The 43,992-nt window shown below is 51.9% G+C and carries 34 protein-coding genes; 21 read left to right on the top strand and 13 right to left on the bottom strand.

What is annotated here, in order from left to right; genetic code table 11:
• The 6 genes from Q8W24_RS14640 to Q8W24_RS14615 all read left to right on the top strand — a co-directional run.
• Positions 1–3,824: Hpt domain-containing protein (locus Q8W24_RS14640; protein WP_305475786.1), on the top strand; the 3,824-nt coding region annotated here is incomplete at its 5' end.
• Complete coding sequence (locus Q8W24_RS14635) at positions 3,825–4,883, top strand: chemotaxis protein CheB (RefSeq protein WP_305415562.1); 1,059 nt, start codon at positions 3,825–3,827, stop codon at positions 4,881–4,883.
• Positions 4,858–5,334 carry a chemotaxis protein CheW gene (locus Q8W24_RS14630; protein WP_303434431.1) on the top strand — a complete coding sequence of 159 codons (477 nt, stop codon included), beginning with the start codon at positions 4,858–4,860 and terminating at the stop codon, positions 5,332–5,334. The genes Q8W24_RS14635 and Q8W24_RS14630 overlap by 26 nt, the downstream gene beginning before the upstream one ends.
• A gap of 274 nt (positions 5,335–5,608) precedes the next feature.
• On the top strand, positions 5,609–6,481 hold the full coding sequence (locus tag Q8W24_RS14625; protein ID WP_305475784.1) for a glycosyltransferase family 2 protein: 873 nt from the start codon (positions 5,609–5,611) through the stop codon (positions 6,479–6,481).
• A 69-nt stretch (positions 6,482–6,550) separates the two neighbouring features.
• Positions 6,551–7,273, top strand: a complete 723-nt coding sequence (locus tag Q8W24_RS14620; protein ID WP_305475783.1) for a hypothetical protein — start codon at positions 6,551–6,553, stop codon at positions 7,271–7,273.
• A gap of 172 nt (positions 7,274–7,445) precedes the next feature.
• Positions 7,446–8,384 (top strand): glycosyltransferase family 2 protein, encoded by a 939-nt coding sequence (locus tag Q8W24_RS14615; RefSeq protein WP_305415565.1) that lies wholly within the window; start codon positions 7,446–7,448, stop codon positions 8,382–8,384.
• A gap of 110 nt (positions 8,385–8,494) precedes the next feature.
• Here the strand turns inward: Q8W24_RS14615 and Q8W24_RS14610 are convergent, their stop codons facing one another.
• The 3 genes from Q8W24_RS14610 to Q8W24_RS14600 form a co-directional block, all read right to left on the bottom strand.
• Positions 8,495–9,547: a polysialyltransferase family glycosyltransferase gene (locus Q8W24_RS14610; RefSeq protein WP_305415566.1), complete on the bottom strand. Its 1,053-nt coding sequence runs from the start codon at positions 9,545–9,547 to the stop codon at positions 8,495–8,497.
• A gap of 178 nt (positions 9,548–9,725) precedes the next feature.
• Positions 9,726–10,871, bottom strand: coding sequence for a hypothetical protein (locus Q8W24_RS14605; RefSeq protein WP_305415567.1), 1,146 nt, complete (start codon positions 10,869–10,871; stop codon positions 9,726–9,728).
• A 109-nt stretch (positions 10,872–10,980) separates the two neighbouring features.
• Positions 10,981–11,577, bottom strand: a complete 597-nt coding sequence (locus Q8W24_RS14600; RefSeq protein WP_303434437.1) for a YrbL family protein — start codon at positions 11,575–11,577, stop codon at positions 10,981–10,983.
• A gap of 577 nt (positions 11,578–12,154) precedes the next feature.
• On the opposite strand from Q8W24_RS14600, the gene Q8W24_RS14595 reads away from it, so the two are divergent.
• Positions 12,155–14,215: a sulfatase-like hydrolase/transferase gene (locus Q8W24_RS14595; protein WP_305475782.1), complete on the top strand. Its 2,061-nt coding sequence runs from the start codon at positions 12,155–12,157 to the stop codon at positions 14,213–14,215.
• Positions 14,216–14,284: 69 nt separating this feature from the next.
• Here Q8W24_RS14595 and metF read toward each other — a convergent pair whose 3' ends face one another.
• The 4 genes from metF to Q8W24_RS14575 form a co-directional block, all read right to left on the bottom strand.
• Positions 14,285–15,109 carry a methylenetetrahydrofolate reductase [NAD(P)H] gene (metF, locus tag Q8W24_RS14590; RefSeq protein ID WP_305415569.1) on the bottom strand — a complete coding sequence of 275 codons (825 nt, stop codon included), beginning with the start codon at positions 15,107–15,109 and terminating at the stop codon, positions 14,285–14,287.
• 118 nt (positions 15,110–15,227) lie between these two features.
• On the bottom strand, positions 15,228–16,607 hold the full coding sequence (gene ahcY, locus Q8W24_RS14585; protein ID WP_305415570.1) for an adenosylhomocysteinase: 1,380 nt from the start codon (positions 16,605–16,607) through the stop codon (positions 15,228–15,230).
• Positions 16,608–16,729: 122 nt separating this feature from the next.
• The gene (metK, locus tag Q8W24_RS14580; protein WP_305415571.1) at positions 16,730–17,890 is read right to left on the bottom strand and encodes a methionine adenosyltransferase; all 1,161 of its coding nucleotides are present in this window, start codon (positions 17,888–17,890) and stop codon (positions 16,730–16,732) included.
• Between the two features lie 72 nt (positions 17,891–17,962).
• Positions 17,963–18,976 carry a metalloregulator ArsR/SmtB family transcription factor gene (locus tag Q8W24_RS14575; protein ID WP_305475781.1) on the bottom strand — a complete coding sequence of 338 codons (1,014 nt, stop codon included), beginning with the start codon at positions 18,974–18,976 and terminating at the stop codon, positions 17,963–17,965.
• A 270-nt stretch (positions 18,977–19,246) separates the two neighbouring features.
• Here Q8W24_RS14575 and edd point away from each other — a divergent pair, with 270 nt between their 5' ends.
• The 4 genes from edd (at position 19,247) to Q8W24_RS14555 (ending at position 25,681) form a co-directional block, all read left to right on the top strand.
• Positions 19,247–21,139 carry a phosphogluconate dehydratase gene (gene edd, locus Q8W24_RS14570; RefSeq protein ID WP_305475779.1) on the top strand — a complete coding sequence of 631 codons (1,893 nt, stop codon included), beginning with the start codon at positions 19,247–19,249 and terminating at the stop codon, positions 21,137–21,139.
• Positions 21,136–22,191, top strand: a complete 1,056-nt coding sequence (gene glk / locus Q8W24_RS14565) for a glucokinase (protein ID WP_305452605.1) — start codon at positions 21,136–21,138, stop codon at positions 22,189–22,191. The genes edd and glk overlap by 4 nt, the downstream gene beginning before the upstream one ends.
• Positions 22,192–22,484: 293 nt before the next feature.
• Positions 22,485–24,248: an Ig-like domain-containing protein gene (locus Q8W24_RS14560; protein WP_305475777.1), complete on the top strand. Its 1,764-nt coding sequence runs from the start codon at positions 22,485–22,487 to the stop codon at positions 24,246–24,248.
• Positions 24,245–25,681, top strand: a complete 1,437-nt coding sequence (locus Q8W24_RS14555; RefSeq protein WP_305475776.1) for a di-heme oxidoredictase family protein — start codon at positions 24,245–24,247, stop codon at positions 25,679–25,681. The genes Q8W24_RS14560 and Q8W24_RS14555 overlap by 4 nt, the downstream gene beginning before the upstream one ends.
• 76 nt (positions 25,682–25,757) lie before the next feature.
• On the opposite strand, the gene Q8W24_RS14550 is transcribed toward Q8W24_RS14555, so the two are convergent.
• Positions 25,758–26,309, bottom strand: coding sequence for a flavodoxin (locus Q8W24_RS14550; RefSeq protein ID WP_305475775.1), 552 nt, complete (start codon positions 26,307–26,309; stop codon positions 25,758–25,760).
• Between the two features lie 192 nt (positions 26,310–26,501).
• On the opposite strand from Q8W24_RS14550, the gene Q8W24_RS14545 reads away from it, so the two are divergent.
• From Q8W24_RS14545 to Q8W24_RS14535, 3 genes are read left to right on the top strand one after another with little or no spacing between them, the layout of a single operon-like run.
• A complete protein-coding gene (locus tag Q8W24_RS14545; RefSeq protein WP_303434447.1) occupies positions 26,502–26,873 on the top strand; it encodes a hypothetical protein in 372 nt (123 codons plus the stop codon).
• 34 nt (positions 26,874–26,907) lie between these two features.
• Positions 26,908–28,284 carry a lyase family protein gene (locus tag Q8W24_RS14540; protein ID WP_305475773.1) on the top strand — a complete coding sequence of 459 codons (1,377 nt, stop codon included), beginning with the start codon at positions 26,908–26,910 and terminating at the stop codon, positions 28,282–28,284.
• A 37-nt stretch (positions 28,285–28,321) separates the two neighbouring features.
• Entirely contained in the window at positions 28,322–28,771 is a 450-nt protein-coding gene (locus Q8W24_RS14535) for a hypothetical protein (protein WP_305475771.1), read from the top strand.
• 182 nt (positions 28,772–28,953) lie between these two features.
• Here Q8W24_RS14535 and pobA read toward each other — a convergent pair whose 3' ends face one another.
• Entirely contained in the window at positions 28,954–30,165 is a 1,212-nt protein-coding gene (pobA, locus tag Q8W24_RS14530; protein ID WP_303434470.1) for a 4-hydroxybenzoate 3-monooxygenase, read from the bottom strand.
• Between the two features lie 533 nt (positions 30,166–30,698).
• On the opposite strand from pobA, the gene Q8W24_RS14525 reads away from it, so the two are divergent.
• Entirely contained in the window at positions 30,699–31,781 is a 1,083-nt protein-coding gene (locus Q8W24_RS14525) for a hypothetical protein (RefSeq protein ID WP_305415577.1), read from the top strand.
• Between the two features lie 288 nt (positions 31,782–32,069).
• On the opposite strand, the gene Q8W24_RS14520 is transcribed toward Q8W24_RS14525, so the two are convergent.
• The gene (locus Q8W24_RS14520; RefSeq protein WP_305475770.1) at positions 32,070–33,107 is read right to left on the bottom strand and encodes a helix-turn-helix domain-containing protein; all 1,038 of its coding nucleotides are present in this window, start codon (positions 33,105–33,107) and stop codon (positions 32,070–32,072) included.
• Between the two features lie 730 nt (positions 33,108–33,837).
• Here Q8W24_RS14520 and Q8W24_RS14515 point away from each other — a divergent pair.
• Genes Q8W24_RS14515 through Q8W24_RS14505 form a run of 3 tightly spaced genes read left to right on the top strand, consistent with a single transcriptional unit; the run spans position 33,838 to position 36,721 of the window.
• Positions 33,838–34,890, top strand: a complete 1,053-nt coding sequence (locus Q8W24_RS14515; protein WP_303434452.1) for a TRAP transporter substrate-binding protein — start codon at positions 33,838–33,840, stop codon at positions 34,888–34,890.
• Positions 34,887–35,405 (top strand): TRAP transporter small permease, encoded by a 519-nt coding sequence (locus Q8W24_RS14510; RefSeq protein WP_303434453.1) that lies wholly within the window; start codon positions 34,887–34,889, stop codon positions 35,403–35,405. Before Q8W24_RS14515 ends, Q8W24_RS14510 begins: the two co-directional genes overlap by 4 nt.
• A complete protein-coding gene (locus Q8W24_RS14505; protein ID WP_305415580.1) occupies positions 35,402–36,721 on the top strand; it encodes a TRAP transporter large permease in 1,320 nt (439 codons plus the stop codon). Before Q8W24_RS14510 ends, Q8W24_RS14505 begins: the two co-directional genes overlap by 4 nt.
• A 153-nt stretch (positions 36,722–36,874) precedes the next feature.
• Here the strand turns inward: Q8W24_RS14505 and Q8W24_RS14500 are convergent, their stop codons facing one another.
• Positions 36,875–37,810 carry a DMT family transporter gene (locus tag Q8W24_RS14500; protein WP_305475768.1) on the bottom strand — a complete coding sequence of 312 codons (936 nt, stop codon included), beginning with the start codon at positions 37,808–37,810 and terminating at the stop codon, positions 36,875–36,877.
• A 359-nt stretch (positions 37,811–38,169) separates the two neighbouring features.
• Here Q8W24_RS14500 and Q8W24_RS14495 point away from each other — a divergent pair, with 359 nt between their 5' ends.
• Together Q8W24_RS14495 and Q8W24_RS14490 are read left to right on the top strand one after the other, a co-directional pair.
• Positions 38,170–39,393: a nucleoside recognition domain-containing protein gene (locus tag Q8W24_RS14495; RefSeq protein ID WP_303434456.1), complete on the top strand. Its 1,224-nt coding sequence runs from the start codon at positions 38,170–38,172 to the stop codon at positions 39,391–39,393.
• Positions 39,394–39,469: 76 nt separating this feature from the next.
• Positions 39,470–40,021 carry a DUF2889 domain-containing protein gene (locus tag Q8W24_RS14490; RefSeq protein ID WP_303434457.1) on the top strand — a complete coding sequence of 184 codons (552 nt, stop codon included), beginning with the start codon at positions 39,470–39,472 and terminating at the stop codon, positions 40,019–40,021.
• A gap of 95 nt (positions 40,022–40,116) precedes the next feature.
• Here the strand turns inward: Q8W24_RS14490 and Q8W24_RS14485 are convergent, their stop codons facing one another.
• Positions 40,117–41,112 carry a YafY family protein gene (locus tag Q8W24_RS14485; RefSeq protein WP_303434458.1) on the bottom strand — a complete coding sequence of 332 codons (996 nt, stop codon included), beginning with the start codon at positions 41,110–41,112 and terminating at the stop codon, positions 40,117–40,119.
• Positions 41,113–41,600: 488 nt separating this feature from the next.
• Entirely contained in the window at positions 41,601–42,539 is a 939-nt protein-coding gene (locus Q8W24_RS14480; protein ID WP_303434459.1) for an ABC transporter substrate-binding protein, read from the bottom strand.
• An 876-nt stretch (positions 42,540–43,415) separates the two neighbouring features.
• On the opposite strand from Q8W24_RS14480, the gene tsaA reads away from it, so the two are divergent.
• A complete protein-coding gene (tsaA, locus tag Q8W24_RS14475) occupies positions 43,416–43,898 on the top strand; it encodes a tRNA (N6-threonylcarbamoyladenosine(37)-N6)-methyltransferase TrmO (protein WP_305415585.1) in 483 nt (160 codons plus the stop codon).
• Positions 43,899–43,992: the final 94 nt, after the last annotated feature.

Here is a 43,992-nt window from a genome sequence, read left to right as displayed (position 1 = left end):
TGGAAGTAGAAGAGTCCACTGTCGATTTCCAGGATGCTATCCCGGTTATCGATGACAGCATGGTTGAGCTGTCAGAAGCGCTGGAAGTAGAAGAGTCCACTGTCGATTTCCAGGATGCTATCCCGGTTATCGATGACAGCATGGTTGAGCTGTCAGAAACGCTGGAAGTGGAAGAGTCCACTGTCGATTTCCAGGATGCTATCCCGGTTATCGATGACAGTATGACTGGCTTGCCGGATACGCTGGAAGTAGAAGAATCCACTGTCGATTTCCAGGACGTTATCCCGGTTATCGATGACAGCATGATCGAGTTGTCAGATACGCTGGAAGTCACAGAGTCTGATACAGATTTACAGAACGGTTTGCTGTCGTTGTCCGACACACTTGAGATCGAAGAATCTCAAGACTGGGTTCCTGTCGTTGATGACAGCATGATTGAACTGTTGGATTCCCTCGAAGTGGCGGAAACCGACCCACAGGACGATCTGGTTCCGCTCATCTCTGATGATACCGTCGAACAGATTGATACGCCTGAAGCGACCGATGACCAGGAAACGCTGGCATTGACCGTCGAGGCTATTGAAGTACCCACCATTGCGTCCAGCGAAGCGGTTATCAGTACGCCATCGGCGGAGGCTTTTGCACCACAGACTCCAGATGCTGAAGACTCTCAGGCAACTGATTCACCGCTGACCATTGACGCGGTTGAAAGTCAGCAAACCGTGCAATCGACACCAGAACCGATCGTCGATGAAGCGCCGCCAGTAATGGAGGTGGATGATGGTACGGATGAAATTCTTGAAATCTTCCTCGAAGAAGCAGAAGAAATTATTGAATCTGTCGACCAGATTCTGAGTGAATGGCGGGCCAACCCTGAGAACCTGGTCAATGTTGCTCACTTGCAACGTGATCTGCATACCCTGAAAGGGGGCGCCCGTATGGCCGAACAGGCCGACGTGGCGGCACTGTGTCATGACCTCGAAACTCTGTACGAACGCATCAACAATGGCCGGTTGGGGGTAGAACCCGGACTGTTTACCTTGCTGCAAGCAGCCCATGATGACCTGGGCGGTCAGCTGGACAGCATCCGTTACGGCCAGACTCCCCGCTCGGCAGATAGTATCCTGAGCTCGTTAAAAGCCTATATGCAGGGCGAAGTGGTACAGAACCCGGATGCAGATAGCGCGGATGAGCCTGATATGGCCAGTGATACGAATGTCGCTGCCAAACCGGATCAGAACGTTGAGCATCAGGTAACGCCCGTCGCGGCAGACCAGGTGCTGTCGGAATCACTGGATGAAACCGACCGGGAAATTCTGGAAATCTTTCTGGATGAAGCGGCGGAACTGTACGAGGCACTGGATCAGGCGCTGCAGGAATGGGAAAAAACGCCCACTAATATGGAGCCTGCCAACGAGGCCCAGCGTGTCTTGCATACCTTTAAAGGCGGTGCACGTCTTGCCGGTCTGGTGACTCTGGGCGATCAGGCTCACGCATTTGAAAGTCGTATCTTGCAAGTGCAGCAAGGTTACTTGCAGGCCGACCCTGAATTTTTCAAATCGGCTTATCAGGAACAGGACGCACTGGCTCGTCAGATTGAACAGATCGGTACCATGCTGGCGTCGGGTGAGATGCTCTTGCTCGGTGATGACAGTCTTGAAACTGTGCCGCGAAATACGCCGTCAAATCAGGCGGATTCGACCGACACCGGGCTGGATGAGACAACAGAAGCCGGACAGCCTTCTGACTCTTCTGTTAAGGGGCAGGAAACACCTCCGGCCGCTACCGCTACCGTATCAGAGCCGGCAGTAGTCGCGCCTGTAACACCAGAGGCAGCAACAGAGTCAGCAGCACCGCAGGATACATCGGTAGCCAGTAATGTGGTGCCATTGCGTACGACCCAAGGCACGCCAGTAGCGGCAGCCTCGGTACCAGCCTCCGTCGCGGAAGCTGCCCAACAGGTGGCTGCACGTAAAGCGCCACAAGAGCTGGTCAAGGTATCGGCCGATTTGCTGGATGACCTGGTTAACCTGGCGGGTGAAACCTCGATTGGTCGTGGACGACTGGAACAGCAGGTCACGGATTTCTCCTACACGCTGGAAGAAATGGAAGGCACGCTGGATCGCTTGCGCGACCAGTTACGCCGTCTGGATATCGAGACTGAAGCCCAGGTACTGTTCCGTCAGGAACGCCATGGCCCGGAATATGAAGATTTTGATCCTCTGGAGATGGACCGCTACTCCACCATTCAGCAATTATCCCGTGGTCTGGTTGAATCGGCGTCGGATTTGCTGGATCTCAAGGACACGCTGTCAAACAAAACCCGTGATGCAGAAACCCTGTTGCTGCAACAAAGCCGGGTAAACACCGAATTGCAAGAAGGCTTGATGAAAACGCGGATGGTGCCTTTCCAGCGCCTGGTACCGCGTTTGCGCCGGATTGTGCGGCAGGTCAGTCTGGAGCTCGATAAACAAGTCGAGTTCCAGGTTCTGAACGCTGAAGGTGAGCTTGACCGATCTTTGCTGGAGCGGATGATTTCGCCGTTGGAGCACATGGTACGTAATGCCGTTGACCATGGTATTGAATCCATTGCCGAACGCCGTGCCGCGGGCAAGCCGGATGTTGGTTCGATTGATCTGGAAGTCAGCCGGGAAGGCAGCGACGTTGTTCTGACCTTGCGGGATGACGGTAAAGGTATCAACCGGGATGCGGTGCGTGCCAAGGCCATTGAACGAGGGCTGCTAACAGAAGATGCCCGCATTACTGATCATGACCTGCTGCAATTTATCCTGCAGGCCGGATTCTCCACCGCCGCCAACGTTACCCAGATTTCCGGTCGTGGGGTTGGCCTGGATGTGGTGAGCACCGAAATCAAGCAGATGGGCGGTACGGTTGAAATTCTCTCGGAACAGGGTGCCGGCACTCGTTTTGTGGTGCGCTTGCCATTTACCGTATCGGTTAACCGGGCATTGATGGTGCAGATTGGCGATGATTTGTACGCCATTCCTCTGAATAATATTCAAGGTATTGTCCGGGCCTCCTCGAATGAGCTGCAAGGCTACTATCAGATGCCACCCAGCGAGCGCCAGTATCAGTATTCCGGGCAGGACTATCGCCTGGAGTATCTGGGGGTTATGCTCGAAAATGGCTCTCAGCCCAAAGTAGCGAATCAGACCCTGCCATTGCCGATTCTGCTGATCAAGGGGACAGTACCTTATGCCCTGCAAGTGGATTCACTGCTGGGCAGTCGTGAAATCGTGGTTAAGGCCCTTGGGCCTCAGTTTGCCTCAGTGATGGGTGTCTCTGGGGGTACTATCCTGGGGGATGGTAGCGTGGTGATCATTCTCGATCTGCCTGCCATGATCCGTAGTCAGACCTCTCTGGAATACCAGCAAGCACGATTGCTGGATGCCCAAATGGCTGAACAGCGCCACGAACAGGTGGCCAAAGTGTCTCGGGTTCTGGTGGTGGATGACTCGGTAACTGTACGTAAGGTAACTACTCGCTTGCTGGAACGTCATGGCCTGGAAGTGTATACCGCCAGTGACGGTGTGGACGCCATGGCAACCCTGCAGGATCACAAACCAGACCTGATGCTGCTGGATATCGAAATGCCGCGCATGGATGGTTTTGAGGTTGCTTCGCTGGTACGCCACGATCAACGTCTGAAAGATATTCCTATTGTGATGATTACTTCTCGTACTGGTGACAAGCACCGGGATCGGGCGATGGCCATTGGTGTAAATGAATATCTGGGCAAGCCGTTCCAGGAAGAGTCGCTGATGTCAACCATCAATCGACTGCTGGGGCGTGAGGGTCGCTAGGTGATCTTGCCTCGGGTTGGCATTATTGCTGATGACCGCCTGCAACAACACATGTTGCAGGCTGCCATGGCGCATTTTGGCTTTGAAGTAGTCATCAGTGCCGATCCATCGCGGATGGAATTGATTCAGGGACGAGAGCTGGCGCTGGATGCCTGGCTGGTCGATATCAACCGTGACAACGATGACGAATTGTCCGACTGGCTGGATGAGCTGATGCACGGCCCGGTGCCGGTTCTGGTGGGTATTGAGAAAGCCCCGGCTCGTGGTTGCGACAGCTTGCCACGCTGGCAAAAACGGCTGTATCAAAAACTAAAAGGTATTGTCCCGGTTTCTTGCCAACCACTGGTGGATGAAAGTGTCGCCAGCCTGGAGCGCATCGCGACACCGGTAGAGCGGCAGCCGAGCCGTATCCTGTTGCCAAAAATCTTTAGCACATCGGTATTAACCGGCCAGACTGCCAAGGAAGTATGGGTTTTGGGTGCCTCTCTGGGTGGCCCGGAAGCGGTCAAACAATTTCTTGATGCCTTGCCTGCCGGTCTGCCGGTTGCCTTCGTCTATGCCCAACACATCGACAGTCGTTTTGAAGCAACGCTGACAACCACCATTGGCCGTCATTCAGCCTTGTCATTACGCCTGTTTGGCGATCGGCAACAGCTGAAAAATGGTGATGTCCTGGTCGCTCCTGTTACGGATGAATTTGGTTTTGATGGCCAGGGTCAGTTAGTATCGACCCGGCATGACTGGTCTGGCCCGTACGGCCCATCCATTGATCAAGTGATAGTGAACGTACACCGGTATTTTCAGACCCGAATGGGCGTTATCCTGTTCAGCGGCATGGGCAACGACGGTTCTGAAGCGTTGGTATCCTTACCTGAAAGAGAACTGCCGGTCTGGATACAAACCCCGGCCACCTGTGCCAATGCCTCTATGCCTGAAAGTGCGCTTGGTACCGGCCGGGTTTCATTTCACGGCACCCCGTTCCAGCTGGCTAATCAGCTGGTGAATAGACTCAAGAATCACTGGATGAATACCCATGAGCCAGACACCTGCCAATATTGAACAGCCCGGTCAGGTCGATTGCCTGATGATTCCACTGAACGACCGGCAGCTATTGCTCCCGAACGTTACCGTGGCTGAAATCATTCCTTTCTCTCAACTGATGACAACCAACTCCAGAGTCGACTGGATCATTGGCAGCATTCAGTGGCGAGGTATTGGCATACCGGTGATTTGTTACGAACTGCTTAACGGCACGCCGGCCCCACGGCCAAGTCCGGATGCCCGTTTTGCCATTATTAACGGCGTGGGCCAATATTCCGAAATGCCTTTCTTTGGCATCCTGGTGCAGGGTATTCCCAAACTGACCCGAGTCCTGGAACAGGATATCCAGCAAGTGGATGCTGTGATGGGAATGGGCTCATTGGACCAGATGGCAGTAAGCGTTGAAGGCGAATCTGCATTTATTCCGGATCTTGAACAGATCGAGACGCAGCTTCTGGGCTTGCTGTGATTCTGCTCCGCTGTTTGCCACCACAGACAAGATAACCATGGCTCGAATTCTGGCTGCCAGAATGTCTGCATTCGGGATTTTCCAGTACACCCTTGTGTTATTGGAGAGATCCAGTGTATGGAATCAAACATCGTTGAATCGTTTTTAGAGCTATGATAGATCTGGATTTTCAGGGATTACTGTTTCAGATATAATTGCTATGGAACTTTCTCACTCGAACCATTCTTCTGATCTGAATGTGTTCCCCCCGAAAAGAGCTGGAATACATACAAATATGCTTAAACTTTCCATGAACCTGCTTATCAAAAATGAAGTTGATATTATCGAGGATAATATCAGATTTCATTCAAATCAGGGGGTTGATTGCTTTGTTGTGATGGATAATGGCTCAACGGATGGAACCAGAGAGGTTATTGCCGAATTATCAAAAAAACATGAAATATTGGTGATAGATAGACCAGAACTGGATTATCAGCAGAGTAATTGGAAAACAGAAATGGCCGCAAAATCCCGGCGTATACTGGGTGCAGACTGGAGTATTGCCAATGACGCTGATGAATTTTGGCTGTCTGATAGTGGGGATTTGAAGAGTAATCTGGGTAGATGGGGATCAATTGTAAAGTGTAGTCGATCCAATATGATACCGGACGATACGTTTTTCTCAGGAGATTCTGACTATCTGGACTTTCCATATCGAGTGAAATCACCAATATTAAACAAAGGCCAGGATATTATTAATAATGATAGTTTTTCTGTTTTTATGGGTAATATTAATGGAAAAGTGATGGTTAATAACCATGGGTTGTTAAGGGTTAAGGGTGGAAATCACAGAGCCTGGCACTTATGGGGCTTTATAAATCAGACCATTGATCCATCGATTACCGTCTATCACTATCCTATACGGAACAGGGAGTGCTTTGTTAAAAGTATAGAAAACAGAGCACGTCTGCTCAATAGCGGTGTGACAAAGATGGGGGATCATTATCGTCGCTGGGTCAGGATGCTTGATCATGGTTTGCTTGATGAAGAGCTGGAGCGACTCGCATTAAAAAAAGAAACGGCTACAGTGCTTGAGAACTTTGGAATAATAGAAAAAGAACCAGAAGTTGGAAGGAAAATCCGGGAAGTTATGAACTCCAGAAATTAAAAGTGCTTATAAAAATGAAGATGGGTTTTTATGGCTTGAAAAGTACAAAATAAATTATTTTGGTGGCTGATGAATCAAATTATTTGTGTAAAATGGGGAGATAAATATCCGTCAAGTTATGTTAATCGACTGTATGATATGATCGAAAAAAACATGGTAGCTGATTTTGTATTATATTGCCTTACTGATGATGCGCGGGATATTTACCCAAAGGTCAAACCCTTGCCCTTGGTTAATACGGAAATTTCTGGTTGGTGGCACAAGTTAAGTCTTTTTCAGAAGGATTTTCATCAGCTGGAAGGAGAATTATTATACATGGATTTGGATGTTGTCATCGTTGGTGGTTTGGATGACTTTTTTTCTTATAAACCCGGCAGCTTTTTGATCGCCGAAGACTTGCAAACACGAGGATATAATAGTTCTGTATTTCGTTTTAATATTGGTTCTCAGCCTCAGGTATGGGATGAATTTTTAGAAAACTCAGCCCAGGTAATGAATGATTATTATGGTGATCAAAACTGGATTACCGAAAAAGTAGGTGATGCTGGGTTATGGCCTGAACAGTGGGTGGTTTCATTCAAGAAACAATGCCGGGCACGCATCAAAAACAGCTATGGAATTATCGGTAAGTGGTTAAGGAAAATCGGAGTGATGACAGTAACCGGAGAGGCAATCATACCGGAAGGTGCGAGAGTGATCCAATTTCATGGCAAGCCAGATCCTGACGATGTGATGGATGGACCTTACGATATATACCGTAAGGCACCATGGATAAAAGAATATAGAGGTTAAAAACGTTGGTAGTGACAAAATAATAATAAATTGATTCTGTGCGGAATTTATTTTAATTGAATAGATAAGTCATATATTGGTCTTGATTTTTGAAAGCTAATGAAGAAAACCTGCTTGTGAGATGGCTAGCCTTATATTAATTGGAAGAAATGTCATATCTGGTAAGATTGATATGAAGGTTGTGCCAAACCGTATGGTTTTTTTGATAGACTGCTTCAATATCAATCAATCAATGATGAAAATGACTCAAATTATTGTTGCGGTACCAACCTATAATCGTGCTGAATTATTGAATAGAGTACTGAAATCCGTTACAAATCAATCCTTTCAGGATTGGCAAATTCTGTTCGTTGATGATGCCAGCTCAGATCATACTCCTGCCACCATTGCTGAGTTTCAATCCTGTTACCCAGGTAAGATCCATTATCGATGTATGGAAAAAAACAGTGGTGTTAACGCTGTGCGCAACCGGATAGTGGAAGAAGTCCTGACGATAAATAAAGAGGCCTTCGTTGTCTGGATCGATGATGATGATTATCTTGCCGAAGAATGTCTTGAAAAAATAGCGACCGCAATCAAGAAAAATCCAGGATACAACTGGTATTCATTGGACTGTCAATTTGAGAATGGAAAACCTATTTCGAAAATCAGCCGCTATGGTGAAATGAATTACCTGAATGATTATATGTTCGGGAAACGTATGCGTGGTGATATGACTCATGTTGTCAAAGCTGATGCGATTGGAAATTCCCGCTTTACGACTCAGTTCCGGAATGCTGAAGTATGGTATTTCTGGTGTCAACTGGCTGAAAAAATGCCTCTTTTTGCTGTTAATGAAGTGGGTTCTATTAAGGAGTTTCTACCGGATGGCATTACTCAAAGTGGTTTTAATCGCGATAAGGCAATACAGGTTCTACAGTTAAAAATTGATACGCTGAAAAATATGGTCGATGAGACAAAACTGGTACATCAATATGTCTCACTGGCAAAACTGCTGCTAGCCAAAGGGAAGAAGACACAAGCCAGGAAATATTTGCTGCAGGCCTGGCGATTGAAGCCAGGATACGTCCGGCAGTATCGTTATTGGCTCAAGATCCTGTTTTCATCTTGAGCTTCAGGGGACATCCATTTAATCCTGCACGGCTCTGCGCGAGTGTTGCCGTTGTTCAGTGCAAGGCGACGAATGCAGCGAAATGACGAGTCCTTTTCAAATTTCCCCCTTTAAGCTTGTTTCATTTTAACGTCAATTTTCTTGAATAAATGAACAAGTGCCTGCTGCTGCTGATTATCCTGCTGCAGTGAACAAACGACCAGTTCAGGCCTTAGCCATTTGGCAATCAATAATGTTGATGATACATCTCCCCATATTTCACACTGGTTTGGCAGGTGTGGCAGCATGGCTTCAAAGCTGATTCCGGCCGGAAGCAAGGTAACGCCTTCCGCTTGTAGATGCAGTACATCCGGGCCGCTGTTGCGTGGATGATACTTTGCCGCGACCTGTTTTCCATCCCGTATCATCTGCTGCAGAATTGCCATGATCCGCTGTTTATAGGCGGGGTCTTTTTCAAAGAGCGATTCGTGGGGCAGGGTGAATAAAACATCCAATGGCTGCAGCTGTCGCGGGTCAAATCCATGTTGTTCCATCAATTGAGAAGACAAGGCCAACAGAGGTGGTGCGGTAAAGCCACTGGCGCTTAATTGTACAATGTGTTTGTTTTTCAACAGTGGGTGGATATGTTCTGGAAAGGCGGCATGAACATATTGGATCCAGCCGGAACCGCCCACCGTTGGCGGATTTTTCCACCAGAAGCCATAGCTGAGTTTTTTGGCCAGGTTATCCAGCACTTTGTCACCAAAGCCGGAGGATGCTTTCCTGCCCATGTAGGTGAATGTTCCCTCATCCATATAGTGACCAACCGGTTTGCAGCCAAGGCTATCGGCTATATGCATGCTGTACTGGAATTCGATACGCCGGTCGTTACCAACAAACAGATTGGCTGGTCGTAATCTGTTGATAAGCGCTTCGAGTTTGGTAAACAGCAATTTGCGTTTTTTGAGCTTATTTCCCAGGCCTTTGAAGCGGCCATAAAAGAGCTGGACGCTGGTAAAAGGTGACTGTGGCCAGTCTTGCACCAGTGTATACAAAGGAAATTCCCGCTCTTCTGGTTGATCAATAAAGACGAGATGCGCCTGCTCGTCAGTGCGCTCTGCGGCGATCACTGCCGCAGCGTATAAATGCAAGATTGTAGAAGCAAAATAGACAGTATTAGTCATTGTTCTGAGCCAGCAGGCAAACGTGGGATGGCAGTTTACCTGCTGGTCTGGTTTCTACCAAACCGGGAGTTTGCCTGTTTGTGCTGTTGTTAATCATCTGGTTTCTGAACTCGATGGTATGGGGACGTGAGAGCCAGTTATTGCCGATATCGAATGATGCTACATAAGTAAAAACCACTTATTGAGAAAGTTCGACAATACGTTGATTCATGGCGGCAATATGATCAGGTTCGGCCTGTTTCCAGGAGCCTTTGACCAAATACTCGTTGTAAAGATAGCCCAGGTAGCGCCTACCCTCTGTTGAGGGTTGCCAGAGGTCCGGGTTCGACAGAATATGATTCAGCTCTGCTTGGCTTGTTGCTGACTGGCAAAGTTCAGGTAAGTTGTAGAAAGCCTGACCTGCAACGGCAACCGGTTTCTCAAGCAACATGGCTTCAAGACCAACACTGCTGTTGATCGTGATGACCAGCTCCGCTTGTTCAATCAGCTTCTGGGTGTTGTGACTGTTGGCGAAGTGGATACGTGAATGCCGAGTATGCAAGTCAGCATAATGCTTGGGACAGGAGGGATGTTCCTTGATCACAATCTGAACGTCATCAGGCAAATGCTCAACTCCCAGCTCCAAAGCGCGATAAAAGTCGCGCATATTGGCAAGCCAGGGAGAAAAGCACAAAATTTGCCGGTCGGCATCCACTTGAAAGGGTACAAAAATATAACGTTTGGGCAGAGGAGTATCTGCGCTGGGTGCATCTTGTGATGGCTTATGCCGATTGCTGTGACGAGGCACCAGGCTTGCTGGTAGCGGGCGGTCAGTGCTTGTTACCAAAGGCAGAGCGTCCAGCTGCCGGGGCAAGCTGTTGATAAAGTTGACCCCTTTCGGATCAATGGTGGTGGTTGCGGGCAAGGGACCATTTTCCATGAGCAGGGTTTTTATCCCCTGGGCTCTGGCGGCCAGAATAAATAGCCGTTGGTGCCACATCAGCCCTCCCCAGGTAACCACGACATCCGGTTGCCGCCGCCGCAGTCCATTATAATAGGCCCGGTAAAGAAAACGGCTGAATAGGCCCAGCCATAACTGGTTGATCCACCGGGTATGTGCTGGCAAATGGTAGTCGTTGGTGTCCTGACATTTTTCTTTAAGTTTCAGGAGAACGACGTCATCCAATTCCGAGTGGTTGCGAAATAGCGGCCAAGGATTACGTAACCACCAGTGCCTATGGCGTACAAGAGTCGCCTGATATTGCTGACTCTGGTTTGCCTGCTTACTCAGTTTGCGAAAGTAGTTTTGATGATGATGGCGAACAGAGAAAAAAAGCACATTCATACAGGACTCAAGGCGACTTTGGGCATCTAAACCCAGTGGCGAGCTATGCTACTTGAGGCTTCTGAGGATTGCAATTTGGCGGTTGTTCTAGGTATTTGTAGGATTAAATTCATGTAGCACTAATCAAAGATAATGCATCGGTAAACTGCTGCTTTTCTCTTAGCTGCTCTACCTTCCTTGTCAGACTACGCCAGGATTTATCGACAGCATGGCTGATCAGGCTTGGAATACGTATGGTCAGTGGGTTGTGGTTGGGGCTACTGACGCCATCAATCAGAATAAAGTCAACTTGCTCACCTCGGCGACGGCAAGCAATATTGTTCGGGCTGACATCACGGGTACAGATACCATTGTCTTGGAGGTAATGCCGCAACAGCTCCAGTTTCCGATCGATTTCATCAGGAGTCATAAGATCTTGCTGAATAACCTGGGTCAGCGTCAGGGATACCTGGCCTTGATCGTCATGAATCATGGGAAACAGCGCACCAGTGCCGAGGGACGTTTCGACATCACCCATATAGGTGGCAATGTAGCGCAGATCGGCCCCTTTCTTTAACAAGTACAGAAAGTAGCTTTTTTCTCGGCGGGTCTGCTTTTCGTTATGAAGCGGCAACTTGATGCAAAAGTCCGGATCATACGGGTGGCGATAGCAAATGCGATCGCGACCAACACCAATAATGTACGCAGGAGAGAGCTGTATTTTCATGGTTGCTATAAATTGTCATATTTGTAGGGTATGGACATTATCAACATAGCGAGTGTTGGAAAATCCATTTTGAATGAATAGATTGTTGCTTGAATGGACTTAATTTTCATATTTATTCACTAACAGTCTCAAATTTGATCCTTTCTGTGTCAGGCTTTCACTTCTTGACACATGGCTGTCACTTTCAGTCTCTCCATGGGTAAGCTTCAGAGGGGGGTGAGAGTTATCGTCGTAGATCAAGTAACTTGTTTCCCAAGGGGGTAACACCATACTGAGATTGACATGGCTGCCGACTGAGTTGTCGAAGTATTGCGTGAGATGATCTTCCATTCTTGCTGCCCAACTTTTACCGTCATTTCTCAAGGCTGAGGAGCTTCTACAATGTGTTCTGCTGAAGACTGCCGTGCCGTGCCGTGAATGCAGGGCAGGTAGTAAATATATAAAATCAGTATTTTTTGGTGTTCGTTTTTGGTCTTGATTGCATTTTTTATTATGAATCAGGTATCGTTATAATCAAGCGGGGGCTTTGAATTTGGCTTTCTATACTAAATACCTAAGGAATAGAGAGGATAAATTGTTGTTGGTTAACAGATTGAGAGAAAATTTTGTAGTATATGATGAAATTACCAAGCTTAAAAAGCAGTATGCTTTTTTTATGGCTTTTCTGAATTATATATTTGTTGCCTATATCGGATGGGCGGATGTTTTTTCATTGAATCTCAATGATTATGGACGCATGGGTAATGTCAGTTCTGCTTTATCATCAGGCATTGTTCTTCAAGTGTTGTTGTTTCTTGGAGTGCATTTCTGTATATTTTTCCTGATATATTATCTGATATCTCGAATATCCTGGTCTTTCATGGTTAAAGGTAGAGAATACTGGTTTTTTATAGTGATTCCTGCAATGTTTTGGTTGGTTGATTATTCTATTATAGGATATGCCATTAGAGAATATCCTTTTTTGTCGGTAAGTATGATGTCTGGTGGGATGGAATTAAATGGTTTTTATGAGAAGATATCATTTTACACTTCTTTATTTTTAATGATGATTTTTCTTGTTGGAAGTTTTATTCTTGTTAAAATACATCAAGAATATCGGGTATTTTTTATTGTTTTTTTCGGGTCCTTGTATCTTTCAACACCTTTCTGGAGTAATGAATCGGCAGCTAATAATGCTGATATTTTAAATCCTCCTGAGAAAACCAATGTTATTTTTATTGGTATGGATTCTATATCAAAAAATCAGATTGAACATTATCGTTCAGATATGCCACATGTTTCTGAGTTTCTGGATGATAGTGTTGATTTTACCAGTGCGTATACTCCAATGGGAAGAACTTTTCCAGCGTGGAATGCAATATTGACAGGGAAGTATCCAGCAACGACTGGCATGAGATTTAATCTCGGTATTTTTGGAGATGATAAGTTCAATAAACATGTATATCCAGATTTGTTGTCAGTAATATTGAAAAAAGAAGGATACACTACTGTCTATGCACAGGATGAACGACGGTTTAATAATATTAATGAAGAATATGGTTTCGATAAGGTAGTTGGGCCTCTGGAAGGTGCTGTTGATTTTATCATACCCAGGTTTTCTGATAATCCATTTGCTACTTATTTTATGGACTCGGTGGCAGGTCGATATCTTTTCCCTAATATTTATAATAATCGAGTATCTCCGATAACCTATGTTCCAAAAAAGTTTTCAGAATCCGTTGTCAAAGAAGTCTTTAAGGTAAGATCAGGAAGTGATTCCCCACTGTTTTTGGCTGTTCATTTTTGTTTGGCACATTATCCTTATGCATGGAACAAATTGCCATTTGAGCTTTATGGCAAAGGAGAGGTTGAAATGCATCGCGCGGCTGCATATGAGCTGGACAAGCAATTCGATATCCTTATGTCAGGGTTGAAAAGGGCTGGAGTACTGGAGAATGCTATTGTCGTCTTGCTTTCAGACCATGGAGAGGGTATTGGTAGCCCCCAAACTTATGTCGACGGTGTAGACCCGGATCATCCTTCCCGGAATTTTTCCCGGATTCTTCGAGGCCATGGGAATACACTTTTGGTTGATGATCAAATTCATATCGTATTGAATGCAAAAAAATTCGGAGATGATTTAAGCACTCCAATGACAGTCAATGCTCCAGTATCATTGATTGATTTAAAACCAACTGTATTGGATTTTCTTGATATGTTTGATGCTGAATCATCAGATGGTATTTCTCTGAAAGGGATGATGTACGGAGAAATTAATGATGAGCCACGGATGATTAAAATGGAAACTGGAGTTTCGGTTGTGCCACCAAAACCAGGTGCCAGTGAAGAGGATTTGAAGAGATCTGTCGAGGATAATATTAAATATTATCGTATGGGTGAATCCGGTCGCCTTGAGATGAAAGATGAGTTTGCATATGACCGGGTAGTAATTAAACAATTTGGTGCGATCTCGGAAGAGTTTATGGCTTTGGCCGACTGTTCACTTCCATCTCCTAATGTGATTTATATAGATCGCAGCAACGATCAATATATTTCATCGTCAGATGTTCCCGATGATGTAAGAGTAAATATGATGGTAGAGCTAGAAGATTATATTAATAGACAGGATGACTGCTTGTTGAATGACGGCTCGAAATAGGAACATATTACTACAAAATAAATGCATGGAGAAAAGACAGGCTGTTTATTGAGCCTGTCCTTAAGGTATCTAAGAGAGATTCTCCCACACCTTCAAGCTCGGTTCGGCCTGGTTCAGTGTATAGAAATGCAGGCCGGGTGCACCACCAGCTAACAGGCGTTCGCACATCTGGGTGACGACCTCGGTACCAAATTGCCGAATGCTGTCGCTGTCATCGCCGTAGGCTTCCAGTTGTTTACGGATCCAGCGGGGCAGTTCAGCGCCACAACTGTCGGAAAAACGTGCCAGTTTGGTGTAGTTGGTGATCGGCATAATGCCCGGAATAATTGGAATATCGACACCCATGGCGCGTACCCGGTCAACAAACCAGAAGTAGCTGTCGGCATTGAAGAAGTATTGGGTGATGGCGTTATCGGCTCCAGCCTCGACCTTGCGGACGAAGTTTTTCAGGTCGTCTTCAAATGAGCGGGACTGGGGGTGTTTTTCCGGGTAAGCGGCCACATCCAGAGTGAACCAGTTGCCGGTTTCCTTGCGGATAAATTCGACCAGTTCATTGGCGTAGCGTAATTCGCTGCTGGCCAGTCCGGCACCGGATGGCAGGTCGCCTCGCAGGGTGACGATGCGGCGAATGCCCATATCCTTGTAGATCTGTAACAGGTCGCGGAGTGATGCGACGGAATCCCCAACGCAAGATAAATGCGGAGTGGCGGCGGCGCCGGTTTGCTGGATAGCTTCAACGATTGCCAGGGTGCGGTCACGGGTTGAACCACCGGCACCGTAGGTAACGGAGAAAAATTCCGGGTTGGCCTGGGCCAGTTGTTCTTGAACGGCCAGCAGTTTACGGGTGCCTTCCGCAGTTTTGGTCGGGAAGAATTCGAAACTCAGGGTGGTCATGTTATTCGCCTGACGTCAGACGCTCCATAATGTGAGTGGTTATCTCAGACGGCGGGTTGTGGCAGAGAGCGGGGCCGATCACGATTAGGATCAGGCCTCCGCTGTCCAGCGTCTGGTCTTAGTACTTGTAAGACTCTGGCTTGTAAGGGCCATCGGCTTTGACATTGATATAGGATGCCTGGGTGTCGGTCAGTCGGGTAATCACCCCACCAAAACCTTCAACCATGTCTTTGGCGACTTCTTCGTCGAGTTTTTTCGGCAGCACTTTCACGTAGACGCTTTCGGCTTTTTCAGCTTCCATCAGGTCGGCGAACTTGCGTTCAAACAGATAGATCTGAGCCAGTACCTGGTTGGCGAAGGAGCCATCCATGATGCGGGATGGGTGTCCGGTTGCGTTGCCGAGGTTCACCAGACGGCCTTCTGATAACAGAATCAAGTGGTCATCACTGGCTTTGTCGCGGTAGACCTTGTGTACCTGGGGTTTGATTTCGTCCCATTCCCAGTTGTCGCGCATATAGGCGGTGTCGATCTCGTTGTCGAAGTGACCAATGTTGCAAACGACGGCGCTGCGCTTCAGTTTTTGCAGCATGTTTTTGTCACACACGTTGACGTTACCAGTGGTGGTAACGATCAGGTCGGTTTTGCCCAGCAGGTCGCCGTCAACACAGTCCAGTTCACCGGTGTTGTTGCCGTCAATGTATGGCGAGACGACTTCAAAGCCGTCCATGCAGGCTTGCATGGCACAGATCGGGTCAACTTCAGACACCTTGACGATCATGCCTTCCTGACGCAGGGATGCCGCAGAGCCTTTGCCCACATCGCCGTAACCAATCACCAGCGCTTTTTTGCCGCTGAGCAAGTGGTCGGTGCCGCGTTTGATGGCATCGTTGAGGGAATGACGACAGCCGTATTTGTTATCGTTCTTGGATTTGGTGACCGAATCGTTGACGTTGATGGCCGGGACTTTCAGTTCGCCCTTGTCCAGCATCTCCAGCAAACGGTGAACACCGGTGGTGGTTTCTTCCGAGATGCCATGAATTGCGTCCAGCAGTTGCGGGAAGTCGCTGTGTACCATTGCGGTCAGGTCGCCGCCATCGTCCAGAATCATATTGGCATCCCATGGCTGGCCGCTGTCTTTGCCAGCCAGAATGGTTTGCTTGATGCACCAGAGGAATTCTTCTTCAGTTTCCCCTTTCCAGGCGAATACCGGGATGTCGGCGGCAGCAATAGCGGCAGCGGCGTGATCCTGGGTTGAGAAAATATTGCAGGAAGACCAGCGTACTTCGGCACCCAGATCGATCAGGGTTTCGATCAGCACGGCGGTCTGAATGGTCATGTGAATACAGCCCATGATCTTCGCACCGGCCAATGGCTGGGCTTCTTTGTATTTGCGACGTAACGCCATCAGCGCAGGCATTTCGCCTTCGGCGATCTGGATTTCTTTGCGGCCCCAGTCAGCCAGGGTGATATCGGCAACTTGGTAATCAGTAAAGCTCATGAGTGGTCCTCTGGTGGTGGACGACAAAGATCAGCGTCGATGCATCGATGCGGCTGACCTTTGTTGAATGATCAGATTGTGTTCCGCAGGCAGCGCAGAAGCGTCTGCCACGGAAAGAAAAATTACAGACCGGCGGCGGCTTTCAGCGTGGCGGCCTTGTCGGTTTTTTCCCAGGTGAAGTTGGGTTCTTCGCGACCGAAGTGACCATAAGCCGCGGTGGCGCGGTAGATCGGGCGGCGCAGGTCGAGCATGTCGATAATGCCTTGTGGGCGCAGGTCAAAGTGTTCGCGCACCAGTTCTGCGATGCGTTCTTCAGCGATGGTGTTGGTGCCGAAGGTATTGATGGCGATGGACGTCGGTTCGGCGACACCAATAGCGTAAGACACCTGGATCTCACACTTGTCGGCCAGTCCGGCTGCGACGATGTTTTTGGCAACGTAGCGACCGGCATAAGCAGCTGAGCGGTCAACCTTGGACGGGTCTTTGCCGGAGAAGGCACCGCCGCCGTGACGGGCAGCACCGCCGTAGGTATCGACGATAATCTTGCGGCCGGTCAGACCGCAGTCACCGACCGGGCCACCAATAACAAAGTTACCGGTCGGGTTGATGTGGTACAGGGTGTCGGTGTGTAGCCACTCGGCAGGCAGTACCGGTTTGAGAATCTCGTCCATTACCGCTTCACGCAGTACATCCAGGCTGATGCCTTCGTCGTGTTGGGTGGACAACACCACGGCATCGACGGCGACAGGCAGGCCGTTTTCGTAACGTAGGGTGACCTGTGATTTGGCATCCGGACGCAGCCAGCTCAGAGTGCCGTTTTTGCGCAGTTCGGCCTGTTTTTCCACCAGACGGTGGGCGTAATAAATGGCAGCAGGCATCAGTACCGGAGTTTCTTTGGTGGCATAACCAAACATCAATCCCTGATCGCCAGCCCCGAGGTCTTTGTTGTCACCTTCGTCAACGCCCATGGCGATGTCGGCGGACTGTTTGCCAATGGCGTTGATGACAGCACAGGAAGCACCATCAAAACCGACATCGGAGCTGTTGTAGCCGATGTCGAGAATGACGCCACGGATCAGGTCTTCGAGATCAACGTAAGTGCTGGTGCGGACTTCACCGGCGACAATCGCCATGCCGGTCTTGACCATGGTTTCAACGGCAACGCGGGCATAGGGATCATCTTTCAGGATGGCGTCCAGGACGGCATCGGAAATCTGGTCGGCCATTTTGTCCGGATGGCCTTCAGAGACCGACTCGGAGGTGAAAATTGAATATTCGCTCATGCTCTGAATCCTCAAAAATAACGGCAGGGCAGGCATCTGCTGTTATCGGGTTATTGGGTGTCACCTGGGGTATCAGGCGCGATAAAACAGCCGGAACTGGATCTGGAACCCGTTCCGCAAGCCGAGGTATTGACTCTGGCCTTCGTTCAAGCCGGACTCAACCGCCCAGGCGGTCAGGTCATCCGGTTCAAAGCCGAGCCAGAGATCCCCGCAGGATTCCCGTGCCCAGGCTTGTTGGTGCCGACAGAGGTCGGTTACCAAAAAACAGCCATCGTCGGTCAACAAGCGGGCGACGTCGGCAAAAATGGTTTTGGGTGCCGGTACGTGATGCAGCACCATATTGGCGACCACCAGGTCGAACTGATGACGGTGGCTCTCGGTAATGGCACTGCTGTCTCCCAGCTGGCAGGAGACATTGTCTAGCGGCTGCTGGTCGATGCGCTGTTGTGCTTTTTGCAGCATCGGTGCCGAAATATCCAGTGCCAATACCTGGTCAAAACGACGCGCCAGCGCGGGTAAAAATGCCCCTTCACCGGGGCCGATTTCCAGTGCTCGTCGGGTCGGTGTATCCATGGTCGTGATCAGTCGCTCCAGCGGTTCTCCGTACTGGTCGTAGGAGGCGATCAAATCTTGCTGCTGCTTGAACGCGGCGGCATTACGGGCAAAAAATTCGGCGCAGGCTGCTGCCCGGTTGGCCAGCACCTGCTGCAAGCGCTGTTCGACCACGTTGTCTTGTGGATCGTTCAGTGCATCCAGCGTTGCCAGCGTCGTCGCCAGCCACTGGGTCCAGCGGTCGTGACTGGCCAGTAACGGGCGGCGATAAAAAATACTGTTGCCTTCCCGTTGATTGCTGACCAGGCGGGCCTGGGCCAGGATCTTCAGGTGATGGCTCATGCTGGACTGTTTGATATCCAGCAGCTCGCACAATTCCAGTACGCCAAAAGAACCACGCCCCAGCAGCTGCACAATGGCCAGTCGCAGCGGGTCGCCCAGGGCTTTGCAAGCATGGGCGATCTGTTCTGCATTGAGTCCGTTTCTGGCCGGAGCGGCAACAGGTGATACGTCGGTCTGTGTCATGGCAGGCATAGTAGCAGCTTGAAAAACTATATCAATATTTTTCAATATAGAAATCAAGGCCATGGCCTGTCTGTGATGGCAGGAATGGGCGCTTTGTGACTATGGTATTGATCCGGCACGATGACAGTCGCCCGAGAGCGGCTACCATGGCTGTTTGAGGCTCCGCCAACGTGCTTTAATCAAAGGATCGACCAAATCACTGAGCAGAGATTTCCCGGCTGCAAGACCAGCCGCAAACAACAAATACAATTTACTAACGAACCGTTTTCCGGAGGCATGATGCATCCCGTCGTTGAGCAGGTCACCAAGCGCATTATCAAACGTAGTCAACCCACTCGTCGTGCTTACCTGGCGCAAATGAAAGCGGCCGAAGAGCAAGGCGTTCATCGCGGTACCCTGTCGTGTGGCAATCTGGCCCATGGCTTTGCCGCCTGTAATACAGACGACAAGGCCGTACTGAAAATGGTCAACCAGGTCAATGTGGCCATGGTGTCGGCCTACAATGACATGCTGTCGGCGCACCAGCCGTTTGAGCGCTATCCGGATCAGATCCGTGACGCCATTCGGGAACTTGGCTCTGTGGCCCAGTTTGCAGGTGGGGTGCCGGCCATGTGTGACGGCGTGACCCAGGGGCAGCCGGGGATGGAGCTGTCGTTGTTCAGCCGGGATCTGATCGCCATGGCAACAGCGGTATCGCTGTCGCACAATATGTTTGATGCCGCGTTGTATCTGGGGGTATGCGACAAGATTGTTCCGGGCCTGCTAATGGGGGCGTTGCGGTTCGGGCATTTGCCCACCGTGTTTGTCCCTGCCGGGCCAATGCCTTCCGGCTTGCCGAACAAGGAAAAAGCCCGTATTCGCCAGGAATACGCCCAGGGCAAGATCGGTCGTGATGCCTTGCTGCAATGTGAATCCGATTCCTATCACAGCGCCGGTACCTGTACTTTTTACGGCACTGCCAACTCCAACCAGATGATGGTTGAGATCATGGGGCTGCACTTGCCCGGTTCTTCCTTTGTGAATCCGGGCACCGAATTGCGTGAGCAGCTGACCCGTTATGCGGCGCAGCAAGCGGTACGCCTGACGGCTCCCAATGGTCGCTACACACCGCTGTATGAAATCGTCGATGAGAAATCGCTGGTGAACGGCATTGTGGCCTTGCTGGCCACCGGCGGTTCCACCAATCACACCATGCATATCATTGCCATTGCGGCAGCAGCTGGGGTAATTATTGACTGGCAGGACTTTTCCGATTTGTCCGATGTGGTGCCTCTGATTGCCCGGGTTTACCCCAATGGCGAAGCTGATATCAATCATTTTCATGCCGCAGGGGGTGTCGGTTATATCGTGCGGGAGTTACTCGGAGCCGGTTATTTGCACGACGATGTGATGACCATTATGGGCCATGGTTTGTCCCGTTATACCCAGGAGCCGTTTTTACAGGATGGCGAACTGGTCTGGCGCGAAGGCACAACCAGCTCGCTGGATGATCAGGTCTTGCGTCCGGCCGCGACGCCGTTCTCGGCCAATGGTGGCCTGAAGCTGATGCGTGGCAACCTTGGCCGTGGCGTGATCAAGGTCTCGGCGGTAGCAGAAGCACATCGAGTGGTCGAAGCTCCCGCCATTGTTTTTAACGACCAGGACGATCTGGCCGAGGCTTTCAAGCGCGGAGAACTGGAGAAAGATTTTATTGCGGTGGTGCGTTATCAGGGCCCCAACGCCATCGGCATGCCCGAGCTGCATAAACTGACGCCGTTTTTGGGCACGCTGCAAGACAAGGGCTTCAAGGTGGCGCTGGTGACCGACGGTCGTATGTCCGGAGCCTCCGGCAAAGTCCCGGCGGCGATCCATGTCTGGCCAGAAGCCCAACTGGGCGGGCCGTTGGCGTATGTGCAGGACGGCGACCGGATTCGTCTCGATGCCACGACCGGTGAGTTGTTATTGCTGGCAGAGGATGACCTCTGGTTGCAGCGCCCGGCCAGCGAACCGGCGGTGGTCAAGCAGCATGGGCTGGGTATGGGGCGTGAATTGTTTGGCCCGATGCGCAGCCAGGTGAACGAAGCCGAGCGGGGTGCCACGGTATTCTGCTTTAGTTCCGACACCGACCAGGTGCCAGAGCATCTGCAAGGTAACGGTTCGGAGGCTGGTCGTAATTCCGAGGTCGAGGCATGAAGCCGTTCGCCGATCATCCGGTGCCAGCGGCGGGTTTCGACGAGCCTGTGCTGGCCGGTGAGCATGTCTTGGTCGGGGATATCGGCGGCACCAACGCCCGTTTTGCCTTGGTGAAGCCCGGTAGCGTCACTCTCAGCCATATCCTGACGCTGGAAACCGCCGACTTTCCCGGCATCGAAGCCGCTATCCAGTGCTACAGCAGGCAGATGGGCGTCAGCGGTATTCATCGGGCCTGTCTGGCGTTGGCCTGTCCGGTGACTGACGACGATATTGTTATGACCAACAATCACTGGGTATTCCATCGTCAGCAACTGATGAATCACCTCGGCCTGCAGCAACTCAAACTGGTCAACGATTTTACCGCGATGGCGTTGGGTATGCTGCAGGTGCCGGGGCAGGATCTGGTCGATGTGCATATTGGCCATACGGCAGTCTGTCATTCACAGGCTGAGGGACATTGGTATGAACAGGGCACGCGGCTGGTGATTGGCCCGGGTACCGGCCTCGGAGTCTCAGGGCTGGTGCCAGTACAAGGCGGCTGGGTACCGCTGTCTGGCGAAGGTGGTCACGTCAGCTTTGCACCGACCAGCGCGGCAGAATACGCCATTCTGCAAGGCATGCAGCAACGCTACGGCCGGGTATCGGTCGAGCGCCTGTTGTCTGGGCAGGGGTTGCTGGACATGTATCAGATACTGGCGCAAATCCACGGGCTTGACGCTGAGTGTGCTACTCCAGCCAGCATCAGTCAGCAGGCACAACAAGACGAACACTCGTTAGGGCGTCGCACCCTGACGCATTTTTTTGAAATATTGGGAGCGGTTGTGGGTGATCAGGCACTGACGCTGGGTGCCCGTGGCGGTGTGTATTTGTGTGGCGGCATCTTGCCTCGTGTCAAAGAGCTGTTTTTGGCCAGCCAGTTTCATGCTGCGATGATTAACAAGGGCCGCTTTCAACACTATCTTGAAGACGTTCCGGTCTGGCTGTGTGTGGCCGATAACCCCGGATTGTTAGGAGCCGCCGCCGCGCTGGATAACAGCGAAGTACATGGCTGACGCTTGACGCTTGATAGTGGGCAGCCGCACAACGTCCAGAACCGGACAGCGGCTGGTCCTGCGCAATTTGATCTCGCTTTTTTATTTCTCTTTTTTTATCCCTCGCTTTTATTTACCCATCTGACTGCCTGAGCATCCTGCTCAGGTCAGGCGTAGCTGTCCTGTCTGTTCAACTCTCCAGATAAAACCACAACACAATCTAAATAATAATGATTTGTATTTAATTGAAAGGAAAGGTACGATTTGTTTTCTATACGTACTGATAAATAACTCAATAACAATGGAGAGGCGTAATGAATCGTCTGTATTACTCGGTATTCCTGGCATCGTTGGCCTTGGCGGGATGTGGATCAGATTCTGACTCCTCAAAGGATACTGAGCTGCCGGAAGTGTTTAATATCACCCCGGCCGATCAGTCCATGGTGGCGACTGCAGCGGTGACGCTGGAAGGTAATGTCAGCGATAACGAGTCGGTCAGTGCTGTCACCGTGCTGCTGAATGGCGATCATGTGGTTGCGACACTGGATAACGACAGCTTCAGCGTCGATCTAACGCTGACCGACGGTGACAACGAGCTGGAAATCACCGTTACCGATGCCGCCGGTAATACCACCAGCGACACCCGCACGCTGATTCTCGATACACAAGCGCCAGAATTGTCCTTTGTGTTTCCATCCAATGGCCATGCGACCCAGGCGCTGACGACGACGGTGCGTATCAATGCCACGGATAACCAGGCTGTGTCTGACGTCAGTGTCACCCTGGGTGATCAAACCGTCACGGCAGCAGCGGATGCCGACGATGGCCAATATCAGGCACGCCTGCTGCTGACACCTGGCAGCAACCACTATGAAGTCACCGCGACCGACACCGCCGGTAATCAGGTAGTGGAAACCCATACGGCGTATTTTGGTAAACCGGTGGCTGGTGGTAATGCGCACTCTGGCGCTATTCGTGCCGATGGCACCTACAGCTGGGGCCGCAACAACTACGGCCAGGCCGGGCTGGGTTTTGTGTCCAACCCGAGCTCTGACCTGAATGTGGATGAGCATCCGTATGCTCCGGTAATGATCACCACCGAGCCGACCTTTCTGTCCCTCGCCTTTGGGCAGAACACCTCAGCAGCGCTGGCCGATGACGGGACCATCTGGATGTGGGGTAATGGTGGCAGTGGCCAGCTGGGGCAGGGGGAGGCCGATGCGGATACCCTCAATGAAGACGATGCATCAACGCCGTTACAGGTGGCCGGTATCACCGATGCGGTCGCAGTGACCCGGGGTTATAACCAGACGCTGGTCTTGCATCAGGATGGCACTGTCTCGGCGTTTGGCACCAACCGGTACGGCCAGTTGGGTGACGGCACCACGGAAGATCGGGATGTCCCGGTGAAAGCGAATGTCAGCAATATCATCCAGATTGCATCCGGGGCTTCCTTCTCCCTGGCGGTGGATAGCGATGGGCGGGTCTGGAGCTGGGGCCAGAACAACTATGGCCAGCTCGGACTGGGCACTGAAGATACCGATGAGCACCCAACGCCCACGCAAATCAGCATCGATGAACCCATCGAAGCCGTTGTGGCCGGTAAAGGTCATGTCTTGGCAGTAGCCCAGAGCGGCGCCGTATATGGCTGGGGTCTGAACTACAGCAGCCAGATAGGCCTGTACGACAATGACAATGTTGATCCGGACTGGCCCCAAGAAATCACCAGCCCGAAAAAACTGCCCTGGTTTGAGGATGCCGTTGCGGTATGGGCGGGAGGCAACCAGAGCTTTGCCGAACGTGAAGACGGCCAGGTCTATCCATGGGGACAAAACATGCTCGGCACCTTGGGGCTGGAGCAGGATGGCGACGTCAGTGAGCCATCATCATCAGTTTTTGGTTTCGATAACGTAGTGGATCTGGGTAATGGTGCCTTGCACACCATTGGTCAGCGTCAGGATGGCAGCGTGTTCTCCTGGGGCTGGAGCTTCCAGGGCTCTTTGGGCGGCGGAGAAGGCACCATTGATCTTTGGACCTATCGTGTACCTACTCTGGTGATGTCATCGGTCGAGCCATGAAAAACATCTTTTTCAAACATCAGCCCGACAAAGAGGCCGCCCATTGGGCGGCCACTTTGTTGTTGTCGACGTTGACGCTGGTCAGCCTGAGTGGCTGTGGAGCGGATGGAACATCGGCGGATTCTGGCACAACCACGGAAGCGCCCGTCGATACAACCCCAGACCCAAGCACAGACCCGGACACCGAAGAGCCGCGAGAATGGCAAGCGGTGGGAGGCGCGGTAACGGTGACCTTCCAGGATGACCTGGCATTTCTGCAGTTTATTCCGGGGCTGGATCTTGCGACCGCGCCGACGGTGTCCCAGGGGCGGGAACTGTTTGTCGCTGATTGGACCGCGGCACCGGGCAGCCGGACTCTGCTGGATGGCCTCGGGCCGCTGTTTATTGCCTCTGCCTGCGACGACTGTCATCTGGTGTCTGGTCGTGCTGCCAGCCTGAATGACGATGGCACCACGTCACATGGGATTCTGTTCCGCCTGGGGACACTGGATGGCCAGCCCGATACTTATTTGGGTGGCCAGCTGCAAACATCGGCCACGGTTGGTGCTCCGGAAGGTCGCGTGACCTGGCAGGATATTGGACTGGGGCAGCCACAATTTCAGCTATCGGAAGCCGAGCACACGTTAGATGATGGCGTACAGCTGGGACCGCGCTTGTCCCCCCAACTGACCGGTGTGGGTTTGCTGGAGCTGGTGCCGGAAGCACAAATCCTGCAGTGGCATGATCCGGATGATCAGGATCAGGATGGTATTTCCGGCCGTGCCCATTCGCTGGAGCGGGAAGGGGTTGCCTGTCTCGGCCGTTTTGGCTGGAAAGCGGTGCAATGCACCTTGAGAGGCCAGAGCGCGGGGGCGTTGCATCAGGATATGGGGCTGACAACGCCGCTGAATCCGGCGGAACCCTGCACCGATCAGCAATCGATCTGTAGCGAACAGCCCAGTGGGGGCGACCCCGAAGTCAGCCTGGATAGTCTCAACGCCATTAATGATTTTCTGACACTGCTGGCGGTGTATGACCGCCGTATCGACGACCAGACACAGTTTGACCGTGGTGCCGATCTGTTTGAGCAGGTCGGCTGTGACGATTGTCATCGGCCGACACTGACCACCGGGGATACGTCAGCGTTCGAGCAGCTGAACCAGCAAACCATTTATGCCTATACCGACCTGCTGCTGCACGATATGGGGGAAGCACTCAGTGATGGCATGAAGGAAGGTGACGCCAGTGACCGCGAATGGAAAACTCCACCGCTGTGGGGACTGGGGCTGATCGAAGGGAATGGCGACTCGCGTTTTTTGCATGATGGCCGTGCCGAGACGCTGGTGGAAGCCATTAACTGGCACGGAGGTGAAGCCGAGGCTGCCCGGCAAGCCTGGGAAGCATTGCAAGAAACCGGGCAACAGGATCTGCTGGTATTTTTGCGGGGGATCTGACCAGCGACCATCCCGGCGGATGTCATCGTGACGATGGCATCCGGAGTACCGGGGCGGTGAACGGACTTGGCCGGCTTTAGCCTGCTTCCGCCACATCGGCGAGCTGGCGGTATTCGCTCATCACCTGGCTGATCCAGCGGCTGACCCGGTCGTCAGTGAGATCAAATTGCTGGTCTTCATCAATGGCCAGGCCACAGAACTGCTTGCCGTCTGCCAGCGTCGCCAGCGAGGCGTCAAATTCATAGCCTGTGGTTGGCCAGTAACCGGCAAACCGGGCGCCGGACAGTTGCAGATGGTTATGCAGCCAGCCCATGGCATCAACAAAATAATCACCATAACCAAACTGATCCCCGAGACCGTAAAGCGCCACCACCGGTCGGCTCAGATCCAGTTGCGGCAAGATCTCTTCCATATCATCCCAGTCGGCCTGAATGCCGCCAAAGTCCCAGGTCGGAATACCCAGTATCAGCAGATCATAGTTACTGAAGGTTTCCGGGTCGGCCTCAGTAATGTTGTAAACCTCGGCGGTGATATTGTACTGCTGAAGCTGGTCGGCCATGCGGTGTGCGATGTCCTCGGTGTTGCCGGTGTCGGTGCCAAAAATGATGCCGGTGCGGATGTTGGTCATGACGTGTTGCTCTCAGAGAATGAAATTAATGCCCGGATAAGCGATATCGGGTTGACGTTTTAATGAATGCTAATCATTATCATTAATAAATCAACCCTGAACATCAATTCTTTGTTTCTGTGGTGGCCGGCAATGGCTGAGTGCAGAACTGACGACAACTTATCGGTCCAAACCGGATGCAGGAGCATGTAAATGGCCAGTCAACAAGCAATGGATAACTACCTGGAACTGATCTCGATGCGTCATGCCGTGCGATATGGCACAGAGCCAGACAGCCCGGGAAATATTCAGCGCTGGCTGGATCTGGAAGAAATTGTTTTTCCACGTAGCTGCAACTGCATCAAACGGCGTGTTTACCGCCGCGAATATGATTTGTTGCTGGAAGCCATTGCCGATGAACTGGTGCCGGAAAACTGGCGGCAGCTGTGTATGGACTACAGCCATCATCCACTGAATGGCCTGTCGTCGATTGCCTCCAAGCCCCATCAGCGGCGTTCAGTTAATCGCTTGCAATGGCAGTTACGCACCATTGCCGGCTACAGCCTGGAATATTCTGCAGGATGACGATTTTGTTGAGTTACAAGCCAAGGAGAACAGCATGAATTATCGTACCGTTACAGACAGCATGGGTGAGTTACAAGTACCGGAGGCGGCACTGTGGGGCGCACAAACCCAGCGCGCCATCAATAACTTCCCCATCAGCGGCCGCAGTCTGCCTCAGCCTTTTATCACCTCCTTGCTGTTGGCCAAGTCAGCGGCAGCCCGGGCCAACAGTCAGTTGGGGCTGCTGGAGAGCGACATTGCTGCCGCGATTGTAGGTGCTGTGGATCAACTGTTGGCCGATGAGGCTCTGATGACTCACTTTCCGGTGGACGTCTTCCAGACCGGCTCCGGCACCAGCACCAATATGAACGCCAACGAAGTGATTGCGACGCTGGCGAGCCGCTCGTTGGGCCAGACCGTGAGTGCCAATGATCACGTTAATTGTGGCCAGAGCAGTAACGATACTATTCCAAGCAGTATTCATATCAGTGCCGCAATCACGCTCAGTGATGTATTGATTCCGGCGCTGGATCACCTGTACCGGGAAATACGCAGCAAGGCCGCCAGTGTGGACGGCTACGTCAAAACCGGCCGTACCCATCTGATGGACGCCATGCCGGTACGTCTGAGCCAGAGCCTGGGGGCCTGGGCGGAGCAGATTCGCAGCTGCCGCAAGAACCTGGACCATCAATTGACCCAGCTGCTGCGTCTGGCGCAGGGAGGAACCGCGGTAGGTACCGGAGTGAATGCGCATCCGGAATTTGCCGAGTTGTTTAACCATGAACTGAGCAAGTTAACCGGTTTACCGTTCCAGCCTGGCCCGGACCTGTTTATGTTGATCAGCTCGCAGGACGTGGCAGTACAAACCTCTGCGTCGATCAAAACCCTGGCTGTCGCCCTGATGAAAATCGCCAATGACTTGCGTTGGATGAACTCTGGCCCATTGGCAGGGTTGGGAGAAATTGAACTGGAAGCACTGCAGCCTGGTTCATCGATTATGCCGGGCAAGGTCAATCCGGTGATCCCCGAAGCCACGGCCATGGTGGCGGCCCAGATTATTGGCAACGATACTGCCATTACCATCGGTGGCCAATCTGGCAATTTTGAGTTGAATGTCATGCTGCCATTGATTGCGTTTAATCTGCTGGGCAGTATTGAGCTGGCCGCCAATGCATCACACTTGCTGGCCGACAAGGCCATTGCCACCTTTACTGTGAACGAAGCCAATCTGCAGCAGGCGCTGGCGCGTAATCCGATTCTGGTGACTGCGCTGAATCCGATAGTGGGTTATATGAAAGCGGCAGAGATTGCCAAGCAGGCGTATAAAGAAAAACGGCCGGTACTGGACGTGGCGGACGAGCAAACCAATTTGGGGCGGGCTGAGCTGGAGCGATTACTGGATCCGGCGAAGCTGACCCAGGGCGGCATCTGACGACAAACAGCGGGTGCCACACTGACGGGGCAAAACGATGAACCGGGCATCCCGTAAACGTAATGTGACTGGGCAGGATATGCCGGACGGCTGGGTTTTCTGGATTGAATCCGGACAACGAACGCTGCTGGCTGGCAATCCGCAGCAAGCCTGTGACGATTTCCATAAGGCGTTGAGTCTGGGTTATGCGGAACTGGATGCCGCCGCCCCGTTGTCAGAGCCGGCCTTGCTAGCGGTCGTGGCCCCCTTGCTGAATCTGGTGGACGCTTATCTGGAAGCAGGACGAGCCGAAATGGCGCTGGTCAAACTGAGCCGCTGCACGGAGCTGGTGGCCAGGCAGTGGTCGCAAGCCACTACCGTGGATCAGCGTTTACAGGTGCAGTCTGCCAGGGATCTGTTGCTACTGGAATGGCCGCAACTGGAGCGGCGAATGTGCCGCCTGCGGCCGCATTTTGCCGCGTTCTTTAGCGCTCAGGTGTGGCATTGAGAGGGAGCTGTTGAGAAGGGAACTCAGGTGGTCATAGGGTTGCCGTCACAACCCATGGATTCCGGACCATGGGCCATAAATAAAAAGCATGGCCCTGTCCGGCAAGACGGTGGGGTTCGGTGTGGGGTTATGTAGTGAGGTATTGTCCCTGAACCTGATTCAGGGACACCGGCTTACTTACTTCAGGACTTCAGGTCTTCGTAAGGCAAACCCACGTACTGCTCCGCAATGACCTTGCGACCATTGTCTGAACCCAGATAATAATTCAGCTCCGATTCCATAAAGCGTTTGTACATCAAGGGTTCCATATTGTTGCCCCCGGACAGGTCGTCACCAAAATCGTGCATCATGCTGGTCATCCACCAGCTGAAGCGTTCACCGTTCCAGACCCGGCGCAAGGCAATATCGGAGTACTGTGTGATACAGCTCTTGTCGCCTTCCTTGTAAACCCGAACCATGATCTTGCACAGCGTGGCCACATCGGAGGCGGCCAGGTTTAGCCCTTTGGCACCGGTAGGTGGCACGATATGGGCGGCGTCTCCGACCAGAAACAGATTGCCGTATTGCATCGGTTCACACACAAACGAGCGTAATGGCGCGATGCTTTTTTCAATGCTCGGGCCGGTTTCCATATTGGCGGCGATATCTGCGGGCAGGCGTTTTTTTATCTCAGTCCAGAAGCGTTCGTCGCTCCAGTCATCGATATTGTCGGTTAACGGTACTTGCAGGTAATAGCGTGAACGGGTGGCGGAGCGCTGACTGGCCAGGGCAAAACCGCGATCACTCATGGCATAGATCAGTTCGTGGTTACAGGGGGGGACATCGGCCATAAAACCGAGCCAGCCAAACGGGTAAACACGTTCGTGCTCGGTACGGACTTCGGCTGGAATCGTCTGGCGGGATACGCCGTGAAAACCGTCGCAACCGGCAATGTAATCACAGTCGAGGCGGTATTCTTCACCCTTATGTACAAATGTGACATAGGGGGCATCGCTTTTTACATCGTGAGGTGTGGCGTCGCTGGCGTTGTAGTAGGTCGGTAAGTCCAGGGCCTGACGTGCTTCAATCAAGTCCCGGGTAATTTCGACCTGGCCGTAACACATCACCGTGTCGCCTCCGGTCAGCCCTTTCAGGTCAATGCGGGTGCGCTCGCCGTTCATCGACAGTTCAAAACCTTCGTGGATATGACCTTCGGCATCCATACGTTCCGCGACCCCGGCTTCCCGTACCAGGTCAACAAACCCTTGTTCCAGAATACCCGCCCGAATGCGGCCAAGGATGTAGTCGCCATCAACGCGGTCAATAATCACGTTATCAATGCCGTGTTTGTGTAACAGCTGGCCCAGCAGCAAACCGGATGGGCCGGAGCCAATGATGGCTACCTGAGTCGTTATAGTTTTCATGTTTGCCTCAACTGAATAGTGTCTGGTATCGGCTGCATGATGGACAAGACTGATCAGATCCTGAATGGAGGATAGTGATTATCACTGGTACTTTTTTGACATCATTTGGGGAGGAGTCCGGTGTGTCAGGATGGTTTTGACTGCGTTGGGTTCGATCGTCACCCATTCAGATTACTGGGGAATAGGGTTGAGATTACTGGGGTTTTCAGGGGCTGGTGTGGGTGGCCTGGGGTTGATGGCTATTGGGCTGGTTGTGGCTGGTTCTGTTGCGGGCTGGTTGTCGGCCATAACAAAAAGTAACCCGTTGTGACCCATAATCGATGAAAAAAATCTCTGGTATCTCAAAAAGTTATGGCAGCAAGCGGTAATTCGATGGCTTTTTACACGCAGCGTATGGTGTTTTCAATATATGTACAGCCTTTCTGATAAGGCTGTACGACACTGGAGGGGTTGATTGACTGACGCTTGTTTGACAGCAGAGCAACCGTTGGAGAACGAAAACAATAAATAATAAAGGCGTAAACATGAAGAAGCATACATTAGCTTTGGCTATTGCATCATCCGTACTGGCATCCGCTGCCAGTGCAGGACAAGTCGCTGAAATGAATGGCGTCACCTACAGCGTTGGCGGTTACATCAAGGCAGAAGGCGTGTTTAACCGTCCGGATGCCGATGCCGCTAACGATGTCAGTAATTCTTTTGATGCGACTGCTCGTCAGTCTCGTCTGAATTTCAAAACCGAGCGTGTTGTGGATGGCCATAAAATCACGACCTTTATTGAGGGTGACTTTTACGGCGGTTATTTCAACTCTTCAACTTATGACTGGCGTTTGCGTCACGCTTATATGCAAATCGATAAGGTTACTCTGGGACAAACCTGGAGTGGTGCTTTCTTTGCAACTGCTCCAATGGATGCTGCCCAGGTTAACTTCTGGGGTCCTGGTCTTGGTACGATTGGTGGTAACGGCGGTACCATTCGCCCGAACCTGGTGATGCACTACACCTCTGGCCCGGTTCGTATCAGCTTGCAGGACCCTGTGAATACCGGTGCGGCTTTCCCGGACATGGTGGCGGCTTATACCCAACGTTTTGAAGGTGGCTCCGGCTACACTGTCGCGGCGGTTGGCCGTGATGTCGCTCAGGGCGATGGTTCCAACAATGACGATGAAAACTCCGTCTTTGGTGGTGGTTTCTCTTTCGCCGGTAAACTGGGTATGGGTGATGTCACTCTGTACGGCAGTGCTTACACTGGTAAAGGCTTGGGCGTTTACACCGGTTTTGGTGTTGCAGGAGCTTATGGTGGGAAAAACTCCGATGCGGAAGATGGCAAGCTGGTACAACAAACCGGTTATACCGCCGCAGTGGCTTACCAGGTTAACGAAAAAACCAAAGCCACCATTCGTATGGCTCACATTGGTGTCGATGATGACGCTGACAGCGAGCTGAATGCCATGAATGCCAACGTGATCTACAACTACACCAAGGGTCTGGATCTGGGGGTTGAATTCCGTAAGCAGGACGTGGGTACATTAAACAACACCAGCACTTTCCCTAACATCCGTCCGAAGGGTAAGCAGCTGGAAGTGATGGCCATTTACAAGTTCTGATCCCGGAGCCGGGCAGCAACGGTTGTGGTGTGCTGTCCGGTCGGGCCTGACGCGCTGTTTGAAAAACAGCTCCGTCAATGTGTTTGTTATCGTTGTTCTGCAAGCAAGAGTGGCCACACTCTTGTTACAACAGGAAACCGGGCTTGCCCGGTTTTTTTGTGTCTGTCTGTGGGCAGGGTGAGGATAAAAGGCATGTGGTTTTTGACGAACCAGGTGCTCCATTCAGAGCTCCATTCAGTCAGTAGCTCCATCCAGTAGCCCAGAGTGAGCTCCGGATTAAATACCGGATTAAATAGATGCCCCCGCTGGGGCAGTGGCATCTTGCTGGCGGCGTTTGCGCAGCGTCTCAGAGGGTGATTCGCCATACTGTTCGCGGAAGTAAGCGGCAAAACGACTGAGGTTGGTAAAGCCGTAGCGGGTCGCGATATGAGTGATGTTGTGCTCTGGGCAGTGCTGGATATCGGCGTAGGCGGCTTCAAGTTTGCGGTGGCGGATAAATACTGAGGGTGTGATCCCCAACTCCCGATTAAACAGGTTGTAGAGAGTTTTGACGCTGACCTTGCAGGCAGAAGCAATATCACGGAGATCAAAATCTTCGGTGATATGGGTCATCACCAGCTGCCGTACCTGTTCAATTTGCGGGTGTTTGCTGATGGTTGGCTGTCCGGGTTGTTGTTGCTGGATCGTGACACTGTCCAGCAGGGTATCGTACAGCAGCTGTTCATAGCAGCGCCGGGTGGCCGCTGTGATCGGGCGTGAGGCCGAAGCTCGCATCGCCTGCAGAATATGATAAAGCGCTTCTGGCAGGGCGTCATCGGTATCAGAAAGCTGCAAGGTGAGGTCAGCCGTATCGCTATTGTGATCCTGGGAATACCCCATCGCGGCCAGGGCTTGCAGCAACTCCGGGGCCGGAATGGATAACGTCATCACCCGGCAGCCTGGTGGATAACCCAGCACTAGCGCCGTGCCCGGATTCAGCAAGCATCCAGTATGGGTTGGCGACTCTGGTTGCCTGGTGTTGTGCGGATTTTCAGGGTGACTTTCGATCACCAGCAACAACAGATAACTGTCGGCACTGGTGCGGCAGAGCAGTTCGGTCTGCTCAACAAAGAGCAGCTCGGAAATCATCAGTTTGCCAAACAATTTGCACTCGTGTTGCTGCAGCACCGGTACGGCAGCGGTGTGAGTATCCGCGCCCGGGCGTAATAAGAGAGCTGCCCCTGAACGGTTGTCCAGTCGCCACCGTGGCAGCGATGGATTGTCCGGTTCTGACGGATAGGGAACCAGTGTCAGGGTAACGGGCAGGGACATCGATGTATCAGGCATAAATCCCCTCGTACTATGTGGTTGAATCCCTGAATACCGTCAGCATGCTGCTGGTACTTAAATGACATACTGATTGTCCGGTGCATCCATCGATCGGCACAGCAGCGCGAGACGCGCCTGTTTTTCTGTCGGCCAGTATGCCTGCAACATCTTGGCTTGTGCTACTCATCCGGTATTCCAATTTTCTCCGAGTGCTATTTGTTTTTGCTATAGCCTGAAGCTGTTGCGAGTGCTGCCAACAGCTTCTGATCACGCTGTTCGGCCAACATGACCGAGCCACGGCTGGCTGCTCAGAGTCAGCCGGATTTTATCCATAATAAGCTAAAAAGAGGCTGTTTATGGGGGTTTGTCGGGTTTTTTGCTGGCTGTTGATGGGATATTAAAAGGCTATTTATGAGATGTTGACAGGCTGGTTTGTACCATCAAAAGCGTTGTCTAATAACGTTAAAAACAGAAGAGATTGCCATCGATAGATAACCTCTATGCAAAAAATGAATGGCTCTTATGCTTATTTAATTATCTGCATGGCGGCTCGGGATGCTAGCTTGATACCGTTGATCAAGTTGCTGTTTAGTAACTGCCAGTTGCCATGATCCAGTGAGTGTACTGGTGCCAATAAGGATGAATTACATCCAGACAAAAATGTCGGTCAAACCCTCAGACAGTTCCTGGGGTGCATGATTTTGCTGGTGGCAAGATATGCCCGATAAAAATAACAAGGTGACAAACAATGAAATTGAAAAAGCTGCTCCTGACGTTGAGCCTTACCGTTGCTGGTATGGCAACCTTGAACACCCAGGCTGCTGAACCTGAATTTACCTTCAAGTTACATCACTTCCTGACGCCGTTGTCCGCGGCTCACCAAAAAATGATGGTGCCCTGGGCCAACAAGGTGATGGCAGAGTCCGATGGCCGTATCAAAATCGATATTTATCCGGCAATGCAGTTGGGTGGCAAACCGCCGCAGCTGTTTGACCAGGCCCGTAAAGGCGTAGCCGATATTGTCTGGACAGTCGGTGGTTATACTCCGGGCCGTTTCTCGAAAGCTGGTGTGTTTGAATTGCCCTTTATGCCCGCCAGTGCCGAAGCAACCAGTATGGCGATGCAGGAGTATGCCGAAACAGAAATGCAGGATGAGCTGAGCGATGTGCATTTGCTGGCCATTCATACCCATGCTCCGGGTGCACTGCATTCCCGTGACGTGCTGATCAAGACCACTGCGGATATGGAAGGCCTGAAAATGCGGGCACCCAACAAAGCGATGGCTGAAGCCTTCAGTCTGGTCGGCGGTTCCCCGGTATTTATGCCGGTGCCAGCCCTGCCGAGTGCCTTGTCCAAAGGGGTTGTGGATGTAGCGGTGATGCCGTTTGAGGTGGTTAACCCGCTAAAAATACAGCAGTTGGCACCCAACCATACCGAGATCAAGGGTGAACACGGTCTGTATACCCAGTTCTTCCTCTTTACCATGAACAAGAAAGCCTACGCGAAATTACCCGCGGATTTAAAACAGGTGATCGATAACAACTCCGGTATCAACGAAGCCCGCCGTTTGGGTCATGCCATGGACCTGGCCGAGCTGCCGGGATATGCCGCTTCTGAAGCAGAAAACAACCCCTTCTATACCCTGACAGAGGAAGAAACGGCTCGCTGGAAGCAAACCATGCAACCGGTGACTGACGACTGGATAGAAGATATGAATGACGACGGCGAAAATGGTACAGCACTGTACAAAAAAGCCGTTAGCCTGATCAAAAAATACCAGCAGGTCGTTAGTGGCTCATGACTGATATATCCCTGACCCAGCCAGTCTGGCTGGAACAGGTACGTCTCGGTATGGCATGGCTGTCCCGTCAGTTCGCACTGTTGGGCGGTTTTTTGATGCTGATGTTGGCCACCATGACGGTGATCAGCATCACCGGTCGTACGCTGTTTGGTGCTGCTATCGAAGGTGATTACGAGCTGGTGGAAGCTGGCCTGGGTATAACCGTCTTTCTGTTTTTACCGGAAGGCCACCGTTGTAACGGCCATGTGGTGGTGGATATTTTCACCAATAACCTGGCTCCGCGATCCGTCGCCTTGCTGGAAACGGTGGGGGAAGTGTTTTTCCTGATCGTATCACTGGTACTGATCTGGCAGCTGACGCTGGGCGGTATCGATGCCTACGACTATATGGAGCAGAGTATGCTTCTGGAACTGCCGCTCTGGATTGTGTTTGTACCGGGCGTATTGTCTTCCGCCCTGATTGCCCTGACGAGCCTTGATCGTATCGTCACTTTTGTACGTGGAGCCGGGAAATGAGCAATGTAGAACTGGCCTTTGCCATGATGGCATTGCTGATGGTGTTGATGGCGCTGCGTATTCCGATCGCGCTGTCGATGATGGCCTGTGGCGCTCTGGGTTATGGCCTGCTGGCCGGGCCGGAGTCGGTGCTGAACTATATGGGCACGGTACCGGTGTCCAAGTTTTCCACCTTCGACCTGTCGGTGGTACCGTTATTCTTGCTGATGGGCGAACTGGCCACCCGTGCCGGTATTACCCGTGAACTGTTTCGTACCTGCAACGTCTGGGTCGGACAGTTAAGAGGCGGTTTGGCGATGGCGTCGATTTCCGGCTGTGCCGCGTTCGGAGCGATTTGTGGTTCCTCACTGGCCACTGCCTCCACCATGGGCAAGGTCGCCTTGCCAGAAATGAAAGCCAATAATTATCAGCCGGGTCTGGCTGCCGGAGCGCTGGCGGCAGGGGGAACCCTGGGGATTCTTATTCCGCCATCAATGGTGCTGATTATCTTCTCGGTACTGACCGAACAAAATATCGCCAAAATGTTTCTGGCGGCCTTTGTTCCGGGTTTTATGGCGGCGTTCGGCTATATGCTGGCGATTGCGATTTATGTGCGACTGAAACCGGACTCCGGCCCGGCCGGGCCAAAAACCACGTGGGCGCAGAAATTTCGTTCCACCGGTGATGTCTGGCATATTTCGGTGATATTTCTGATTGTTCTGGGCGGTATTTATGCCGGTATCTTTACCCCTACCGAAGCCGCCTCTGTCGGGGTGATCCTGACGGCCATTCTGGCTTTTACCCATGGCAAGATGCGGTTGGCGGATTTTCGCGACAGCATTCTTAAAACGGCGGTATCGACGGCGATGATTTTTTTCATCCTGTTGGGTGCCGATCTGTTCAGCGTTTTTATTGCGCTGACGCAGTTACCCTCATTGGGTGCCGATATGATTCTGGCTGCCGACCTGTCGCCGTATCTGGTGCTGACAATCATGTTGCTGACCTATCTGATTCTGGGCTGTTTTATGGACAGCCTGGCGATGATCTTGCTGACCATTCCGATCTACTACCCGATTATTGCGGTGATGGATTTTGGTATGCCGGCGGAAGATCTGGGCATCTGGTTTGGTATTATTGCGCTGGTGGTGGTTGAAGTCGGTTTGATTACGCCGCCGGTAGGCATGAACGTATTTATCATCAAGTCCTTCGACAAGGATTTGCTGATGACGGATGCATTCAAGGGCGTGATTCCGTTCCTGCTCTCGGATATCTTGCGGGTGATTCTGATGATCATCTTCCCGGGCATCACCTTGTGGGCGGTGCATTTGCTGGGCTGATACCGGATACTGCTTGTTGGTTATTCCGCTGGTTAGAAGACAGTGTGTGTTTTTCACCACTGTCTTTTTTTATGCCGGTTGTTTGTTGTTTGTTGTCGGCCAGTGACCAGTGACCAGGCGTGTGGTCGCCATGAGTGGCGGAGTACCGGCTTTTTATTGTGGCAACCCATCCTGATGCCGCCGTGCCCACAACGAGCGGGCCAGCCAGGGTAGACTCAGCCCGACAATGGTAATGGTAATGCCGAGGATCTGGATCAGACTCAGCTGCACCCCCATGGCCAGCGCAATCAAGGCAGCCGACACCGGCACCAAATTAAAATACAGCGAAGCATTGGCAGCACCAATGGCCTTGACGCCCTGAATCCAGAACAGATACGCCAGCACAGAACCAAAGAGGCTGATGTGCAACAACTGCAGCCACTCGATCGGGTTGAGCAGCTGAATTTCTTGCCAGGGGTGAATCTCCTTGAACAGCAGGCCATACACACTGACCGCCAGCCAGCCCGCCGTCATGGTAACCAGGGTAAACGACATGGGAGGCAGCCAGTGGCTGACGCGTTGTGAGGCAATGGTAAAGGCCGCCCAGCACAACATGCCGATGCTGATCAGCAGGTCACCACGATTAAGGCCGTGTTGCAGCAGCGACATAACATCGCCGTTGGTAATCACCAGGGTTACGCCGATCAGGCCAATGGTCAGACTGATCCACTGTTGAACCGAGAGCCAGCGGCGGGCCAGTGCTCCCGCTGCAATCGACGTCACCAATGGACTGAGCGCCATGATCAGGGCACCGTTGGTGGCCTCGGTGTAGGGCAAACCTTCGTAAAGAGCGAGGTTGAAACTGCCCACCCCGAGCACGCCAAGTGCCGCCAGAACCAGATATTGCGATCCGCTCAGTGTCGGCCAGGGCTTGCGCTGCACCAGCAGATAAAGACAGACACAGACCAGCGCGATCAGAAACCGCCACATCAGCAATGACAGCCCGGAAACCGACTGCAACAGGACTTTGGAAATAGGAAACACACTGCCCCAGCAAATCACGCAAATCAGCAGCATGAGAACAGGCGTGGCTCGGGCTGGCGGGTTCATGGAAGCTCCAGGTTAGATAAACGCCCAGCTTATGGGTTCCTGTGCCAGTCGCAAGCACTAACTTGGTAATGTTCGCCGCGACAACGGTGCCGGATGGCAAAGAATCATTATTTTTTACAGCGCCAGGGAACCAAATGCCGGTAAGTACCTCTTAACACAAGCAGTTTCATTGTTTATCTGCTCTCCCTCTGTTAGATCTAGTTTTGACGGCCCTTGTGGCCGTTTTTTTTGGGATTTTTTCTGGCGCTGGTCGATGGCGTTGAGGTGTTCTGCCGGGCAGGGTGTCGAGCCTGGTTGCTGGACATTCACCACTGAGTGCGTATAAATCGAAGCTCAATGCAGATAGTCGGGAGCCGTGCTTGAATCTTGTTTGGGCGTTGTTTTTTCTGGTCGGTTTTGCCACGGCTCTGGTGCGTTGGGCCGGCGGTGACAGCGAGGTGTTTCAGCAACTGGTGAATGCCAGTTTCGATATGGCGACCCTTTCGGTTGATATTGCTATCGGGCTGATCGGTCTGCTGGCGTTATGGTCGGGACTGTTTGCCATTGCCGAAAAAACCGGTGTTATTCACTGGCTCGGCCGAGGCTTGGCACCGCTGTTTCGGCGGCTGATGCCGGAAGTGCCTGCGGGACATGAAGCACAAGGGGCTATCACCATGAACCTGGCTGCCAATATGCTGGGGTTGGATAACGCCGCCACGCCGCTGGGCATCAAGGCGATGCAGGCTCTGCAAACACTGAATCCTCTCAAAGATACCGCCAGTAATGCCCAGATCCTGTTTCTGGTGCTGAATACCTCCTCTGTCACTTTATTGCCCGTCACCATTTTCATGTACCGTACCCAGTTGGGCGCGGCGAATCCTGCTGATGTATTTGTACCCATTTTATTGGCCACCACCGCGTCCACATTGACGGGTTTGCTGGCGGTGATGTGGTGGCAAAAAATCCGTCTGGATGCCGTACTGCTGGCGTATCTGGGAGGGCTGGTGGCGCTGGTCGCGACCATGGTTTTCTGGCTTGGATCATTACCGGTGGAGCAACTGGCGGATACCTCACAGCAGCTGGCCAACGGTATCATTATGTTGTTGATCGTCAGTCTGATTGCTGCCGGGTTATGGCGGCGACAGCCAGTGTATGAGCAGTTTGTTTGCGGCGCCAAAAGCGGTTTTGAAACCGCGGTGCAGTTGATTCCTTATCTGCTGGCGATGCTGGTGGCGATTGGTGTTTTTCGTGCCAGTGGTGCCCTTGACCTGTTGCTGGATGGCGTGCGCTGGTTGCTGACGGTATTGGGGGTCAGCACGCTGTTTGTTGATGCCTTGCCGGTAGCACTGATGAAGCCGTTCAGCGGCAGCGGTGCCCGCGCCATGATGCTGGATGTGATGAATAGCCAGGGCGTCGACTCAGTGGCCGGGCATATTGCGGCGGTGATGCAAGGCAGTACCGAAACCACCTTTTATGTGCTGGCGGTCTATTTTGGTGTAGTGGGTATTACCCGAATCCGTTATGCCCTCTGGGCCGGGTTGCTCTGTGATGGCGTTGGCATGATCACTGCCGTGGTGGTGGGCTTATGGTTTTTTGATGTGTGAAGCCTGAGGTTTGGGTCTCTTGCGGCAAGCCGGTTATCATACCCGGCTGATTTATCGATTCACTGTGAGTATCCGCATGCCCGAAGACATTCGTCCTGTTACCCGTACACCATTACATCGTCGCCAGATTGACGTGCAGGGCTACCTGCGCAGTGATGGCTTGTGGGAAGTGGAAGCCACCATGATGGATACCAAGCACTACGCATTTCATCTGCGTGACAAGGGTGAGCTGCCGGTTGGTTCCCCCTTGCATGACATGACCATGACCCTGGCGGTTGATGACCGCCTGGTGATTCGGGAAGTGCGTGCTGATATGCGTTCCACACCGTATCGGGATTGCTCTGGCGCTGGGCCTCGCTACGACTTGCTGGTCGGTATCAAAATCCGTTCTGGCTGGATCAATGACGTCAAGGAAGCACTCGGCCGTTCGTATGCCTGTACTCATCTGACCGAATTATTACCGGTGTTGGCAACGGCTGCTTTCCAGACCATTCAAGGTTATCGCCTGCAACATGAGCCTGGTTACGCCAGCAGTCCGGTTAACCGCAAACATATGACGAACACCTGTTATGGCTATCGCGAGGGTGGCCGTGCCGATACGATTTTATGGCAAACAGAAACAGAATGACTGGCCGTATGGTATGCGCTGACGTGGCGCTGGCCTGAGGCGGAGGCGGTGAGTTAGGGATGAATTAGACGGTGAGGCAGGCGCTGGTTCGGGGGTTATTCATACAAGGCCAGCATTTGACGGGTTGTATCCTTGAATTCATCAACCCAGTGTGACGGCGAGGTGACGCGGATATTACGATTCAAACCGTATACCCACCATTTGCTTTCCTGGTCGTCGGTGATGGTAGCCACCAGTCGGTACCAGTCACTGCCATCGTCAAGCGGCGTGATTTCCTGTGTTTGACTGAGTGGTGTTTCACCCAGCAGATAAGCCACTTCGGGGGAAATATCGGCTTCAAGGATGATCTCTCCAGCGGGAGTCCAGCCAAATCGCGAGATGTAATCATCGATATTGAATTGCAGGTTTTCGTCGATATTGTCGTCAGATAACGCCGCATTCGCCATGCGGTGCAGTGCAAAAATAACCGGGTTGGTGTGCTGGTTAGCGGTGGCAATCAGATAGTGGATATTGCCTTTACTGACCATTCCCAGAGGGGAAAACAGCAAGGTTTTCGGGTGATCAGCGCTGCGTTTGGCGTACTGGGCAGTAAATTTTTTGCCCAGCAGTAATGCCTGGGTCAGGGTGGCCCATACCTGGGTATCGACGGTGGGTTTGTGCAGCTGTTTCATTCCGGGTAATACCCGTACCCGGTCGGGCCAGGTACTCAGGTGGCTGCCGTGGCGCTGCAGCGTGGCTTCCGCTTCCATAAACTGGGGTTCGATACCCTGGTACACTTCGGCAGGTAACACCTGTTCCAAATAGGGCTTTGCCTGGATATAGCTCAGGGCAATCACGGCATTACTGGTGGGTGCCAGCTCTTTGCGGCCTTTCATAAAAGACCAGGCCTGGCTGCGGCCCTGTTCGGTGCAATAATAAGCGTAATGCTGGGACAGCTCGACCAGATCCCGTTCAACCGTGCGTTTGTGACAAGGGAAGGAAAGATTGAGTTTTTCCCAGATTGCCCGAGTAGTGATCGGCGTCAGGGGCTCTTCCGGAATCATGCGCAGCATCTCCATGCGGCGTGCAAATGTCGAATAATCGTTAGACATATTTCATATCCTTATGAGCATTGTGTTTGTTATTCCACCGGGCGGTAGTATAACGCGAAATAATGTGAATTGTGTCACATAAGTTGCCTAAGTAAAGCAGGTTGGGGAGTCGTCGGTGGGGTGTTTTCCTGATCCACGTGCAAGGCGAGTGCATGGCAGTGGGGGCACTCATCGGGGAGATCGCTCAGTGCTTTGAACTGGGACTGCCAGGTACACTGTGAGCAGCTGACGTGATAGATAAAAGTGAAGGGCTGTTCCATAGTCTTTTCCAATTTAATCCAGATCTGGCGCATTGTTGGCAGTGAGCGCGGCAAATGGCGTCGCGCAGAACACGGAATAATTGGAGAAAATGGGCAGCGGTGGTTGCTTGCTCTGTTGCAGGGCTGGATTAACAGAGCGAACCTGGGGGAGACGGCTGCTGAAGCCCGCCGTTATGGGTAGCCGTCGCGATTGAGGGCTACCCGGTGAATAATGGGTGAATGAGGGTATCAGTCCTTGAAGCGTGTCTGGCTGGCATCCAGGGTAGACAGGTGCAGATTCCAGTGTTGCAAACCACTCTCGCTATAAACATGCTCGCCTTTCTGGGATTGGGTATGAGGCAATTTATCTATTGCTGTACCGTTCAGCAGCAATTTGACCAGTCGTGCCGCATGACGGCCTTCGTTATACGCTGAGACGGTAAAGCCGCCCGCTGCTTTACCTTTACCAATAAACACATCCCACAAGGCAAAAATCGGAAGGCTCGAGCTGCTGTGAGCCATTTGCATCAGGTCGGTTGGGTCTGCTCGTACGCCCTGGCCGTCCCGAATGGTGTGATACGTGCCGACAATAACAGCGGCGTAGCCATTGGATTTGCCATTGGTGATGGCATTCAGCCAGGTGTCACGATCGTTGGTCAGCAGGATATCCACTTCTGAGCCGTGGATGGTTTCCTTGCGCTGGTCGCCAAAACGTTCCTGGATCGTACTGCGCATGGTGGGAGAATCATCCGCCAGAATCAGGAAGCGATCCGGGTTGGAGACCATCTTGCGTATATGGCGAATACTTTGGTCAAAAAATGGTCGCTCCTGCACCCCGGTCACCCCTTTTTTAAGCAATACCGGGTGCTGTTCTGGCCCACCGTTGATACCGAGAAAGACAATCGGGATACCCAGCGCTTGCAGGGATTCACCCATCAACTCCAGCGCATTGTCGTCACCAATAAGCGCGACTGCCGGCTTTTGTGCCTTGACTCGCTCAAGTATCTGTTGCGCCCGGATTGGCCAGTTATCCTTGGTCAGACGTTTGGTATCGAGGGAATAGGTCTGGATCTGGTGGATTTTACCCAGGCTGTCATCAATGGCTTTGAGGTATTGGGCATCCCATTCGTACTCTGGATGGTAGCTTTCAATAACAGCAATCTGGGCAGCGAAACTGCTCAGAGGCATTATCAGGGCTGTTATACCAGCCAGGAACAATGTGTAGAGTCGGCATCGGGCGACTCGGGTCGTAACATACAAAAACGGCTGGAAGGCAGATAAACAGGGCATGAGAGCGTCCGATTATAGTAATTGGAAAATGATTGTCATATCGATGATGGATTATTCGCTGAGCAGTTTTTTAGCCAGCTATGCTTATTTTTTTATTAGGTATAGCAAAAAATCACAGATCCGTCTAATGCTCTGAGAGTGAAATTAACAGTCCGTCAATTCAAGCGATTAGCCATATATTGATGACTGAAATATCAATTAAAAACAAACAACACGCCCATGCTCGCCTGTATATAAAACAAGCAAGGCAGTTGGTGTGCTGTGTTGTCTTGCGACGGTATACGACATGATTTTGTCTGAAAGCGTCTCTGGCCGGCCATTAAGCCTCATAATAACAGCCTGCCGGTGGTGCAGGAGTTATCGGTTTTTAAATGTAATCGATTGATTTTAATAGCTATTTTATTACGCCGTGCGGTTGTTGTCACCGTGCCATCAGCCGCTGGCTAAGCGGGATGAAAATTGCAGGCAAGTGGTTACCACAAGAAGCGCATGATCTCCGCTGGTACGGGTGTCTGGTTACTGCTCGTCGGTATGAGCGTTTTCCAGGCTGGTCGCTGACGATGTGAGCGGTCTGGGCTGGACGGATTACTGGCGGCAAGGGTTGGGCGAGGGGTGCGTAGCCTGGCTGCAATCCAGTTGCCACGCCATTGCCGGTCGTTGCAAGCCGTTGATCGTGGAGGTCTATAGCGGAGGTTTATCGTGGGGTGTTGCTGCTGGTGTTGTGATCTGAAGCCAGCCGTCAGCGTATAATTGATTAAACTCAGGCAGGACATAATGGATATACATGATATAAGCCCGATCGGAATAATACACTCTCCTTATACTCATATTGCTGGTATGCCCGTTCAGCCCAAGGGCGCTGACGGAGTAGCCGGGCATATTGTTCTGGATAAACAATATCAGGAAGGTCTGCAAGACCTCGATGGGTTCAGCCATATTTATATCTTTTACTGTTTTCATCAGGCTACCCGGACTGCATTACGTGTAACTCCTTTTATGGATACCCAGGAGCGTGGTGTGTTTTCCACCCGTTCGCCATTACGGCCCAATCATATTGGTATGTCGATTGTGAAGCTGACCGGTATTACAGACAATATCTTGCAAGTGGAAGGGGTGGATGTACTGGACGGCACGCCATTGCTGGATATCAAACCCTATATTGACCAATTTGATGCGATCACCAGCAGCACATCCGGCTGGTTGCAAGCCAGCGAAGCCGACGTTAAAAACCGCCGTTCGGATGAACGCTTCCGCTAAACCTGTAGGGGACATCCATTTAATCCTGCACGGCTCTGCGCGAGTGTTGCCGTTGTTCAGGGCAAGGCGACGAATGCAGCGAAATGACTAGTCC

Source organism: Oceanobacter sp. 4_MG-2023 (genome assembly GCF_030689165.1).
Classification (GTDB): domain Bacteria; phylum Pseudomonadota; class Gammaproteobacteria; order Pseudomonadales; family Oceanobacteraceae; genus Oceanobacter.
The sequence above is the reverse complement of the archived record's forward strand: the minus strand, read 5'-3'. Positions and strand labels throughout refer to the sequence as shown.

What these genes read in the sequence shown, in the direction of transcription:
- Q8W24_RS14630 (WP_303434431.1), top strand. Translation starts at nt 4,858, where the DNA reads ATGAGCCAGACACCTGCCAATATTGAACAGCCCGGTCAGGTCGATTGC.
- Q8W24_RS14625 (WP_305475784.1), top strand. Translation starts at nt 5,609, where the DNA reads ATGCTTAAACTTTCCATGAACCTGCTTATCAAAAATGAAGTTGATATT.
- Q8W24_RS14620 (WP_305475783.1), top strand. Translation starts at nt 6,551, where the DNA reads ATGAATCAAATTATTTGTGTAAAATGGGGAGATAAATATCCGTCAAGT.
- Q8W24_RS14615 (WP_305415565.1), top strand. Translation starts at nt 7,446, where the DNA reads ATGAAGGTTGTGCCAAACCGTATGGTTTTTTTGATAGACTGCTTCAAT.
- Q8W24_RS14610 (WP_305415566.1), bottom strand. Translation starts at nt 9,547, where the DNA reads ATGACTAATACTGTCTATTTTGCTTCTACAATCTTGCATTTATACGCT.
- Q8W24_RS14605 (WP_305415567.1), bottom strand. Translation starts at nt 10,871, where the DNA reads ATGAATGTGCTTTTTTTCTCTGTTCGCCATCATCATCAAAACTACTTT.
- Q8W24_RS14600 (WP_303434437.1), bottom strand. Translation starts at nt 11,577, where the DNA reads ATGAAAATACAGCTCTCTCCTGCGTACATTATTGGTGTTGGTCGCGAT.
- metF (WP_305415569.1), bottom strand. Translation starts at nt 15,109, where the DNA reads ATGACCACCCTGAGTTTCGAATTCTTCCCGACCAAAACTGCGGAAGGC.
- ahcY (WP_305415570.1), bottom strand. Translation starts at nt 16,607, where the DNA reads ATGAGCTTTACTGATTACCAAGTTGCCGATATCACCCTGGCTGACTGG.
- metK (WP_305415571.1), bottom strand. Translation starts at nt 17,890, where the DNA reads ATGAGCGAATATTCAATTTTCACCTCCGAGTCGGTCTCTGAAGGCCAT.
- Q8W24_RS14575 (WP_305475781.1), bottom strand. Translation starts at nt 18,976, where the DNA reads ATGCCTGCCATGACACAGACCGACGTATCACCTGTTGCCGCTCCGGCC.
- edd (WP_305475779.1), top strand. Translation starts at nt 19,247, where the DNA reads ATGCATCCCGTCGTTGAGCAGGTCACCAAGCGCATTATCAAACGTAGT.
- glk (WP_305452605.1), top strand. Translation starts at nt 21,136, where the DNA reads ATGAAGCCGTTCGCCGATCATCCGGTGCCAGCGGCGGGTTTCGACGAG.
- Q8W24_RS14560 (WP_305475777.1), top strand. Translation starts at nt 22,485, where the DNA reads ATGAATCGTCTGTATTACTCGGTATTCCTGGCATCGTTGGCCTTGGCG.
- Q8W24_RS14555 (WP_305475776.1), top strand. Translation starts at nt 24,245, where the DNA reads ATGAAAAACATCTTTTTCAAACATCAGCCCGACAAAGAGGCCGCCCAT.
- Q8W24_RS14550 (WP_305475775.1), bottom strand. Translation starts at nt 26,309, where the DNA reads ATGACCAACATCCGCACCGGCATCATTTTTGGCACCGACACCGGCAAC.
- Q8W24_RS14545 (WP_303434447.1), top strand. Translation starts at nt 26,502, where the DNA reads ATGGCCAGTCAACAAGCAATGGATAACTACCTGGAACTGATCTCGATG.
- Q8W24_RS14540 (WP_305475773.1), top strand. Translation starts at nt 26,908, where the DNA reads ATGAATTATCGTACCGTTACAGACAGCATGGGTGAGTTACAAGTACCG.
- Q8W24_RS14535 (WP_305475771.1), top strand. Translation starts at nt 28,322, where the DNA reads ATGAACCGGGCATCCCGTAAACGTAATGTGACTGGGCAGGATATGCCG.
- Q8W24_RS14525 (WP_305415577.1), top strand. Translation starts at nt 30,699, where the DNA reads ATGAAGAAGCATACATTAGCTTTGGCTATTGCATCATCCGTACTGGCA.
- Q8W24_RS14520 (WP_305475770.1), bottom strand. Translation starts at nt 33,107, where the DNA reads ATGCCTGATACATCGATGTCCCTGCCCGTTACCCTGACACTGGTTCCC.
- Q8W24_RS14515 (WP_303434452.1), top strand. Translation starts at nt 33,838, where the DNA reads ATGAAATTGAAAAAGCTGCTCCTGACGTTGAGCCTTACCGTTGCTGGT.
- Q8W24_RS14510 (WP_303434453.1), top strand. Translation starts at nt 34,887, where the DNA reads ATGACTGATATATCCCTGACCCAGCCAGTCTGGCTGGAACAGGTACGT.
- Q8W24_RS14505 (WP_305415580.1), top strand. Translation starts at nt 35,402, where the DNA reads ATGAGCAATGTAGAACTGGCCTTTGCCATGATGGCATTGCTGATGGTG.
- Q8W24_RS14500 (WP_305475768.1), bottom strand. Translation starts at nt 37,810, where the DNA reads ATGAACCCGCCAGCCCGAGCCACGCCTGTTCTCATGCTGCTGATTTGC.
- Q8W24_RS14490 (WP_303434457.1), top strand. Translation starts at nt 39,470, where the DNA reads ATGCCCGAAGACATTCGTCCTGTTACCCGTACACCATTACATCGTCGC.
- Q8W24_RS14485 (WP_303434458.1), bottom strand. Translation starts at nt 41,112, where the DNA reads ATGTCTAACGATTATTCGACATTTGCACGCCGCATGGAGATGCTGCGC.
- Q8W24_RS14480 (WP_303434459.1), bottom strand. Translation starts at nt 42,539, where the DNA reads ATGCCTCTGAGCAGTTTCGCTGCCCAGATTGCTGTTATTGAAAGCTAC.
- tsaA (WP_305415585.1), top strand. Translation starts at nt 43,416, where the DNA reads ATGGATATACATGATATAAGCCCGATCGGAATAATACACTCTCCTTAT.